Raw genomic sequence first — 56,813 nt, 5'->3', positions numbered from 1 at the left:
GCACGCCCTCTCGCCGCACCAGCCGGAAGCCCACGGACGCCCAGCCCCTCGGGTACGGCCTCCGGCCGGCACACCGAGAGTACGCACCGGACGCCGCTCCTTGACGGGCAGACGTTGCCTGCCGGGGCCCTAGGCTCCGCCCAGCTTCCGGAAGTCCCAGGAGACGATCCTCTCCGGGGTCAGCCGGACCCAGGCGTGCCGGCCGTCGTGCGGCATCTCGTCCAGGCCGAAGTTCTTGCGCGCGAACAGCGTCTCGGCCGTGTCGAGTTCGGCGCACAGCTCCCCGGTGCGCGGCGCCTCGCCCACGAACTCCACCCGGCCGAACAGCTCGGCCCCGAGCAACTGGTCGTACTCCTCGCCCGAGTCGATCACCACGGCCACCCGTGGATCGCGGCGCAACTGGGCCCAACGCCTGCTGCGCACCACCGAGTACAGCCACAACGAGGTGCCGTCCCAGGCGAACCACAGCGCGCTGACATGCGGAGCGCCGTCCGCCGAGACGGTCGCGACCCGGCAGGTGCGCTGACTGGTGAGGAACTCGTCCAGCTCGCCGGGCGTCATCATGATCTTCCGGCCCCGGCGCTGCTGAGTGACGGTCATGCGGCCCCCTCTTCTCCCACGTCGTGCCAGAGAACTATCGTGTCCTGGTGATCCTCTGACATCACGTCAGAAAAGAGAACGGGTCGTCTTGAAATGGCTCGCCCTCCAGGGGATCGTCGTTCATCGGGTCGTCTTCCGTCGGGTCGTCGTCAAGGGGGCGCCATGTCGTCGTACGAACAGCTCAGCGAACTCCTCGACCCGGTGAGCACCGTGCTGCTCACCGTGGAGTGCCAGCAGGGGGTCGTCGGCCCGGACAGCGCCCTGCCCGAACTCGCCCGCGAGGCCCGCTCCTCCGGTGCGCTGCGCAATGTGGCCCGGCTGGTCGCCGCCGCGCACGCGACCGGCGTCCAGGTCGTCCACGCGGTCGCCGAGCGCCGCCCGGACGGCCGGGGCGCGAGCCGCAACGCCCGGCTGTTCCGGGCCGCGGATCGGCTCCCCGTGCTGCAGCTGAGCGGCAGTACGGCGGTGCGCGTCGCGCCGCCGATCGAGGTCGCCGAGGAGGACTTCGTCGTACGCCGGCTGCACGGGCTGTCCCCGATCCATGGCACCGATGTCGACGCCCTGCTGCGCAACCTCGGCTGCCGCACACTGATCGTCACCGGTGTCTCCGCCAACGTGGCGATACCCAACGCGGTGTTCGACGCGGTCAACCTCGGCTATACGGCCGTCGTCCCGGCCGACGCCGTCGCGGGGGTGCCCGCCGACTACACCCCCGCGATGATCCGGCACACGCTCGCGCTGGTCGCCACGGTCGCGACCACCGACGAGGTGCTCGGCTGTCTCAAACGGCCGCGCAGGCGCGGCTGATGCGGCTCAGGCCAGCTTGATGTCCTCGCCGGAAACGGTGATCTTCTCGGCGGGCAGCGGCTGGGTCGCGGGCCCCTGCTTCACGCTGCCGTCAGCGACGGAGAAGTGGCTGTTGTGACACGGGCAGACGATCGCGCCGCCGGTCACGCTGCCCACCGCGCACCCCTGGTGCGTGCACTTGGCCGAGAACGCCTTGAACGTGCCCGCCGTCGGCTGGGTGACGACCACTCCGTGGTCCTTGAAGATCTTGCCGCCGCCCTCGGGGATGTCGGAGGTCTTGGCGAGCGCGGTGCCGCCGGCGGAACCGCCGCCGTTCTGCGCCGCTCCCGTGGAGCCGGTGCTGCCCGCGCCGGTGCCGCCCGTGCTTCCGGTGGAGCCGGCCGTACCGGAGGAACCGGACCCGGTGTTGACCTTGTCGGACGAGTTGTCGCTTGAGCCGCAGGCGGTCAGCGCGGCGGCGAGCCCCGCCGCTCCGGCCGCCGCCACGACGGTACGGCGGGCCGGTCCCGCAGCGTGCTGGGACGATGCGCTGGTCATGTGGGGTTCCCTTCCACGGAGCTTCTCCTGATCCGTCCAGGGGTACGGCGCCGGGCCGCGACCCGTTCAGACGGGCACCCAGATCCTGGCCGCCGGGGCATGAGGCGGCCGTAAGCCACAGCTGTCGGACTGCTGTCGGCCCATCCCGCCGGGCCGCCGGCCGTGCCCCAGTAACCTGGGGCGATGCTCAAGGAAGTCACCGCGACCCGCTACATCACGCCGCTGCGTGAGGGCGGCTCGCTGCCGGGGCTCGTCGAGGCCGACGACTTCGGGACCTACGTCATGAAGTTCACCGGCGCCGGACAGGGCCGCAAGACCCTGGTCGCCGAGGTGGTGTGCGGCGAACTCGCCCGCCGCCTCGGATTCCGGATGCCCCGGCTGGTCACCCTCCACCTGGACCCCGTCCTCGGACTCGGCGAGCCCGAGCAGCCGGTGCAGGACCTCCTGCGGTCCAGCGGCGGCACCAACCTCGGCATGGACTTCCTCTCCGGCGCCCTCGGCTACGATCCGCTCGCCTTCCCGGTGCGCTCCGAGGAGGCCGGCCGGATCGTCTGGTTCGACGCGCTGATCAACAATGTCGACCGCTCCTGGCGCAACCCCAACCTCCTGGTGCACCGCGGCGAGCTGTGGCTCATCGACCACGGCGCGACGATGATCTGGCACCACAACTGGCCCTCCGCCGAGGCCTCCGCGGCCCGCCCCTACGACGCCTCCGACCACGCCCTCGCCCGCTTCGCCCCGGACGTCACCGCCGCCGCGGCCGAGCTGGCACCGCGGGTCACCGAGGACCTGCTCACCGAGGTCACCGCCGAGATCCCGGACGCCTGGCTGACCGACGAGCCCGGCTTCGACACCCCGGACGACCTGCGCCGGGCCTATGCGCGGCCTCTGCTGGCCCGGGCGGCCGTCATCGCCGAGCGCATCACCGGCATCGAGGAGGGCAAGTGAGCGAGACCCACATCCACATGGCCGGACATGTGACCGAGCGCCACATCACCCGGGCGGGCCAGGGCGGCGACCGGGATGTGTTCGAGTACGCGCTGCTGCGGGTCGTACCGCGCATCGAGCGCGGCGAGTGCATCAACGCGGGCGTCGTCGTCTATTGCCGGGCCCAGGCCTACGTCGGCGCCCGCACCCATCTCGACGAGGCCCGGCTGCTCGCCCTCGATCCGGAGGCCGACGTGGCCGGGGTGCGGGCCGCGCTCGGTGCGATCGAGCGGCACTGCGCGGGCGGCGAGGAAGCCGGACAGGCGGCCCGGGACGACGCCGGACGGCGCTACCGCTGGGTGATCGCGCCCCGCTCCACCGTCGTCCAGCCCGGACCCGTGCACACCGGCCTGACCACCGATCCGGCGGCCGAAACGGAACGCCTGCTGGACCTCCTGGTGAGGTAATGGATCACACCCGCCCGGTGGGGCGTTGACACCGGGTGCCAGGGCTTCTAGCGTCTCGTGTGCTGAAGGTACTAAGCGGTCGCTCACCGCATCAGACGGGCTCTCTCAAGAGCCAGACAGGTTCTCTCAAGGGCGAGGAGAAGCAGCAATGTCCACCACTGAACAGCGGGTCGCGATCGTCACCGGCGCGGCGCGCGGCATCGGCGCCGCCACCGCCGTACGGCTGGCCGCCGAAGGCCGCGCGGTCGCCGTGATCGACTTGGACGAGGCCGCCTGCAAGGACACCGTCGAGAAGATCACCGCCGCCGGCGGCAAGGCGATCGCGGTCGGCGCCGACGTCTCCGACGAGGCCCAGGTCGAGGCCGCCGTCGCCCGGATCGCCGAGGAGCTGGGCGCCCCGACGATCCTGGTCAACAACGCGGGCGTGCTCCGTGACAACCTGCTGTTCAAGATGAGCGTCTCCGACTGGGACACCGTCATGAACGTCCATCTGCGCGGCTCGTTCCTGATGACCAAGGCCGTCCAGAAGCACATGGTCGACGCGGGCTTCGGCCGGATCGTCAACCTCTCCTCGTCCTCGGCGCTCGGCAACCGCGGCCAGGTCAACTACTCCGCCGCCAAGGCCGGCCTGCAGGGCTTCACCAAGACCCTCGCCATCGAGCTGGGCAAGTTCGGCATCACCGCCAACGCCGTCGCCCCGGGCTTCATCGCCACCGAGATGACCAAGGCCACCGCCGACCGCGTCAAGATGGACTTCGACGACTTCAAGAAGGCCGCCGCCACCCAGATCCCCGTGCAGCGCGTCGGCGAGCCCGAGGACATCGCCAACGCCATCGCCTTCTTCACCGGCGAGGCGGCCGGCTTCGTCTCCGGCCAGGTGCTGTACGTCGCCGGCGGACCGCTCAACTGAGGAACAGGTACATGACTTCCGCTGAACTCCCCGAGCTCTCGGGCAAGGCCGCCCTCGTCACGGGCGCCAGCCGCGGTATCGGCTACGGCATCGCCGAGGCGCTCGTCGCCCGTGGCGACCGCGTGTGCATCACCGGCCGCAACGAGGACGCCCTGAAGGAGGCCGTCGAGAAGCTCGGCTCGGACCGGGTCATCGGCGTCGCCGGCAAGGCGCACGACCTGGACCACCAGGCCGAGACCGTCGAGCGCACCATGCAGGCCTTCGGCCGCGTCGACTTCCTGATCAACAACGCGGGCACCAACCCGGTCTTCGGGCCGATCGCCGACCTCGATCTGAACGTCGCCCGCAAGGTCTTCGAGACGAACGTGATCTCCGCGCTCGGCTTCGCCCAGAAGACCTGGCACGCCTGGCAGAAGGACAACGGCGGCGCGATCGTCAACATCGCCTCGATCGCGGGCCTCGCGCCCTCGCCGTTCATCGGCGCCTACGGCGTCAGCAAGGCCGCGATGATCAACCTGACCCAGCAGCTGGCGCACGAGTTCGCGCCGAAGGTGCGGGTCAACGCGATCGCCCCGGCCGTCGTCAAGACCAAGTTCGCCCAGGCCCTGTACGAGAACCGGGAGGAGGAGGCGGCCGCCGCCTACCCGCTGGGCCGGCTCGGCGTGCCCTCCGACATCGGCGGGGCCGCGGCCTTCCTCACCTCCGGGCAGTCCGACTGGATCACCGGTCAGACGCTCGTCGTGGACGGCGGCGTCTTCCTGAACGCCGGCGTGGGAGCCTGAGCAACCTTCCGGGCGCCGATTTTCGGACGGATCGGCGCCCGGAACACCCCATTGGGTCCGCACAGCGGACTGACAACGTCGTCAAAGCGAAATCGATCAAGAAGTCCTGTTTCAGGGGGAGGTTCAGGCGCTCGAACGCTGCGGTATCGTCTGCCGACCCTTGGTATGGCAGATCGAGGAGCGTGCGCGTGTTCAACCGGAACCGATTCCTGCGGAGAGTCGCGGCGATCGCGTCCCTGTCCCTGGTGGCCACCGGCTGCGGTCTGCTGTCCAGCGGCGACGGCGGCGGCAAGGGACCGATCGTCGTGGGTACCACCAGCGCCCCCAGCACGCTCGACCCCGCCGGTGCCTGGGACGGCTCCTGGGAGCTGTACCGGAACATCTTCCAGACGCTGCTCGCCTACCCCAACGGCGCCACCACCCCCCAGCCCGACGCCGCCCAGAGCTGCTCCTTCACCGACTCCTCAAGCCGCACCTACCGCTGCTCACTCCGCCCGGGGCTGAAGTTCGCCGACGGCGACCCGCTGAACGCCCAGGCCGTCAAGTACTCCATCGACCGCATCCGCAAGATCGACGCCCCCGGCGGACCCGCAGGCCTGCTCGGCAGCCTGGACCGGGTGCAGGCGCTCGGCGACCGCGAGGTCGTCTTCCAGCTCAACCAGTCCGACGCCACCTTCCCGTTCGTGCTGGCCACCCCCGCCATGTCGATCGTCGACCCGAACGACTACCCGGCCGACTCCCTGCGCAAGGACGACCAGGTCTACGGCTCCGGACCGTACGAGCTGAAGTCCTACGACGAGGACAAGCAGGCCGTCCTCGTCGGCAACGGGAGCTACCAGGGCTTCGCCAAGCGGCAGAACGACGCGGTGACCATCCGCTACTTCCAGGACTCGGCCGGCATGGTCAAGGCGCTGCGCGACAAGCAGATCGACGTCACCTACCGCGGCCTCGCCGCCGACGACATCGTCGCCCTCCAGCAGCACGGCAACAGCAACCTGCAGCTCGTCGACGGCACCGGCACCGACATCAGCTACCTGGTGTTCAACCCCAAGGACCCCTGGGCCAAGCAGCCCGCCGTACGCAAGGCCGTCGCCCAGATCGTCGACCGGGGCGCCATCGCGCACAAGGTCTACAAGGACACCGTCGACCCGCTGTACTCGATGGTCCCCAAGGGCCTCACCGGACACACCACCGGCTTCTTCGACGACTACGGCGACCCGAGCGTGCCCAAGGCCCGCAAGATCCTCTCCGACGCGGGCATCCACCAGCCCGTCCCGCTCACCCTCTGGTACACCACCGACCGCTACGGCTCCGAGACGGCGCTGATGTTCCAGGAGCTGAAGCGGCAACTGGAGGCCTCCGGGCTGTTCACCGTCACGCTCGAAAGCCGCCCCTGGAAGACCTATGTGGTCGGCTACCAGAAGGGCGAGTACCCGGTGTTCGGCCGCGGCTGGTTCCCGGACTTCCCCGACGCGGACAACTTCATCGCCCCGTTCGTCGGCGACCACAACGCGCTCGGTACGCCCTACCCGTCCCCGGAGATCACCGACAAGCTGCTGCCGCACTCCCGCGCGGAGAGCGACCGCGCCCAGACGGTCAAGGACATGGAGCAGGCCCAGCAGATCCTCGTGAACGACGCGCGGCTGATCCCGCTGTGGCAGGGCCGGCAGTTCATCGCCGCCAGCGAGGACATCTCCGGCGGAGAGCAGGCCCTCGACCCGTCGACGATCATGACGATGTGGGCACTGCACCGCAAGACCAGCTGGTGAATCCGCCTCGGGCAGCGGTTGTCAGTGGTCGACTGTAGGTTCTGAATCCTGCAAGTGACCGCAGGCCGTAGTTGATTCACACTGTGAGGACGTTGACGTGACCGACATCGCCATGCTGCCCGAGTCCTGGCGCGGGGTTCTGGGCGACGAGCTGCAGCAGCCCTATTTCAAGGAGCTGACCGAGTTCGTCGAGGAGGAGCGGGCGAAGGGTCCCGTGTACCCGCCGCGCGAGGAGGTCTTCGCCGCGCTGGAGGCGACGCCGTACGACAAGGTCAAGGTCCTGGTCCTCGGCCAGGACCCGTACCACGGCGAGGGCCAGGGCCACGGCCTGTGCTTCTCGGTCCGCCCCGGCGTGAAGACCCCGCCCTCCCTGCGGAACATCTACAAGGAGATGAAGGAGGAGCTGGGCCTGCCCGTCCCGGACAACGGCTATCTGATGCCGTGGGCCGAGCAGGGCGTGCTGCTGCTGAACGCGGTGCTGACGGTCCGGGCCGGCGAGGCCAACTCGCACAAGGGCAAGGGCTGGGAGAAGTTCACCGACGCCGTGATCCGCGCGGTGGTCTCCCGACCGGATCCGGCGGTCTTCGTCCTCTGGGGCAACTACGCGCAGAAGAAGCTGCCGCTGATCGACGAGAAGCGGCACGCGGTGGTCAAGGGCGCGCACCCCTCCCCCCTCTCCGCGAAGAAGTTCTTCGGCTCCCACCCGTTCACCCAGATCAACGAGGCGATCGCCTCGCAGGGGCATGCCCCGATCGACTGGCGCGTCCCGGACTTGGGCTGAGGAGCGACAGGTGCGGTGGAGCGAGAGGCACGGCAGCCCCTGAGGGCGCGGGGAACTGCGCGACCAGCCACAACGGACCCGCAGCGGCCCACCGGCCGACACCGCGACGGCGCAGCCTGACCCGCAATCCCGACGCTGCCGATTACCGTCGGGAGCGGACAACCCGGCAAACCCCCGGAGGGAACCCGTGGCGGAGCAACAGGAGCAGGCGGCACCGGACGCCATGCTGACGCGGATCGGGCAGGTCGTGATGCTGCACCACGGCGGTGACCGCGAGGAGGCTCGCCGCCGCTTCCTCGACCTGTGGGTGGAGATCGGCGACGCCGGCAACCCGCTGCACCGCTGCACCCTGGCCCACTACCTGGCGGACACCCACGACGACCCGGAGGACGAACTCGCCTGGGATCTCCGGGCGTTGTCCGCGGCCGAGGAGCTGACCGACGGACCTGAGGGCCCCGGCGGCGACCCGCTGAGCATCCGGGGCTTCTTCCCCTCCCTGCACCTCAATCTGGCCGCGGACTACGTCAAACTGGGCCGCTCCGAGGCCGCCCGGAGCCACTTGCGCCGGGCCCGCCGGGCCGCCGGCGATCTGGCCGACGACGGCTATGGGGACGGGGTCAGGGCTGCGATCGGCCGACTGGAGCTGCGCCTGGGGGAGGCCGGCTAGGCGAGCGGCGCAGGCGCATATCGATCCGGCCCCGCGCCCTCGGGGGAGCTGCCCGGCCGGTGCCAGTCAGTGGCCGTACGTCTGGTCGCAGATCTGCGATTCGGGGCTGTCCTCCCGCCAGCCGCCGTACTGCCTGCCCAGGGCGCACACACCCGGGGCCTTCGGGGCCGGGTACGGCAGGGCCGGGGCGTCGGTGTGTGGCTGCCGGGGGATCTCGGGGTGGGTGCGCGGGTGTGGCCGTGGGGGAGCGGGTGGGGCGGCCGGTGGCCGGTGGGTGACCGGGGGTGCCTCGGTCGGGTGAAGTGGGGTGCTCGGTGCCGGGTGCTTCGGTTGCCGGGACGGGCCGGTCATCTCCAGGGCCTCCCGGGCCGGTGCCTGCACCACACGGGGCTCCGCGCTGCCGTCCGGCCGGGGCACCGTCGGCAGCGCGGGTGCCGGGCCAGGGGGCGGCGCGGGGGTCGCCGGGTGCTGTAGCGTCACACAGCCGGCGAGGGCCGAGACGGCCACGGTGACCAGGAGCGCTGCGGTGGTCGTCGTTCGATGCACCCGCGCAACTCTGCTGGGTCGGCCCCCGGCTTGGCAGCAGTGAGCCGACGGTGACGCCCCCGCACGGGTGATCTCGTGCCCCGTACGGGGCTTTTCGCTGTATCGAGGGTGACGTTCGGCCGCCGCTGCCGCTGTCGGTCCACGGGGCCGTCGTCGTTCACCGGGCCAGCATGCCGGCCAGCAACTCCCGCAGGCCCGCCCGCACTTCCGCCAGGCCCGGCGCCTCGGCGCTGAACGAACCCGCCGCGCACGAGAACATCAACCCGTCGGCCCAGGCGACCAGGGACAGCACATGCCGGGCCGGGTCGGGCGAGCCCACGGCGGTGAGCAGGGTGGCCAGCTGTTCCTTGAAGACGGCACCGGTCCGGTCGTAGAAGGCGCGCAGCTCGGGGCGGCGGGTGGCCTCCAGGGCGAGTTCGTAGCGGGCGATCAGCAGCTCGCGGCCCTCGGTCAGGGAGCGGTGCACGGCGAGGGCCAGCCCATCGGCCAGCGCGTCGGGGCCGGCGCTCGGATCCTGCAGCTCCGTCAGCTCCAGCACCCGTGCCTCACGTTCGGCATGCCGCCGTACCGCGAGTTCCAGCAGTGCCTGCCGGGTGCGGGCCACGTTCGAGGTCGAGCCGAGCGGCAGCCCGGCCGCCTCGTCCACGGCGCGGTGCGTCAGTCCGCGCATCCCGCGCTCGGCGAGCAGGGCCAGGGCGGCGTCGGCGACGAGATCGGCACGGGAGGCGCTGGGGCTGCGTACGGACATGAGCCGACCCTACCTGCGTCACTACGACCGTAGTGCGGGCACTACGGCTGTAGTAGAGTCGGGGACACTACAGCCGTAGTCCACGGGGATCCGGGAGGAGCCATGCCACAGCCGGCGCGCGCGATCGTCATCGGCGGCGGAATCGGAGGCCTGACCGCTGCGGCGGCCCTGCACGGCAGAGGCCGGGACGTGACCGTGCTGGAGCGGGCCCCCTCCCTGGAACCGGTCGGCGCCGCCATCTCCCTCGCCCCGAACGCCCTGCGCGCCCTGGACGTGCTCGGCATCGGTGACGAGATCCGCGACCTCGCCGCCTGGGAGGGGGACGGCGGGCTGCGCACTCCGGGCGGGCGCTGGCTCTCCCGCTCCAGCGCCGAGGCGGCCGCCGCCCGCTTCGGCGAGCCGCTCGTCCTCCTGCCCCGCGCCACCCTGGTCGACCGGCTCGCCGCCCTGCTCCCGCCCGGCACCGTCCGCACCGCGGCCGCCGCCACCCTCGCCGACCCCGGGGACAGCCGGCGGCCCGCCCGGGTGAGTGTCGGCGGGCAGGAGCTGGAGGCCCAACTGGTGGTCGGCGCGGACGGCATCAACTCCCGTGTCCGCAGGGCTCTTTTCCCGCTCCACCCCGGCCCGGTGTACGCGGGGTTCACCACCTGGCGGGTGCTGGTCCCGGTGCCCGGCGCGGAGTTCGCCTCGCACGAGACCTGGGGTCGGGGCCGGATCTGGGGCACGCACCCGCTCAAGGACGGCCGTGTCTACGCCTACGCGGCCGCCATGACCCCGGCGGGCGAGCGGGCGCCGGACGACGAGAAGGCCGAACTTCTGCGCCGGTTCGGCGACTGGCACGACCCTGTCCCGGCCGTTCTCGCCGCCGCCCGCCCCGAGGACGTCCTCCGGCACGACGTCCACCACATCGCCACGCCCCTGCCGGCCCACCACCTGGGCCGGGTCGCCCTGATCGGGGACGCCGCCCACGCGATGCCGCCGACCCTCGGCCAGGGCGGCAACCAGGCCATCGAGGACGCCATCGTGCTCGCACACCGCGACGACCTGGCCGCGTACACCGCCGCCCGCCTCCCGCGCACCACCGCGATCGCCCGCCGGGCCGTCAGGGTCGCCCGCCTGAACATGGCCGGCAACCCCGCCGCCGTCGCCGTACGCGACATCGCCGTCGCGGCCCTGTCGAAGGCCGGACCCGCGCTCTTCCTGCGCGGCTTCGACGGCATCGCCGACTGGCGGCCCCCGTATGCTGCCGGGGAGACAACTGCCGGAAGGCCGTAGGGGAGAGCACGTGAAGGTCGGCTGTATCGGACTCGGGGACATCGCGCAGAAGGCATACCTGCCGGTGCTGGGCGCTCAGCCGGGGATCGACCTGCATCTGCAGACCCGTACGCCCGCCACCCTCGACCGGGTCGCGGACACCCTGCACCTGCCCGCCGACCAGCGGCACACCACACTCGACTCCCTGCTCGCGGCGGGCCTCGACGCGGCCTTCGTGCACGCGCCGACCGCCGTCCACCCCGAGATCGTCACCCGGCTGCTCCAGGCGGGCGTCCCCACGTACGTGGACAAGCCGCTCGCCTACCAACTCGCCGACTCCGAACGGCTGGTGAGCCTCGCCGAGGAGCGCGGGGTCTCCCTCTTCGTCGGCTTCAACCGCCGGTACGCCCCCGGGTACGCGCAGTGCCTGGAGCATCCGCGCGAGCTGATCCTCATGCAGAAGAACCGGATCGGGCTGCCCGAGGATCCGCGCTCGATGATCCTGGACGACTTCATCCATGTCGTCGACACCCTGCGGTTCCTGGTGCCAGGACCGGTCGACGACGTCACCGTCCGCGCCCGTGTCGCGGACGGACTTCTGCACCACGTGGTGCTCCAGCTCGCCGGCGACGGATTCACCGCGCTCGGCGTGATGAACCGGCTCAGCGGGTCCACGGAGGAGATCCTGGAGGTCTCCGGGCAGGACACCAAGCGTCAGGTGCTCAACCTCGCCGACGTGATCGACCACAAGGGCCAGCCGACCGTGCGCCGCCGCGGCGACTGGGTGCCGGTGGCCCGGCAGCGCGGCATCGAGCAGGCGGTCCTCGCCTTCCTCGACGCCGTGCGCGCCGGGAAGGTGCTCAGTGCCCGGGACGCGCTGGCGACTCATGAACTGTGCGAGCGGGTGGTACGAGCGGTTCAGGACCGCTGCGCCGCAGCCTGAGTGTCCGCAGGCCCTCCGTGGCGCACAGCGCGGCCAGCACCAGCAGGGCGCCCTGCACCGGCCAGTCGCCGTAGCGGACGTACGGCGTGATGCCGTGCGCGAGCGGTACGTCGTACACGCGGGCGGTGCTCGCGTCGGTGCCGAGCCACGGCCCGAGCCGCTGCCCGCCCGGCCCGTACACGGCCGAGACACCGGTGAGCGTCGCGTGCACCATCGGGCGGCCGGTCTCGGCGGCTCGCAGCGCGGCCAGCGAGGCGTGCTGCTCCGGCGCCCAGCTGCCCTGGAAGGTGGACGTGGCGGACTGGCCGAGGAGGACATCGGCGCCGTCCTCCGCCAGATGCCGGCTCATGTCCGGGAACGCGGTCTCGAAGCAGATCAGCGGGCCGATCCGCAGCCCGTGCCCGACGTTCATCACCACCTGTTCGGTGCCCCGTCTGCGGTCCTCGCCCGCGGCCTTGCCGACCGAGGTGGCCCAGCCGAGCAGCGAGCGGGCGGGTATGTACTCGCCGAAGGGCACGAGCCGCATCTTGTCGTACCGGAAGCCGGTGAGGCCGTTCGGGCCGACCAGCACCGAGCTTTTGTAGATGCCGGGCCGGTCGGAGCGGCGGGCGTCCACGTTCACCAGCACATCGGCGCCGGTCGCGCGGGACAGCGCGGCGATCCTCCGGGTCAGACCGGGACGGTCGCCCAGGTCGAAGCCGACGCTGGACTCGCCCCACACGACCAGGTCGACGTGCTGCCCGACGAGCTGTCGGGTCAGCTGCTCCTCGCGATCGAACCGCCTCAGGCCGCCGTCCATGATCCCCGGCTGTACGACGGCGATCCGGACCCTCCCGTCCACCTCAGGGCGCGGCGCCCAGGCCCACGCGGCCGAGGTCGCGGCGGCCGTGGCGACCAGCGAGGCCACGGCCGGTATACGCGCCTCACGCACGGAGATCACTACGGCCGCCGCCACGTTCACGGCCACGATCAGGAAGCTGAGCAGCCACACCCCGCCGACCGAGGCAAGCCGCAGCGCCGGCGACACCTGCCACTGGCTGGCGCCCAGCATGCCCCACGGCCCGCCGAGCCCCTGCCAGGACCGCACCAGCTCCACCATCAGCCAGGCCGACGGCAGCACCAGCAGCGCGACCGCGCCCCGGCCCGGCGACGGCTGCTCGCCGAGGTAGCGGCGCACCAGCCAGCCCCAGGGCGCCCAGAGCGCGCCCAGCAGGGCGGCGATCAGGAAGATGAACACGTGCAGGCTGGGCAGCAGCCAGTGGTGCACGGCCAGCAGGAAGCCGAAGCCGCCGCTCCAGCCGTCGTACGCGGCCCGCCGGCCGGTCGGTGCCGAGCGGGCCAGCAGGATCCAGGGGACGAGGGCGACGTACGCGAACCACCACAGGGAGGGGGCGGGGAACGCGAGCACGGGCAGGGCACCGGCGAGGGCGGCGATCCCGGAGCGGCGCCAGGGGGAGGTGAGCCAGTGGTTGATCGTCCTCATGTGGACCCACCCTCCCTACCGAGCGCTGATTCCAGTGTGCGCGTTGGGAGCGATCTCCTCCAGGGTGCCTGGACCCTAGGGGGTGGCAGCTCCCTCGGCTGAAAGGCTGCGCCATTTTTCCTTCACGACCACCTCTCGCAGCCGCCAGCCCTCCCGTGTCCTCAGCAGCGCGAAGTCATAGCGGCCGCCGCACACCAGGTCCGGGGCCGTGGGGCCGTTGCCGGTCGCGAAGCGCATCGGGTTGAGGTAGTCGGCCCGTACCGATGCCGTGTCGCCGGTGTCGTGGTCCAGGATGCCGAAGCGGACCCGGCGGTTGACGATCAGGTGCTGGCGCATGGCGAACAGGGCGAGGCTCTCGGCGAGCCAATCGGCGATCTGCCCGGCATCGCCCTCCATGCCGCCGGCCGAACGGTAGTCGGCCCGTCCGTCCGCCGTGAACAGCCTTCGGTACGCCGTCCAGTCGCCGTCGTCCACCGCCACCGCGTACGCGGTGATCAGATCGTCCACGGCCAGCCGGTCCAGCACGGTCGCCAGCTCCGTACGCTGCGTCATCGGCACAGTGTTGGGCATGGCGGGCGCGGAGCCAAGAGGCGCGGAGGGATATTCGGTCGTGCGGGGATATTCGGTGGTGCGGGGCATGGCCGAGAGCCGACTCTGTCCCCATGAACGATCATTTCCGTGAGCCCCGATCCGCCGAGCCCGAACCGAAGTTCCGCATCCGGGCCCGGTACACGGACGCCACGGTCACCGTCTACCAGGCCTACCGCCCGGAGACAGGCCGCCCGGCGGCCCGCACCGGACGCTTTCCGTCCTCCTGGAAGCGGGACCGGATGACCTGGATCAAGCCGTCCTTCCTGTGGATGATGTACCGCTGCGGCTGGGGCACCAAGGAGGGTCAGGAGACCGTCCTCGCCGTCGAGATCGAGCGCGCCGGCTTCGAGTGGGCCCTGCGCCACGCCTGTCTGTCGCACCACGTCCCGGACCTGCACGGGGACCAGGCCTCCTGGAAGCGGCAGTTGAGGGAGGCTCCGGCGCGTGTCCAGTGGGATCCCGAGCGCGATCTGCACCACAACGCACTGCCGCACCGGTCGTTGCAGCTCGGCCTCGCCGGGGAGGCGGCGGCCCGGTACGCCGACGAGTGGATCGTGGGCATCGAGGACGTGACCCCGCTGGCAACCGAGGTCCACGCGCTGGTGCGGTCCGGTGAACCGGAGCGCGCGAGCGGGCTGTTGCCCGTGGAGCGGCCTTATCCGATCGGAGACCAGGTGCTCGCGCATCTGCGGGCGTAGCCTCCGGACCCGGGGCGTCCGGTCTTCGTGCGGCCCGGCAGAGGTCAGGCCGCCTCGATCACCGCGCTGCGGATCGCCGCGGCCCACTCGACCACCAACAGCTCGTACTCCGCGCGTTCCTGGGCCGACAGGGTGCCGCCCGCACGCAGCCACAGCGCCCGGATCTGCTCGTTCACCTCGGCGGCAGACCGCACGGAACCAGAGGGCAGGGAATCGGGGGACATGTGGACAGCGTAGGGCCAAGCACTGACACTGCGCTACCGCCCGGCTACAGCTTAGGTATGGGGTTGGTCACCGCCGTCGGCGCCCGCGTGGGCAGTCGATCCAGGCCACCGGGCATATTCCGCCCGGGCGGAGTCCGCACAGTGCGCGGGAGTTGTCCGAAACAGCGGCGGTGGGCAGGAGCCGGGCGGCGAACTCGTCGTAGGTGTCGGGGAGTTCAGGGCTGTTGCCGTGCGCTCAGTTCGCCGGTTCCGCCGCGTGGGGGCTCAGGACGTCCGCCGAGACCAGGGCGATGATGACGATGCCGAGGGCCACGCGGTACCAGACGAACGGCATGAAGCTCTTGTGGGAGATCCACTTCATGAACCACGCGATGACCGCGTATCCCGAGGCGAACGCGATGGCCGTCGCGAACAGGGTCGGCCCCCAGGCCACATGGCCCTCGCTCACCGAGTCCTTCACCTCGAACGCGCCCGAGGCGAGCACCGCCGGGATGGCCAGCAGGAAGGAGTAGCGGGCCGCGGCCTCCCGCCTGTAGCCCATGAACAGGCCGCCGCTGATGGTCGCACCCGAGCGGGAGACGCCGGGGACGAGTGCGCAGGCCTGGCACAGCCCGTAGATCAGGCCGTCTCTGACGCCCAGGTTCTCCAGCGTCTTGCGCTGCTTGGGCGCGCGGTGCCGGCCGCCGGTCTCGTCGCGGGCCGCAAGGCGGTCGGCGACGCCGATGACCAGGCCGACGACGATGAGCATGGTGGCGGTGACCCGCAGATCGCGGAACGGCCCCTCGATCTGGTCCTTCAGCGTCACACCCAGCACCCCGATCGGGATCGAGCCGACGATCACCAGCCAGCCCGTCCGGGCGTCTTGGTCCCGTCGCACCGCCTTGTCGAAGAGCGAGCGGAACCAGGCCGAGAGGATCCGGCCGATGTCCCGGCGGAAGTAGATCAGCACCGCGGTCTCCGTGCCGATCTGCGTGATCGCCGTGAAGGCCGCTCCGGGGTCCTCCCAGCCCGAGAACGCCGCGGTCAGCCGCAGATGCGCGCTGGAGGAGACGGGCAGGAACTCCGTCAGCCCCTGGACGAGTCCGAGGACGAGGGATGCGAACCAAGACATGAAGGCAGGACGTCCAGTGCTGTCGGGTAAAGAGGTGTTCAAATGCCGAGGGCAGAGTAGCGGGCGGAGGTGACAGCGGGGAAACGGGGGCCGGGCCGGGTTCGGCGGTGTCCTTTGACTGGGTCCCCTCGGCGGAGCGTTAGGCGGCCGGGCCCTTGATCGTCCAGCCCGGGGCCTGCGGGTGGGCCGTGAGGTCCTCGTGCCGTACCTCGTCGCCGCAGGCCTGGCAGGTGACGACCGGGACCAGTTCGTGGCCGCAGCTGTGCTCGACGGCCATGGGCAGGCCGGCGCCCTTGCGGATGTGGCGGTCGCCCCATTCCTTCAGCGTCATCAGGACCGGCTCCAGTTCCAGGCCCGCCTGGGTGGCCCGGTACTCGAAGCGCTGAGGGCGCTCGCTGTAGACGCGCTTGGTGAGGATCCCGGCGTCCACGAGCCGGCGCAGCCGCGTGGCCAGGATGTCGCGCGGGGCGCCGATGTTGCGTACGAGCTGGTCGAAGCGGCCGTTGCCCAGGCACACCTCACGCAGGACGAGCAGGGAGTACTTCTCGCCGACCAGCGCGAGGGCGTCGGCGATCGAGCAGGGGCGCGGGTCTTGCGCGGACTTCCTTGCGGCCATGCAGGCCAGTCTAAAGGAGGGTTTGATTTTCCAACTCGACGAGTTATCGTGAGTTCGGATTTCCTACTCACTGGTAGCTGCCGTAGCCCGCTACGGACAGCCAGGCGGCCAAGGAGGCCCGCGCCATGCGCGACGCAGTGATCGTCGAAGCCGTACGCACCCCCGTCGGCAAGGGCAAGCCGAACGGCTCCCTCGCCCACGTCCACCCCGTGCAGCTGCTCGCTCACACCCTGCGCACCCTGGTCGAGCGCTCCGGCGTCGACCCCGTGCTGATCGACGACGTCATCGGCGGCACCGTCGACCAGGTGGGCGAGCAGGCCATGAACACCACCCGGTACGCCGTCCTCGCCGCCGGCTTCCCCGAGACGGTCCCGGCGACCACCGTGGACCGCCAGTGCGGCTCCTCCCAGCAGGCCGTGCACTTCGCCGCGCAGGGCGTGATCTCCGGCGCCTACGACCTCGTGATCGCCTGCGGTGTGGAGTCGATGAGCCGGGTGCCGATGTGGTCCAACGTGCCCGCCGGCAAGGACCCGTTCGGGCCCGGCGTCGCCGAGCGCTACCCCGAGGGCCTGGTCCCGCAGGGGATCAGTGCCGAGCTGATCGCCGCCAAGTGGTCCCTCACGCGTGCGCGGATGGACGAGTTCGCCGTCTCCTCGCACCACAAGGCCGCCGCGGCGTGGCAGGCCGGGCTCTTCGACGCCGAGGTCGCCCCGCTGGACGGCGTCGCCCGCGACGAGAGCGTCCGCCCCGACAGCACCCCGGAGATCCTCGCCGGTCTCAAGCCGGCCTACTACGACCCCGGCTTTGGCGAACGCTTCCCGCAGATCGAGTGGAACGTCACCGCGGGCAATGCGAGCCCCGTCAACGACGGCGCATCCGCCGTGCTGATCACCTCCAGCGAGACCGCGGCCCGCCTGGGCCTGCGTCCGCTCGCCCGGCTGCACAGCTTCGCCGTCACCGGCTCCGACCCGCTGCTGATGCTCACCGGCGTCATCCCGGCGACGGAGAAGGTGCTGCACAAGGCCGGTCTGAGCCTGGCCGACATCGACCTCTTCGAGGTCAACGAGGCCTTCGCCAGCGTGGTCCTCGCCTGGCAGCAGGAGACCGGCGCCGACCTCACCAGGGTCAACGTGCACGGTGGAGCCATCGCCCTCGGCCATCCGCTCGGCGCCAGCGGCACCCGGCTCACCACCACCCTGGTCCACGCGATGCGGAGTCGTGGCGCTCGCTTCGGCCTGCAGACCATGTGCGAGGCGGGTGGACTGGCCAACGCGATGATCCTCGAAGGCGTCTGATCCCTGTCGGTTGCTACCGGCCGCGCAGGTGGTGCCGCTTGCGCCAGGCCACCACCGAGCCCAGCAGCGCCGGTACGGCGATGCCGGCCATCGCGATCAGGAAGGCAGGGGACGTCGGCGCCGAGGCGCGGGCGCCGGCGACCGCGTAGGCCGCGGTGTTCGGCACCGACCCCACGGCCGTGGCCAGCAGGAACGGCCACCAGCGCATCCGGGACACGGCCGCGCAGTAGTTCGCCGCCCAGAACGGCACGCCGGGAAAGAGCCGGGCCGCCAGCATGGACCGGAACCCGTGCCGGCTCAGCTGCCCGTCGGCCGCCTTCAGCCAGCGGCCCCGCAGCAGCGGGCGCAGCGCGTCCTGCCCGAGCACCCGGCCGAGCCCGAACGCCACGCCCGCCCCGAGCACCGTGCCCGCCAGCGAGGCCGCGAGCCCCACCTGCGAGCCGAACAGCGCGCCCGCGGCCAGGTTGAGCAGGGGCCGCGGCACGAACGCCACCGTGCACAGCCCGTACGCCACCGCGAACACCACGGCCGCCGCGGCCCCGCCGAGCTGCGGCGGCCAGCCGTGGGTCAGCAGCCGCTGCGGCTCGAAGACCAGCACGCCCGCGGCGGCACCGGCCAGCAGGGCGAGCAGCAGCGAGAGCCGGGCGTAGGGGGACCGCACCGCGCGCGTGCAGCGGGCGGCGAACCCCGCGCCGGACAGGGGTGACGCGGGTACGGCGCACTCCGTGGCGGCGACCCGGGGAGAGGCCGTGACGGTGCCCCCAGAGCGGGTGGTGGCATCGAGCATCCGGTGACACTAACCCACGCACACCGGTGATCGCCGCCAAGGGTGTCACGTCACGCGGCGAGCGCGTGCCCGGGGTGCAGGACGACCTTGGTGTAGCCCTCGATCCGCTTGTCGAACTTCTCGTACGCCAGCGGTGCCTGGTCCAGCGGCAGCTCGTGGGAGACCACGAAACTGGGCTTGGCCCGCCCGGCGATGATCAGGTCGCGCAGCTGGCGGTTGTACCGCTTGACGTTGCACTGACCTGTGCCCATCTGCTGGCCCTTCTCGAACATCCGGCCGATGGAGACCAGCAGTTGGCCGTGCTTGGCGTGCTCGTCGGGACCGCCCGGGTCAGAGGGCACGTACAGACCCGGTACGCCCAGCATGCCCGTCGGCCGTACCGTCTCGACCAGTTCGTTGAGGACGATGGCGGGTTCCTCGTGGCTGGCGTCGTGCGCCTGGGCCTGGTAGCCGACCGCGTCGACGCCCTTGTCGGTGCCCTCACCTCCGGTCTGTTCCTTGATCTGCGCCGCGGGGTCGCCCTTGGTGAAGTCGATCGGGATGGCTCCGATCTCCGCGGCCTTGGCGAGCCGCTCGGGCACCCGGTCGACGGAGAAGACCTTCGCGGCACCGCGCAGCAGCGCGGAGTAGGCGGCCATCAGACCCACCGGGCCGGCGCCGTAGACGGCCACGCTCTCACCGGGGGACACCTGGGCGAGTTCGCACCCGTGGTAGCCCGTCGGGAAGATGTCGGCCAGCAGCACGAAGTCGGTCTCGAAGTCGGTCGCAGGCAGCTTCAAGCAGTTGAAGTCGGCGAACGGCACCCGCAGCAGCTCGGCCTGGCCGCCCGTGTACGGGCCCATCGCCACATAGCCGTAGGCCCCGCCGGCGAATCCGGGATTGACCGTCAGACAGAACCCGGTCTTTTCCGCGAGGCAGTTCTTGCAGAATCCGCAGGCCACGTTGAAAGGCATCACGACGCGGTCACCCTTGGCCAAGGAGGTCACGCCGCTGCCGACCTCCTCGACGATGCCGAGGTTCTCGTGTCCGAAGACGATGCCCGACTCGGCCGCGGTGCGGCCCTCGTACATGTGCAGGTCCGAGCCGCATATGGCGGTCGACGTGACGCGTACGAGCACGTCGTTGGGGTGCTGGATCCGAGGATCCTGGACATCCTTCACGACCACACTGAAAGGCTCTTCGTAGACAACGGCTTTCACCTGTGTCACCTCCGTGTCCAGCGTTGGACGACGGCGGCACGGAGGGGCCGCTGCGGAGGGGACGCACGCGAAGGCGCGGGCCCTCGGACTGTGCCGTGGCCCCATGCGCCCGCATCACCGCCGGTACTTCCAGGGAACGCCCGTACGGAAGGGGTTGCAAGCCCCGTCGGGCGGTGGTGGCGCGCCGTGGCGGGCACCCGGTTTGCGAACGTATATTCGACGTCATGGTTCGTCCCATGACCGTCCCCGGCGCGACCCCGCCGGACGTGCCGCGCAGTGCGCTCGCCGACACCGTGCTGGAACGGCTGACGGCCGTGTTCCCACCCGCCGCCGACCCCGGGCGGGCCGGTGCGATGCGGGCGTACATGAAGGACGTGGCGCCCTTCCTCGGCATTCCCACCCCGCAGCGCCGCGCCCTGTCCCGCACCGTCCTCGCGGGCACACCCCGCCCCGACGAGGCCGACTGCACCGCGATCGCGCTGCGCTGCTGGGCGCTGCCCGAGCGTGAGTACCACTACTTCGCGGTGGACCTTCTGCGCAGGCACGCGGCCCGCTGCTCCTCCGGCTTCCTGCCGGTGGCCCGGCACCTCGTGACGACCGTCCCCTGGTGGGACACCGTCGATCTGCTCGCCGCGCACGTGGTCGGCCGCCTGGTCGCCGCCGACCCCGGGCTCACCGCCGACATGGACTCCTGGATCGGCGACGGAAACCTGTGGGTGGCTCGCACGGCCCTGCTCCATCAGCTGCCGTACAAGGAACACACCGACCCCGAGCGGCTGTTCGCCTACTGCCTGCTCCAGTCCGGGCACCCCGACTTCTTCATCCGCAAGGCGATCGGCTGGGCGCTGCGCGAGTACGCGAAGACCGACCCCGAGGCCGTACGGGCCTTCCTGGCGCGGGAGCGGGGCCGGTTCGCCCCGCTGACCGTGCGGGAGGCGCTGAAGAACATCGGCGCCTGAATCCGGCCCCGGTCGCCTACCGCGGCCCAACTCGCGTACCGCGAAAAATCATTCGACGCCGGACATGCCCTGGGTGATGATCGACGGCATGTTCCGGTACGCCTTCCTCCTCGCAGCATCCGCCGTCGCGGATGCGCCGAAGGCTGCCGTCCCGCTCCTCGTGGCCGCCGTCGACGGCGCCCGAAGCTGACCCTCTCCGGAACGTCCGGCGGACCCCGCAGGGGGAGGGTCGGCCAGTCCTCGGGGTCCCGCGTTTCCTTCCACGGCTGAGAGGCTTCGAGGTACAGCCATGTCCAAAACGGCCTACGTGCGCACCAAGCCGCACCTGAACATCGGCACCATGGGTCACGTCGACCACGGCAAGACCACCCTGACCGCCGCCATCACCAAGGTCCTCGCCGAGCGCGGCACCGGCACCTTCGTGCCGTTCGACCGCATCGACCGGGCCCCGGAGGAGGCCGCCCGCGGCATCACCATCAACATCGCGCACGTCGAGTACGAGACCGACACCCGGCACTACGCCCACGTGGACATGCCGGGCCACGCCGACTACGTCAAGAACATGGTCACCGGAGCCGCGCAGCTGGATGGGGCGATCCTCGTCGTCTCCGCGCTCGACGGGATCATGCCGCAGACCGCCGAACACGTGCTGCTCGCCCGGCAGGTGGGCGTCGACCACATCGTCGTCGCGCTCAACAAGGCCGACGGCACGGACGACGAGGAACTCATCGACCTCGTCGAGCTGGAGGTCCGCGACCTGCTCACCGCCCAGGGCTACCCCGGCGACTCCGTACCGGTCGTACGGGTCTCGGGCCTCAGGGCGCTGGCGGGCGACCCGCGCTGGACGGCGTCCATCGAGGCACTGCTCGACGCGGTGGACACATATGTGCCGATGCCCGAGCGGTACCTGGACGCGCCGTTCCTGTTGCCCGTCGAGAACGTGCTCACCATCACCGGGCGGGGGACCGTCGTCACCGGGGCCGTCGAGCGTGGCACGGTTCGGGTCGGCGACCGGGTCGAGGTGCTCGGCGCGGGGGTCGCGACGGTCGTCACCGGCGTCGAGACCTTCGGCAAGCCGATGGAGGAGGCGCAGGCCGGGGACAACGTGGCGCTGCTGCTGCGGGGCGTACCGAGGGACGCGGTCCGCCGCGGGCATGTCGTGGCCGCGCCCGGCAGCGTGGTGCCGCGTCGGCGGTTCACCGCGCAGGTGTACGTGCTCTCCGCGCGGGAGGGTGGTCGTACGACACCGGTCGCGACCGGGTATCGGCCGCAGTTCTACATCCGTACGGCGGATGTGGTGGGGGACGTCGACCTCGGTTCGGTGGGTGTGGCCCGGCCCGGAGAGACCGTGGAGATGAGTGTCGAGCTGGGACGGGAGGTCCCGTTGGAGCCCGGTCTGGGGTTCGCCATCCGTGAGGGCGGGCGGACCGTGGGTGCGGGAACCGTGGTTTCCGTCGGTTCGTAGGGGCTGAGGTGCGTGGGGGTCTGCGGGCGCGTCGTGGCTGGTCGCGCCCACGCGGCGGAAGCCGCACAACGATGCAGCCCCACGCCCCTCCGGCAGGCCCCGGCATCCGGTGTTCGCCGAGCCCCGGTGACAATGGTGCCGTGAGCGAAGCCAGACCTGTCATCCGCACCACCGACCATGGGACCGCCAAGCTGATGCCCGATGTGGATCGGGAGCGAGCCTGGCTGCTCACGGTCGACGGGGCGCCGCAGTCGTATGTGGATCTGGACGAGCCGGCGTATCTGGAGTTCGAGTACGCGCGGCGGCTCGGGTATGTGCTGGATGTCGTGGCCGAGGCCGGGCGGGCGCTGGATGTGGTGCACCTCGGGGGAGGGGCGCTGACGCTGCCGCGCTATGTGGCGGCCACCCGGCCCGGCTCGCGGCAGGATGTCGTCGAGGCCGACGCCGGGCTGCTGGAGCTGGTGGTCGAGCATCTGCCGCTGCCGGCGGGCTCGGGTGTCGCGCTGCACGCCGCCGATGCCCGGGCCTGGCTGGAGGCCGCGCCGGACGACTCGGCCGACGTAGTGATCGCGGACGTGTTCGGCGGGTCCCGGGTGCCGGCGCATCTGACCACGCTCGCCTACGCCCGCGAGGCCGAGCGCGTACTGCGGCCCGGCGGGGTCTATCTGGCCAACCTCGCCGACGCGGCGCCGTTCGGCTTTCTGCGCTCCCAACTGGCCACGCTCGCCGAGTACTTCGCGGAGCTGGTGCTGATCGCCGAGCCGGGTGTGCTGCGCGGCCGGCGGTTCGGGAACGCGGTGCTCGTCGCCTCGCACCGGTCTCTCGACACCGCCGCGCTGGCCCGTCGCGCCGCGGCGGACGCGTTTCCGGCGCGGGTCGAACACGGGGCGGCAGTACGGAAGTTCATCGCCGGCGCGCGACCCGTGGAGGACGCCGACGCCGTGCCGTCACCCGAGCCCCCCGACGGGGCGTTCGGCATCGGCTGACGCGGTCCCGGAGGCGGCGACCGGCTGGGTGCGGCGGGGCAGGGTGCGGACGTCCGGGACCAGGAGCACCAGCGCGGTGACCAGCACGACCAGGCCGGCGCAGCCCCACAGCGCGGCCGCCCGGCCGAAAGTCGCCTCGGCGGGCCCGGCCAGTGCCGTGGCCAGGGGAGTGAGCGCGACCGAGCCGAACCAGTCGTACGCCGAGACCCGGGAGAGCTTCTCCTCGGGGATCTCCTGGTACAGCGCGGTCATCCAGGACACGCCGAACACCTCCACCGTCGTACCGGCCGCGAACATCACCCCGTACAGCACGCCCGCCGGCATCGGCACGGCCAGGGCGACGGAGGGCAGGGCCGCCGGGAAGACGCAGAGCGTGCCGGCGAGGAGCAGGCGGCGGGGTTTCCAGCGGGTCATGAGCAGGGCGCCGGTCACCGTGCCCGCGCCGAACGCGGCCAGTGCCAGGCCCCACGGTCCCGCGCCGCCCAGGCTGTCGCGGGCGACGAGCGGGCCGTAGACCGCTTCGGCCGCGCCGACCACCGCGTTGGTGATCGAGAACTGTACGACGATGCCCCACAGCCAGGGACGGCCGATGAACTCCCGCCAGCCGTCGCGGAGATCGGCCGGCATGCCCTCGCCGGGTGCGCGCGGCGGAATGTGGCTGACGTCGAGGAAGGAACGCAGAGCGCCGGCGAGGGCGAATGCGGCCGCGTCGAGTGCGAGGACCCAGCCCGGGCCGACGGCGGCGATCAGGGCGCCGCCGAGTGCCGCGCCGCCCAGGGCCGCTCCCTGCACGGCCATGCGGAAGACGGCGAACGCCCGCCCCGCCTGCTCGCCCTCCACGGAGGACATCAGCATGCCCTCGGCCGCCGGGCCGAAGAACGCCTGACCGGTCCCGCCCAGCGCCGAGAGCAGCATCATCTGCCACAGCCGGGGCTCGCCGGCCAGCACGAGCACGGCGAAGGTGCCCTGCGAGAGGCAGTTGAGGGCGTTGGCGGCGACCATCACGCGGTCCCGGGGCAGCCGGTCCGCGAGGGCGCCGCCGATGAGCAGGAACACCACTAGCGGCAGGGTGCGCGCGGCGGCGACGAGTCCCACGTCCCCGCCGTCGCCGCCCGCGTCCAGCACCGCGAACGCGGCCGCCACGAGGGAGCCGTTCGCACCCAGGCTGGTCACGACGCCCGCGGTGGTCAGCAGGGAGTAGTTGCGGCCCGCCCAGGTGGGTCTGCGCGGGCCGTGCGGGACGGACGCTGGGTTCACCGGGCGACTATCGCTCGCGCGCGCCGCCCGGGCAAAGGGTTTCTCCGGCGAACGCCCGCCTTGCCGACCGGCCGTACCGGGCGTTTCTCCGACCGGCCCGCGGGCTCACTGGTTCGTGGGGTCCCCGTGCAGCCGGACCGTGCTGAGGATCTTCATGACGGTCGCCTTGGGCACCTCGCCCTTCACGCCCTTGGCCCCGTAGAAGTTGAACGACACATAGTCGTGGACCGAGTTCTGGAAGCCGAAGGTGAGCGCCTGGCCGTCGCTGACGCACTTGCCCTTCTGGGGCGTGTGGGCCGACTGGGCCCACCCGTAGCTGCCCTGGATGCCCGAATTGGTCTTGAAGGGGGTGGCCTTCTTGTCGAAGGTGATGCTCTTCTTGTCGGGCTGGGTGTAGCCGCCGTAGACCCACCAGGCCGGCGTGTTGATCGCGATCTCGTCCGTGCTCTTGGCGCCGCTCGCGCCCTTGGAACCCACGACGGCCAGGGGCGTGTCTTCGGTGCGGCCGTCCTTGTCGTCGTCGGAGGTGCACCACTTCGGCTGGTCCTCGGCGGTGCCCGACTGGATGATGTTGTCGGCCTTCCCGGTCTTCGTCTTCGGGAGGTCGAAGCCGATGTCGAGGCCCGGGGACTGGATCTGCCAGTCCGCAGGCACGTCGTACGCGACGCCCCACCGGGGATTCACCACGACCTTCCAGCCGGGGACGGTCGGCTTCTCCGACTGGGTGCCGCGCGGATCGTCGGTCACCGACGAGGTGGGCGTGGGCTGGGTGGCGGGCGACTGGCTCGCGTGCTGCCCGCCCTTGCCGCCGTCGGCCTGGTCGTTCTTGTCGCCCTTCTTGCCGAGGACGAGATAGCCGGTCACTCCGGCGGCGACCACGACCGCGGCGGCCGCGACGATCGCGATCAGCTTGGTGCGGCCGCCGCCCTGCGGGGCCTGTGGGACGGGCACGGTGGGCTGCTGCTGCTGCCCCCACTGCGGCTGCTGGCCGTACTGCCCGGCCTGCGGATACTGCTGGTACCCGGGCTGCTGGTACGGGTTCTGCTGCTGGTTGCCCGGCTGCTGGTAACCCGACTGTTGGTAACCCGGCTGCTGATACGGATTGTGCTGCGGGTTGCCCTGCGGGTTGCCCTGCGGGTTGCCCTGCGGGTTGTTCTGCGGGTTTGGCGCGCCCCCTGGCGGCTGCTGATCTGGCCACATGGCCTGTAACCCTAGTGCTGTCAGGGACACGATTCGGTCACCGGCCCTCGTCAGGGTGGTAGCGAAGCGGGATGAGCGGCGGCTCGTGGCCGAGATGCCGGCCGAGAGGGTGGGGCGCCAGGGGCTGGTCAGCAACGCTACCCGCCGGTAACATCTGGCTCATGACAGTTGAAAGCGCCTCGATGGGCGAGATGCTGGCCGCCGCGGTTCCGATGGTGCGTACGTTGAACCTGGAGTTCGTCGAGGTCACCCCGGAGCGTGCCGTGCTGCGGCTGCCGGACCAGCCGGACTACCACAACCACATCGGCGGCCCCCACGCCGGCGCCATGTTCACTCTGGCCGAGTCCGCCAGCGGGGCCATCGTGCTCACGGCCTTCGGCGATCAGCTTTCGCGTGCGGTGCCGCTCGCGGTGCGGGCCGAGATCGATTACAAGAAGCTGGCCATGGGGCCGGTCACGGCCACGGCGACGCTGGGCCGCCCGGCGGCCGAGGTCATTGCCGAGCTTGACGCGGGCGGGCGGCCGGAGTTTCCGGTCGGCATCTCCATACAGCGCGAAGACGGGGCCGTCACCGGCGAGATGACGGTCGTATGGACCTTGCGACTGAACGGCTGAGTCGCAGTCGGAGATGCCGTAGAGCCTGTGGGCTCGGCTCGATGTCTGTCTTTGTGGCCCCGACCTGGTGTTCTGCCTCGGTCGGGGCCGCATTGCGTGGGGCGGGGGTGCCCGGTCGGTCCCGGGGGTTCGCGTGAGTTCCCGGCAGGTGCGCACCAGGTGTGCGCCGAGAGTGGCGCCGGTGTGACTGCACGTGGTCCGTGCGCACCACGCCGTGCGGACAGGTGTGCGGCTCGGCCAGACCGAGGTCGCCCCGGCGCGGACCGGACATGTCCGCGTTCGGGCCCGTGCGGAGCATCATGCCGACCATCCGGTCCGGGGTGGCCGGACGTGTGGCCCGCGGTGGCGCGGCGCGGGTGAGGCGCCCCTCGGTGTCGCCTGCGCTACGACGCGGCCTCGACCGCATCGGCGCCGAATGCGGACTCCTCCCGCGCCGGATCGGCGCGCCAGGCGTCGGCGAGCTCGGCCAGGGGGATGCCGAGCACCTCGCTGAGCTGAACGACGGTGCCGAACGCGGGTGTGGGCAGTCGGCCGGTCTCGATCTTGCGGAGGGTCTCCGGCGAGATGCCCGCCGCCAGGGCCACCTCGACGAGGCGGCGTCCGCCCCGGGCGCTGCGCAGGACGCCCCCGAGGCGTCGACCTGCGGCGATCTGTTCGGGGGCGAGGGGGAGGCGGACCATGCAACTACGTTATGGCCAGGCCTTGTTGATGGCAACCACTCCACCGTCTGGTATAAAAATACCTCCGCATGCCACAGGAATCGAGGACCGCAAGTGATCGAGCTCAAGTCTCCTGACCAGATCGAACGTATGCGTGTCACCGGCCGGTTCCTCGGTGAGCTGCTCGCCGAGCTGGGCGAACTCGCCGATGTGGGAGTCGATCTGATGGACCTGGAGCACCACGCCCGCCGCCGGATCAAGGAGCGCGGCGCGGAATCCTGCTACTGGGACTACTCGCCCTCGTTCGGCCGCGGTCCCTTCCGCAACGTGGTGTGCCTCTCGGTCAATGACGCCGTGCTGCACGGACTGCCGCACACCTACAAGCTGCGCGACGGGGATCTGCTGAGCATGGACATCGCCGTCGGTATCGACGGCTGGGTCGCGGACTCGGCCTACTCCCTCATCGTCGGCACGCCGGCCGAGGAGGACCTGCGGCTGATTGAGGCGACCGAGGTCGCCCTGGAGGCCGCGATCAAGGAGGCCCGGCCAGACAACAGACTGGGCGACATCTCCGCGGCCATCGGCGCCGTCGCCAAGGAGTACGGATACCCGGTCAACCTCCAGTTCGGCGGGCACGGCCTCGGCCGCACCATGCACGAGGACCCGCACATCCCCAACGACGGCCGCTCGGGCCGCGGTTTCAAGCTGCGCCCCGGCCTGACGATCGCGATCGAACCCTGGCTCGCCGCCGGCACGAGCGAGATCGTGTACGACCCCGACGGCTGGACGATCCGCTCGGCCGACGGCTCGCGCACCGCCCACTCCGAGCACACGGTCGCCATCACCGAGGAAGGTCCGCTCGTGCTCACCCGGCGCCCGCAGCGTGAAGCGGGCCTGAAGGGCAAGCAGCAGTCGTCGGCAACCGGCAACTGACGAGACCGGGGCGGGTCAACAGCGGCATCAGCCAGGCCCGACACGGCCACCCCGCCCCGCGCCCGCACAGTTCGATCACCGCTGGACGCTTGATGGCTGCTACTTTCGTCTGCGGCCCCGGACCGTGGACGGCGCAGTGACGAGCGAGGCGACCGTCGTCCGGACGCCGCGTCCCAACAGTCAGGTCCGGCAGGGCAACGGGTGAGGGGCCCGGCCGAGGTTCCTCTTGTATGCCCGCCCGAGGCTCCTTTCCTATGTCCGTGCGTCGCCTCAGGCGGCCCGGCGCCCGTCCCGGCCGTCGGCTTCGCCGTCCTCCAGGCCCGCCACGAACTCCTTGAGCCAGCCGGTGAATTCGGGTCCGAGGTCCGGGCGCGCGCAGGCCAGGGCGACCACCGTACGCAGATAGTCGGCCTTGTCCCCGGTGTCGTACCGCAGCCCGTCGAAGACGACCCCGCGCACGGTGCCGCCCGCCGCGAGGTCCTGTAGCGCGTCGGTCAGCTGGATCTCGCCGCCGCGGCCCGGCGGGGTGCGCTCCAGGATGTCGAAGACGGCCGGGTCGAGGACATAGCGGCCGATGACCGCGTACCGGCTCGGCGCGGTCCCGGGCGCGGGCTTCTCCACCAGTCCGGTGACCCGTACGACACCCTCCTCGTCCGTCGGCTCCACCGCCGCGCAGCCGTAGAGGTGGATCTGCTCCGGGGCCACCTCCATCAGCGCCACCACGCTGCCCGCGCAGGCGTCGCGAACCTCCAGCATGCGGCTCAGCAAGGTCTCGCGCGCATCGATGAGATCGTCGCCGAGGAGGACCGCGAAGGGCTGGTTCCCGACGTGGTGGCGGGCGCACAGCACGGCGTGGCCGAGGCCCAGCGGGTCGCCCTGGCGGATGTGGTGGATGTCGGCGAGCCGCGCAGGATCGCGCACCGCGTCCAGCCGCACGGTGTCGCCCTTGGCCGCCAACGCCTGCTCCAGTTCGAAGGCGTTGTCGAAGTGGTCCTCGATGGCGCGCTTGTGCCGGCCGGTGACCATCAGGATGTCGTCCAGACCGGCCGCGGCCGCCTCCTCGACCACGTACTGGATGGCCGGCTTGTCGACGACCGGCAGCATCTCCTTCGGGGTGGCCTTGGTTGCGGGCAGGAACCGGGTGCCGAGTCCGGCGGCGGGTACGACCGCCTTGCGGACCGTGGAGCGGGCGGCGGGGGTGGCCGAGGAGTGGGGGGCGATCATGCGGCCCATGCTGGAGGGCGCGGATGAGAGCACGCCCGGAGAAGCATGGGAACCGGCTGTGAAGTGATACCGCAGGTAACTGTCGTGCAATTCGCCGACTTTGAAGTCGGGTCAAACGAACTTCTTGTTTCCTGTGAGCCGCGTGTGCGAAGGTGAGCCTTCCCGCGGGAGGGCAAAGGCAGGCGTTGAGCGCCCCGGCCGGCCCTTTAGGTATGTACCAGCTCCAGGTATGCACCAAATCAGCACTGCTTTCCGACAGGACGGCATTTCACGTGCGGTCCTGCGGCTGGAAAGGAAATGGTTCCGTGCAGTCCCCATACCCCCCACGCCCGCCATATCCGCCCGTGCCCGGTTCGCCCGGGGAGTCCGACCGCAATCTCGTCGCCGGGCTCGGCGGTCCCCGCCACGCCCGCCATCACGCCGTCGCCCTGCTGCTGGCCCGCCACTGGCGGGCCGCCCGCGATCACGCCATCGTCTGCCTGGCCTCCGCCGGTCCCACCGCCCACCTCGTGGCCACCGCCGCCTTCCACGAGGTTCTCGGCCGCCTGGAGGGCGGGGCGATCGGCGGCGCCCTGCGTCCCCAACTGCTCGTCGCCGTCCGCGACACCGTCCGCGCCTGGGCGGCGGACGACGCGGCCTGTGCGGCGCTGCCGGAATTGCGCAGACCCGCCGGTGGTCGCGGACTGAGTGCGACAAATCCTGGAACGCCGGAAAGGCGCCAACTCGCCGAACGCGCTTTCCGTGCCCTTCCCGGCGCCTCGCAATGCCTTCTGTGGCACACCGAGGTCGAAGCCGAGCCCATAAACATACCCGCCGGTCTGCTGGGTATCGCCCCGGCCACCGCGTCGGCGGCCCTGGAGCAGGCGCGTGAGCAATTCCGGGCGGGTTGCGTACGTGCGCACCGGGAACTCGCGCCGTCCAGCGAATGCCGTTTCTACAACCGGCTCCTGGACGTCCCCATGCGCCGTGGCGGTGCCCTGCTGCCGGATGTGCGGCAGCATCTGACGGTCTGTGCGTACTGCCGGCACGCCGCCGAGACCTTCGCGCTGTTCGACGACGGCCTGGGCCTCCTGCTCGCCGAGACCGTGCTCGGCTGGGGAGCCCGCCGCTATCTCGACTCACGGCCCGGCCGCGGCACCGCCGAGGAGTTGGCGAACTCGTCGGCGCCCCGCGCGGCAGCGCCCGGCCCGGCGGCTTCGGCGCCCGCCGGCAGACACCGCACCGCGCCCGGCGGCCGCCGCCGCACCGCTCTGGCTGTCGGCGTCGGACTGACCTCGCTCGTGCTGCTCGCCACCGTCCTCGTGGTCAGAAGCTGGTCCGATGACAACGGTGTCCCCGTACCCGGCGCCACCTGGGGCGCCCCCGCCGGCCGCACCACCCGGCCGGGCGGCACCGATGCCCGGCCCGCCTCCCCCGCCTCCTCCGCCGCCTCGGCCGGCGATCCCGTCGAGGTCGCCCACGGCATCCTGCGGGGTCTCGGCTCCGGCCGCTGTCTGGACGTACGCGGGGACGCCGTGGAGTCCGGCGCGGGTGTCGGGCTCGCGCCGTGCTCGTCCGCCGCCACGCAGCAGTGGTCGTACCAGGATGACGGACTGCTGCGCAGCGCCGCCGATCCGGCCCTGTGCCTTGCCTCCGACCCCGGTGCGAGGACCGTCGTGCTGGCCGGATGTGTGGTCCATGCCGGGGAGGTGACGTACGACTTCACCGTGCGGGGCGAGATCCTGCTCCGCGGGCAGGAAGGCCTCGCGCTCGCTGCCTGCTCCAGCTCCGGCTGCGGCTCGGGTGGTACGTCCGTCCGGGTCGGGCTGGCGCCACGCGACGGCTCGCCGGAGCAGCGCTGGGTGCTGGAGGCGGGGGCGGACGGGGTTCGGCGGCCTGATGCGGCGCGGGGTGGGCCTGGCGAGCCGGATGAGCCGGGCGGTCCGGGTGCTCCCGGCGCATCGGCTGTTTCGGGCGCCCGCGGTGCTGACGGTGCTGACGGTGCTTCGGGCGGGGCCGGGGTGCCGAGGGACCGGCAGCCGGGGGATCCGAAGGGGGATGCCCAGGGCGCGCCTTACGGAGGCGCGTCGGGCGGGAACCCGGAGGACGCGGGCGGCGGGTCGGGGGAGCCGGGTGAATCGGGTGCGGCGAACGAGACCCGGATCGCTCCGGTCAGCGCCGAACGCGACCGGCGGCGAGCCGCTCCCGTGTCGCCGGCCGAGGCGGTGCACGCGGCCCACGACGTCGTGTCGTCGGCCGCCGACGCGGTCGCCGCCGTACCGGCGACCGCGGGGGCACTGCTGCGCTGACCTGCCGCCTCGCGCCGTCTCCCGAACGCCTGATCGCGTTCGAGTCACAGCGCTAAAGTCATGTGAAATTTACAGACGTCGAGTGACTGCCCCAGCGCGTTGCGGCAGGGTGAGTGCACGGTGAAGCGGTCGGACGCTTTGACGGGCTTGTGGTGGTGTGGCGTGTGGACCCCGGTGGTCCCGCGCCCGCACCCACGAGCGGAATAACAGCGTTTCCCGGTTCTTGTCGGGAATTCGGCCCACTGGCCGAATCGATCTCACCAGCCAAGAAAAGGGCGTGACGTTATTGACCCGTGAGTAACCCGGGGCTAGGTTCCGGTGCCCTCACATCAGAGCGTTCCGCCGCACACCCCCCACCGTGCAGTCTCGCTGATCGTGCCGGAGCCATCATGACCTCCCCTGCGCGCGCCCTCGACCTCGTCCTTTGCCTCACCCCCTGCGGAGAACCCGACGCCGGTCTCACCGCCGCAGCGTGCGCCGCCGGCGCGCTCGGCGTCCTCGACCTCGGTACCGGCGACCGAATATCACGAGAGGAGCTGGCGCGGCTGAGACGGGCCGCCCCGGGCCCCTTCGGCATACGGGTGACCGGGCGCTGCGCCCTGACCCCGGCCGACGTCGGCGACGCCCTCGACACAGTGGTCCACACCCCGGACGCCACCTGGAATCCGGCTGAACTCCCCTCGTCATGCCGGGTGTTGACGGAGATCACCGACCTCGGTCAGGCCCACGCAGCCGTACACGCCGGTGCGCACGGGCTGATCGCCCGGGGCGCCGAGAGCGGCGGCCGGGTCGGCGAGCTGAGCACCTTCGTCCTGCTGCAACAGCTGCTGTCCGATGAGGAGCTGGGCTCGGTCCCGGTCTGGGCGTGCGGTGGCATCGGGCCGCGCACGGCGGCGGCCGCCGTGGCCGGCGGTGCCGCCGGGGTCGTCCTGGACAGCCAGCTGGCGCTGCTCCCCGAATCGGCCCTGCCGGAGACGGTCCGCTCGGTGCTGCGCCCCCTGGACGGCTCGGAGACCGTGGTGCTGGGCGGCCACCGGGTACTGCGACGCCGGGGCCCGGACGCCCCACAGCCACCCGCCGACGCCCCCGAGGCGGTCGCGCCCCTGCTGGGCGCCGGGGATGTGCGCGGCCAATTGCTGCCGGTGGGCCAGGACGGGTTCCTGGCCGCCCGATTCGCCGAACGGTACGGGGATGTACGGCGGGTGGTGCGGGCGGTGTCGGGGGCGATCCGGGAAGTGACCGACACGGGCTCGGCGCCGGCGGAGACGCATGACGTGACCGACGGCAGCCCCTGGCCCGCGGCAACACGTGAAGTGACGGACGGCGACCGGGTACCGGCAGCGAAGCACGGCGTGCCCGGCGTCGGCCCCGCGTCCGCCCTGCGCCCCGGGTCGCCCATGAGCAGGGCGCTCGGAACTCGGCTCCCGGTCGCGCAAGGGCCCATGACCCGGGTGAGCGATCACGCCGGATTCGCCGCTGCCGTCGCCGAGGACGGGGCGCTGCCGTTCCTCGCGCTGGCCCTCGCCGATGGCGCGCGGACCCGGTCGATGCTCACCGAGGCGCGGGCCGTGCTGGACGGGCGGCCCTGGGGCGTCGGGGTGCTCGGCTTCGCGCCCGAGGACATCAGGAACGCCCAGCTGGACGCCGTACGGGAGCTGCGGCCCACGCACGCGATCGTCGCGGGCGGACGGCCCGCCCAGGCCCAGACGCTGGAGCGCGCCGGGATCCGCACGTTCCTGCATGTGCCCTCGCCGGGGCTGCTGCGGCAGTTCCTGGACGCCGGTGTGCGCAGGTTCGTGTTCGAGGGGTCCGAGTGCGGCGGCCACGTGGGACCGCGAGCCTCCTTCCCGCTGTGGGAGGCCCAACTCGCCGTGCTGGAGGACTTCCTGACCGACGCCGGCACCGACGACGCGCAGGCCCGGCAACTGGAGGTGTTCCTCGCCGGAGGCATCCACGACGAGCGGTCCGCGGCGATGGTCGCGGCCCTGGCCGCACCGCTCACCGCACGGGGCGCCGCCGTCGGCCTCCTCATGGGCACCGCCTACCTGTTCACCGAGGAGGCCGTGGCCCACGGCGCCATCCGGCCGCTCTTCCAGCGGCAGGTCCTCGCCGCCACCACGACCGCCCTGCTGGAGACCGCCCCCGGCCACGCCACCCGCTGCGTGCCGAGCCCCTTCACCGGCGACTACCGCGCCCGGGAGGCCGCGCTAAGGGCGCAGGGCCTGCCCGACCGGGACATCTGGGAGGGCCTGGAACGGCTCAACGTGGGACGGCTGCGCATCGCCAGCAAGGGCGTAGAGCGCGATGACGACGGTGCGCTGACGGACGTCGGCGAGGAACGGCAGCTCTCCGACGGGATGTTCATGGCCGGCGAGGTCGCCGTCCTGCGCTCGGCCACCACCACCCTCGCGGACCTGCACCACTCGGTGACCGACGGCGCGGCCGACTTCCTGAACCGGCCGGCCGCCCGACCGAGCCCGCCCTCCGCCGCCGAACCGGCACCGCCCGCGCCGCTCGACATCGCGATCGTCGGGATGGCCTGCATGTTCCCGCAGGCCCCCGACCTCGCCGCCTTCTGGGCCGGCATCGTCGCCGGACGCGACGCCGTCACCGAGGTACCGCCCGAGCGTTGGGACCCGGCCGTGCACCACACCGCCGGCAGCACCGCGTCCAAGTGGGGCGGCTTCCTGCCCCGCATCCCCTTCGACCCGCTGAGCTACGGCATCCCGCCCGCCTCCCTCGGCAGCATCGAGCCGGTCCAGCTGCTGTCCCTGGAGGCGGCCCACCGCGCGCTGGAGGACGCCGGATACGGCGAGCGGGGGCGGGAGTTCGACCGCGCGCGGACCTCCGTCGTCTTCGGCGCCGAGGCGGGCAGCGACCTGTCCAACGCCGTCACGCTGCGCGCCGTCCTGCCCGCGTACTACGGCAAGGTCCCCGACGGCATCGACGAGCAGCTGCCCCGGCTGACCGAGGACTCCTTCCCCGGCATGCTCGCCAACGTCATCTCCGGCCGGATCGCCAACCGGCTCGACCTCGGCGGCGCCAACTTCACCGTGGACGCCGCCTGCGCGTCCTCCCTCGCCGCCCTCGACGTGGCCTGCAAGGAACTCGTCTCCGGCACCAGCGACCTCGTGCTGTGCGGCGGCGCCGACCTGCACAACGGCATCAACGACTTCGTCCTGTTCTCCTCCGTCCACGCGCTCTCCCCGACCGGCCGCTCCCGCGCCTTCGACGCCTCCGCCGACGGCATCGCCCTCGGCGAGGGGGTGGCCTGCGTGGTCCTCAAACGGCTCGTGGACGCCGAGCGGGACGGCGACCGGATCTACGGCGTGGTCAAGGGCCTCGGCTCCGCGAGCGACGGCCGCTCCCTCGGCCTGACCGCACCCCGCCCCGAAGGCCAGCGGGCAGCCCTGGAGCGCGCGTACCGCAACGCCGGAGTCTCGCCCGCGGACGTCGGCCTCGTCGAGGCGCACGGCACCGGGACCGTCGTCGGCGACCGCACCGAACTCGCCGTACTCGCCGAGGTGTTCAGCGAGGCGGGCGCGGGTACGGGCGGCTGTGCGCTCGGCTCGGTCAAGTCGCAGATCGGGCACACCAAGTGCGCGGCCGGACTCGCCGGCCTGATCAAGACCGCCCTCGCCCTGTACACCGGGGTCACCCCGCCCACCCTGCACCTGGAGCGGCCCAACCCGGCCTGGGCGGAGGACGACAGCCCCTTCGCCTTCCACACCCGCGCCCGGCCCTGGACCGCACCGGCCGCCGAACGCCTCGCCGGAGTCAGCGCGTTCGGCTTCGGCGGCACCAACTTCCACGCGGTACTGGCCGCTCACCCCGACGCCGTGCCGCCCCGGCACACCGTGGACGCCTGGCCCGCCGAACTGTTCCTCTTCCGCGGCCGGGACACGGCGGCGGCCCGTCGGCAGGCCGAGGAACTCCTCCGGGCCGCCGAGGCCGACGGCCGCCCCTGGCGCCTGCGCGACCTCGCCCTCGCGGCGGCCCACCGCGCCGACACCTCGCACGAACCGGTATGGGCCGCGGTCGTCTCCCGCGACCCCGAGGAACTCACCGGGCAGCTACGGCGGCTCCTCGCCGGGGAGCGCGATCCGGCCGCCGGGATCCATGTCGCCGACCCCGTCGACGGTTTGACCGCCTTCCTCTTCCCCGGTCAGGGCAGTCAGCGCCCCGGCATGCTCGCCGACCTCCTGGTCCACCTCCCCGAACTGCGGCAGTACCTGGACCTCGGCCGCGGGCACGCCGACGCCGTCCATCCGCCGGCCGCCTTCGACGACACCGCCCGCGAGCGCCGCCGGGCCGCCCTCACCGACACCCGGGTCGCCCAGCCCGCCCTAGGCATCACGGGCCTCGCCGCACACGCCTTCCTCACCTCGGCCGGGGTCCGCCCCGACCAGGCCGCCGGGCACAGCTACGGCGAGCTGGCCGCCCTCGCAGCGGCCGGTGCCCTCGACCCCGAGACACTGCTGGAGCTGAGCGCCGAGCGGGCGGGAGCGATCCTGGCGGCGGCGGGCGACGACCCGGGCACCATGGCCGCCGTCGGCGCCTCCGCCGAGACCGTCGTACGCACCCTGCACACGGCCGGGGCACCCGGCTCGGTCGTCGCCGCCAACCTCAACTCGCCGGACCAGACGGTGATCTCAGGACCGACGCAGGACGTGGAGACGGCCGTACGGCTGCTGCGGGCCGCGGGCCTCGGGGCCCGGCACATCCCCGTGGCCTGCGCCTTCCACAGCCCGCTCGTCGCAACGGCGGGGGAGCGGTTCGCCAAGGTGCTCGCGGACAAGACGGTACGGGCGCCCGAGTTCCCGGTCTGGGCCAACCGCACCGCCGCGCCCTATCCGCCCGACCCCGACGAGGTGCGCGCCGAACTCGCCGCCCAGATCGGCGCCCCGGTCGCCTTCGCCGCCCAGATCGAGGCGATGTACGAGGCCGGTGCGCGCGTCTTCGTCGAGGCGGGCCCCGGCACGGTTCTCACCCGGCTGGTCGGACGGATCCTCGGCGACCGGCCGCACCGCACGGTCGCCTGCGAACCGGACGCCGGCAGCGGCCTGTACGGCTGGCTCGACGCCCTCGCCCAGCTCGCCGTCGCCGGACAGCCGGTGCGCACCACCTGGCTTCTGCGGGGCCGGGACGCCGTCGACGCGCTGCGCACCCCGGCGCCCGTGCGGCCCGGCTGGACGGTCGACGGACAGCTCGTCCGCACCGCCGACGGAGCACTCCTGCCCGGTGCCCTCGCACCGGCCCGACGAGTCAGGGAGACGACCGTGACCACCGACCAGCCGTACGGCGCCCCGGCCGACCGGGATGCGCTCATCTCCGAATTCCTGCGCACCAGCCGGGAGATGATCGCCGCCCAGCGCGACGTCCTGCTCACCTACTTCGGCGCCACCGCACCACCGGCACCGGTCGCGCCCGTACCGGCGGCTCCGGCACGGATTCCCGGACTCCATACGTCCGCACCGGAGTTGCCCGCACCGGGCGGCCCGGACAGCCCGGGCGGCGAGGAGCCGGTGGACGACGTGGAGCGGGTCGTCCTGCAGATCATCAGCGAGCGCACCGGCTATCCCGTCGACATGATCGAGCCCGATCTCGACCTGGAGGCGGACCTCAGCATCGACTCGATCAAGCGCGCCGAGATCGCGGGCGAACTCGCCAAGCGCCTCGGTATCGCGGACGGCGCCCGCGTCCTGGCCGACGCGGAACTGGAAGAGCTGGCCAAGGCACGTACGGCGGCTGCGGTGACGGGGTGGCTCCTGGCGCGGGTCGGCGCGGACACCGGTGAGGGGGGCGGGCAGGCTGAGCGGCCGGCCGAGGCTCCGCAGATCGGCGGCTGGGGAGTGCGGGGCGAGGTGTCGTCTCCCGGCGGGGGCGGGCGGGCTGAGGCGCCGTCCACCGGTGACGCGGGTGGGCGGCGGCCGGGGGAGGAGCGGCCCGAGCCGTCGCACACCCCGGCACTCGGCGTGGCTCCCCAGCGGTTCGAGCGGCGGCCCGTGCCCCTGCCGGACCCGGCCCCCGGCCAGGGCCCTGTGCTGTCCGGTCGGCGCTTCGCCGTCCTGGGAGACGTGGCGGGCGCGGCGGCCGAGGTCGCGGCGCGGCTCACGGCGCACGGGGCCGACACCGTGATCCTCGACCGGAGTCACCTCCTCACCGGGGCCGACGGCCCGGTCGACGGTGTCGTGTACCTCGGCGCGCTGCCCGGCCCGGACCTCCCGGTGCTGCCGGACGCCTTCCCCGTGCTCCGGGCGGCGCTCGCCCACGAGCCCCGCTCGCTGGTCGCCGTCCGGGCCGCCGACCCGGCGGGCGCCCTGCGCGCGGCCGGCCTGGACGGGCTGTTCCGCAGCGTCGGCCGCGAGTACCCGGGACTGCTCGCACGGGTCGTCGCCGTGGCGGACACCAGCCCGGCCGCCGTCGCCGACGCCGTACTCGCCGAGCTGCGCGCACCCGAAGCGGCCCCCGTGGTCCTGCGGACGGCGGCCGGGACCCGGCAGGGGTTCGAGCTGGTGCCCGCGCCGCTCGGCCCGCTCGCCGCCACCGGTGCCGGACCCGCCGGACCCGGTGCCGCCGAAGCGGCCGCGCTCGGCCTCGACCGGGACTCCGTCGTGCTGCTCGTCGGCGGAGCCCGGGGCATCACCGCGAGGTTCGCGGCCACGCTGGCCGGCGCCTGCCGGTGCCGTGTCGAGCTGCTGGGCCGCACCCCCGCGCCCGGCGCCCGCGAGGACCCGCGCACCGCCGCCGCCCACACCCCAGTCGAGCTGCGCGCGGCACTGGCCGCCGGGCCCGGCGCCCGCGAGGACCCGCGCACCGCCGCCGCCCACACCCCAGTCGAGCTGCGCGCGGCACTGGCCGCCGGGCCCGGCGCGCCCCGGCCCGCCGAGATCAACCGGGCCGCCGAACTGATCCTCGCCCAGCGGGAGATCACCACGACGCTCGCCGAGCTCGGCGCGCTCGGCAGCGAGGCCCGCTACCGCGCGGTGGACTTCCGGGAGCGGGACGCCGTCCTGCAGGCGGTCAAGGAGATCCACGCCGAACACGGCCGCCTCGACGGAGTCGTCTTCGCCGCCGGCGTGATCGAGGACCGGCTGATCGCCGACAAGACCCCCGAGTCCTTCCATCGGGTCTACGGCACGAAGACGGCCGGGGCCGCGGCGCTGTTCGCCGCGCTGGACGACCTGCCCGGCACGCCCGCGTTCACCGTGCTGTTCGGCAGCATCGCCGCCGTCCTCGGCAACCGCGGCCAGGCCGACTACGCCGCCGCCAACGACGCCCTCGAAGCGCTCGGCACCGACTGGGCCGCCCGCGCGGGCGCTCGCGCGCTGACCGTCCACTGGGGACCCTGGGCGCCGTCCGGCACGCACAGCGGCATGGTCGGCGCGGAACTCGGCCGCGAGTACGCCCGGCGCGGCGTCGAGCTGATCGACCCGGACGAGGGCACCGCTGCCCTGCTCCGGGAACTCGCCTGGGGCGAGCCGTCGGCCCGGGCCGTCGTCTACACCGCTTCGGGCTGGTGACATGACGATCCGTCAGACTCCCGCCGCCATTGTCGGGATGGCGGTGCTGCTACCCGGCGCCCCCGGCCTCGACGCGTACTGGCGCAATCTGCGTGACGGCGTCGACGCGATCCGCGACGTCCCCGCGGACCGCTGGGACGCCGACTACTACCGGCCCGGCTCGGCCGCCGGGCCCGCCGTCGCCGACCAGGTGTACTGCCGGCGCGGCGGCTTCGTGGACGGCCTGGCCCAGGTGGACGTCACCCGGTACGGCATCATGCCCGCCTCGGTGCCCGGCACCGAGCCCGACCAGCTGATCGCCCTCGACGTGGCCGCCGCCGCGCTCGCCGACGCGGGCGGCGCGGAACGGCTGCCGGCCCGGGACCGGATCGGCGTGGCCCTGGGGCGCGGCGGCTATCTCACCCCGGGCCTGGTCCGCCTCGACCAGCGGGTGCGCACGGCCGGACAACTGACCCGCACTCTGGGTGAGTTGTTGCCCGACCTCGCCGACGACCAACTCGCCGGCATCCGCGCCGCGTTCATCGAACGGCTCGGCCCCGACAGCCCGGAGTCGGCGATCGGCCTGGTCCCCAACCTCGCCGCCTCCCGCATCGCCAACCGGCTCGACCTGCGCGGCCCCGCCTACACCGTGGACGCGGCCTGTGCCTCCTCGCTGGTCGCCGTGGACCAGGCGGTCACCGAACTCACCACCGGCCGCTGCGACTTGATGCTGGCCGGGGGAGTGCACCACTGCCACGACATCACCCTCTGGAGCGTCTTCGCCCAGCTGCGCGCCCTGTCCCCGACCGAGCGCGTCCGCCCCTTCCACCGTGACGCCGACGGCATCCTCATCGGCGAGGGCACGGGTGTCGTCGTACTGAAGCGGCTCGCGGACGCCGAACGCGACGGCGACCGTGTGTACGCGGTGATCCGGGGCACGGGCATCGCCAGCGACGGCCGTACGGCGGGCCTGGCCGCCCCCGACCCCGGCGGGCAGACCAGAGCCGTGCGGCAGGCCTGGCGGGCCGCCGGACTCGACCCCGCCGCACCGGACTCCCTCGGCCTGCTGGAGGCCCACGGCACCGCGACTCCCGCCGGTGACGCCGCCGAACTCGCCACCCTGGCCGAGGTGTTCGGCCCCGCCGGTGGCAGTGAACTCCGTCCGGTCCTCGGCTCGGTGAAGTCGATGATCGGCCACACCATGCCGGCGGCCGGGGTCGCGGGCCTGGTCAAGGCCGCCCTCGCCCTCCACCACGGCACCCTCCTGCCCACCCTCCACTGCGAGGACCCGCATCCCGCCCTGGCCGCCACCCGCTTCCGCACCCTGGCGCGCTCCCGGCCCTGGGAGACCGACGCCGTGCAGCCGGTCCGCCGCGCCGCCGTGAACGCCTTCGGGTTCGGCGGGATCAACGCCCATGTGGTGCTGGAGGAGGCACCGGGGACCCGTGCGAATCGCCGTACGCACTCCGGGCCCGCGTCCGTGCCGACGCCCGTGCCCGCGCGCGCCCCCACTCCCGCTCCCGTGCAGGTCACCGAGCCCGAGCGGATCCTGCTCCTCGCTGCCGACAGCGTGGCCGGCCTTGCCGCCCTCCTCGACACCGACGACTCGGCCGTGGCGGCCGCAGGGCTCGACCCCGCCCGGCCGCACTGCGACGCCGGTCCCGTCCGGCTCGGGATCGTCGCCCCGACCGCCAAGCGGCTCGCCCTGGCGCGCCGCGCGGCAGCCAAGGAGCGCGCCTGGCAGGGGCGCAGCGATGTGTGGTTCCGGCCGGGCCCGCTGCTCGGCCGGGCCGGCGGCGGGCCGGCGTTCGTCTTCCCCGGACTGGAAGGCGACTTCACCCCGCGCACGGACGACATCGCCGCCCACTTCGGCCTGCCCCCGCTGTCCGGCACGCACGTCCGGGTCGGCGACGTGGGCAGGCACGGCTTCGGGGTCGTCGGCGTGGGCCGCCTGCTGGACCGGGCGCTGCGCCGCATGGGCGTCGTACCGGACGCGGTCGCCGGGCACAGCGTCGGCGAGTGGACGGCCATGGCGGCGGCGGGACTGTACGCGCCGGACCAAGTGGACGCGTTCATGGCCGAGTTCGACCCGGACACGGTCACCGTCCCCGGTCTCGCCTTCGCCGCTCTCGGCACCTCCGCCGCACAGGTCCGCGCCGCGCTCGCCGAGTCCTGGGCGGACTTCGGGATCGTGCTCTCCCACGACAACGCGCCCCGTCAGTCCATGGTCTGCGGACCCGGCGCGGCGGTCGAGGAGTTCGTACGGTCCCTGCGCGCACAGGGGGTGATCTGCCAGGTGCTGCCCTTCCAGTCCGGCTTCCACACGCCGATGCTGGAGCCGTACCTCGCACCCATCAAGCAGGCCGCCGAACGCTTCCGGCTGCACCCGCCGAGCGTGCCGGTGTGGTCCGGTACCACCGCGGCGCCCTTCCCGCAGGCCGAGTCGGCGGTACGCGAGCTGTTCCTACGGCACCTGCTGGAACCGGTCCGCTTCCGCGAGCTGACCGAGGCCCTGTACGACGCCGGTCACCGGGTCTTCGTCCAGGTGGGCCCAGGCCGGCTCACCTCCCTGATCGACGACACCCTCGGCGATCGCGACCACCTGACGGTCGCAGCCAACGTGCCCGAGCGCAGCGGCATGTCCCAACTGCGCCGCGTGGCAACGGCGTTGTGGACGGCCGGAGCGCCGACGGTCCCGGCACTGCCATCCCGCGCCCCGGCGCCCGCACAGTCCCGCCGCCGCCCACCCACACCCATCCGACTCGACCTCGGCGGCGCCCTCGTCTCCCTGAACGGCCCACTGCTCGACACGCTCCGCGCGGAACTGCGCCAGGGAGCGGTCGCCGCGCCTGCCGAGACCCCGCACCACCCAGCCGGTCCCGGCCTCGGCGGACCGGCCGGACCGGGCCTGAGCGAACTGGACGGCCTCGCCGCCCGTTCCCCGATCGCCGCCGAATTGACCGCCCTGCTGCAGGACACCGCCGACACGGCTGCCCGGCTGATCACCGCAGGCCGCCGCCGCACCCCACTGGCCGCCGCTCCGACCCGCATCGGGCACACCAGCGCCGCAACGACCCGATCCGGGCCCACCCACACCGCACCCACCCCCCTCGGACCGACCCGGACGACCACCACGGTCCACGTCTCCCCCCACACCATGCCCCACCTCCTGGACCACTGCTTCTTCCCGCAACGCCCCGGCTGGCCGGATCTAGAGGACCGCTGGCCGGTGGTGCCGGCCACCACGATCGTGCGGCATCTGATGGACGCGGCGGAGGCGGCGGCCCCCGGGCTGCGGGCGGTCGCCGTGCACGAGGCCCGCTTCGACCGCTGGCTCACCGCAACACCCCCCGTCGACGTGCCGGTCACCGTCACCCCGGACCCCGTCCGTCAGGACCGCGTCACCGTCGCCTTCGGGCCCACGGCCCGCGCCACGGTCGAACTCGCCCCGCACCACCCCGAACCGCCCCCGCCCGGCCCGGTCCCCGACGCGCCCGAACGCCGCCCCGAGCACACCGCCGCCCAGATCTACCGGGAGCGCTGGATGTTCCACGGCCCCGGATTCCAGGGCCTCACCGACCTCACCGCGCTCGGCGAGCGGCACATCCGGGGTGTGATCACCGCCCCCGCCGCGCCGGGCGCCCTGCTGGACAACGTGGGCCAGCTCCTCGGCTACTGGATCATGGCGACCCGTACCGAACGGACTGTCGTCTTCCCCGTGCGGATGCGGCACATACGGTTCCACGGGCCCCACCCGGCCCCCGGCACCGAGGTGGGATGCGTCCTGCGGATCACCTCCCTCACCGACACCGTCCTCGAAGCCGACGCGGAACTCACCGTCGACGGCCGGGTATGGGCCGTGATCGGCGGCTGGCAGGACCGCCGCTTCGACAACGACCCGACCACCCGGCCCGTCGAACGCTTCCCCGAGCGCCACACCCTGTCCGAGACCGGACCCGGTGTCTGGGCGGTGGTGCACGAGCGCTGGCCGGACCTCGCCTCCCGCGAGCTGATCATGCGCAACACGCTCGGCGGTGCCGAGCGGGCCGAGTACGCCGCACGCCCGCCACGCGGCCGGCGGCAGTGGCTGCTCGGGCGGATCGCGGTCAAGGACGCCGTACGGCACTGGCTGTGGCAGCACGGCGAAGGCCCCGTCTTCCCGGCCGAACTCCGCGTCCACAATGACGAGTTGGGCCGCCCCTGCATCACCGGCACGCACGGCCGCGCCCTGCCCCCGCTGGACGTCTCGCTCGCCCACCGCGCCGAGGCGGCCGTGGCGATCGTCCGGCCGCACACCCCGCAGCCCGGCCCCGGCATCGACATCGAAGAGGTCACCGAGCGTGACCCGGCCACCCTCACCACCGCACTCGGCCCGGCCGAACTGCGCCTGCTGCACACCCGGTCGACGGACGGCACCGGCACGGAAGCCGAGTGGTTCACCCGGTTCTGGGCCGCCAAGGAGGCGGTCGCCAAGGCCGAGGGCGTCGGATTCGGCGGCCGGCCACGGGACTTCGCGGTACTGGAGACCACCCCGGACGGCAGCCGGCTATTGGTCTCCGGCCGCCTGGAACGCGTCTACACCGTGCACTGCGCCCCGGTGACCAATCCGCCCGCCCTGCCGGACCGCACCTACGTCGTGGCGTGGACGACCGGCCCCGGAACCGAAGACGAACAAGCCGAAGACGGACCGGCCGAAGGCGGACCAACCGACGACGGACAAGTCAGCGGCGGACCGGCCGACGACAGACGAGCCGACGATCCGCACCCCCACGAAGCAGCCGAGGAGTCCCCCCGATGAACCCCACCCAGCCGGCCCCGGCGCAGCCCACCGCCGACGCCGTGCTCGCCGATGTCACTGGCATGCTCCGCACGGTGCTGGCGGAGTACGGTGACGACGATGTGCTGATCGGCATGTCCACCACCTTCAACCGCGACCTGGAACTGGAGAGCATCGATCTCGTCACCCTGGCCGGGCTGCTGGAGGAGCGGTACGGGCAGCGGGTCAACCTCGCCGAGTTCCTCGCCGGCATGGAGTTCGACGAGATCATCGACCTGACGGTCGGCCGGCTCGTGGAGTACGTGGTGTGGAGCCTGAAGACCACGCAGGCGGGCTGAGCCGTGGCGATGGTCGACGCCGGCGGCATCCGGCTGCACGTCCAGCGCACGGGTCCGGCCGACGGCCGCGTCCCGCACGCCACGGTCGTCCTGGTGCACGGGCTGCTCACCGACAGCCTGGCCAGCTACTACTTCACCGTCGCGCCCGCCTTCGCCGCGGCCGGACTCGACGTCGTCATGTACGACCTGCGCGGGCACGGCCGCAGCGAGCGCCCGCCGGACGGCTACACCCTCGACCGGAACATCGACGACCTGGAGGCGCTGCTCGACCGGCTGGCGGTCACCGGGCCCGTCCACCTCGTCGGCAACTCCTACGGCGGCACCATCGCCTTCGGGTTCGCCGCCCGCCACCCGGAGCGGACGGCCACGCTGACGCTGATCGAGTCCGAACCCGCGACCGCCGCCTGGGCCGTGAAGCTCGGCCGCATCCTCGACCGGGTCATGACCCAACTCGCCCACAACGAGCCCGACGCCCTCGCCTGGATCATCGCGCACCGGGGCCACAACACCGCCCGGCTGGCCAAGGGCGCGGCCCGGCTCGCTCGCGAGACCACCCTCGGCCGGGACATCCCCGCCAGCCGGGTGCTGACCGAGGACGCGATCAGGGCCGTACGCTGCCCGGTCCTCGGCGTGTACGGCGGTGAGTCGGACCTCGCCGAACTCGTTCCAATGAAGCGGGAGTTGCTGACGGACTACCGGGCGGTCGTGCTGCCCGGGCACGAGCACTCGGTGCTGGTGGAGGCGCCGGCCGCCGTCGGCGGGCACATCCTGGACCTGATCCGCGCCGGGGCGGGGGTCGGATGAACGCCTTCCTCTTCGTCGTGCCGCCGCTGACGGGGCACGTCAACCCGGCCGTCGGCGTCGCCGCCCGGCTGGCCGCGCGCGGACACCGGGTGGCCTGGGTGTGCGCGGACCCGGCGCTGGTGCGCCGGCTCGCGGGCGCGGACGCCGAGGTGTTCGGCTGCGCGGGTCCGGTGCCGGGCGCCGAGGGCGTCGTACGACCGCCGGACCTGCGGGGCGCGGAGGCGCTGAGGTTTCTCTGGGAGTGGTACCTGCTGCCGCTGGCCGACGCCATGGCACCGGGCGTCCGCGCGGCGGCCGAGGCGTTCCGCCCGGACGTGGTCGTGGCCGACCAGCAGGCCTTCGCCGGCGCCCTGGTGGCCGAACGCCTCGGCGTGCCGTGGGCCACCTCGGCCACCACCTCGGCGGAGTTCAGCGGCGCCTACGACGGGCTGCCGAAGGTCGCCGCCTGGCTGAGCGGGCGTCTGGCCGAGCTGCGCGCCCGCATCGGCGACCCGTCCGGCACCGCCGACCCCCGGTACTCACCACATCTGCTGCTGGTGTTCAGCACACCCGAACTCATCGGCCCCCAGGCGCCGTTGGCACCGCACATCCACTACGTCGGCCCCTCCCTCGCTGACCGCCCGGCAGGCCCCGGCTTCCCCTGGGAGCGACTGGACCAGGGCCGGGCGAAGGTCCTGGTGACCCTGGGCACGGCGAACGCCGACGCGGGCGGGCGGTTCCTCGCCGAGTGCCGCACCGCGCTGCGCGAGCGAGCCGACCGGGTGCAGGCGGTGATCGCCGACCCGGGGGGCCTCCTCGTGGCGCCGCCCGACGACAAGGACGTCCTCGTCCTCCCGTCGGTGCCCCAACTCCCGCTGCTGGAACGGGCGGACGCCGTCATCTGCCACGCCGGGCACAACACCGTGTGCGAGGCCCTGTGGCACGGTGTCCCGCTCGTCGTCGCGCCCATCCGCGACGATCAGCCCGTGGTGGCCGGACAGGTCGTGGACGCGGGCGCCGGTATCCGGGTCCGCTTCGGCCGGGCCCGGGCGGCCCAGCTGGGCGCGGCTCTCGACACCGCCCTCACCGACCCCGCCCACCGGGCCGCCGCCGCCCGGATCCGCGCCGCGTTCCGCGCGGCGGGCGGCGCCAGGGCCGCCGCGGCCCACCTCGAACACCTCGCAGACCTCGCAGCGGAGAGCCGATGAGCGACCACAGTGGCAAGAGCGAGAAGACCGACAAGGGCGACAAGGCGGCGCGCATCGCCGCCCTGCGCCCCGCCTACCAGGACGACCTGGCCGCCGGCACGGACCGCTTCCTCGCCGCCCCCCGCCCCGACTGCCCCTGGTGCGGCTCGGCCCGTATCGCCGCCCGCCTGCGCACCACCGACCTGCTCCAGCACAAGCCCGGCCGCTTCACCCTCGACCACTGCGCCGACTGCGGCCACACCTTCCAGAACCCCCGACTGACCGAAGAGGGACTGGAGTTCTACTACCGGGACTTCTACGACGGCCTCGGCGAACAACGCATGAGCGGCACCTTCGGCGGCCGCGGTGCCATGTACCGCGGCCGCGCCGAGGCGATGCTGCCGCACGACCCCGCCCCGAAGACCTGGCTGGACGTGGGCACCGGTCACGGCCACTTCTGCGCGACCGCCCGCACCGTCCTGCCCGGCACCTCCTTCGACGGCCTCGACTTCACCGACGGCGTCGAACTCGCCGCCCGCGAGGGCCGCGTGGACCACGCCTACCGCGGTGCCTTCCCGGCCCTCGCCCCCGAACTCGCCGCCCGCTACGACGTGGTGAGCATGTTCCACTACCTGGAGCACAGCACCGACCCGGACCGCGAACTGCGCGCCGCCCACGAGGCCGTACGCCCCGGCGGTCATCTCCTCATCGAGGTGCCGGACCCGGAGAGCCGTTACGCCCGGCTGCTCGGCCGCTGGTGGCTGCCCTGGCTCCAGCCGCAGCACCTGCACTTCATGCCGGTCGCCAATCTCCGGCGGCGGCTGACCGAGCTGGGCTTCACGGTGGTCGCCGAGCAGCATGCCGAGGCACACGACCCGGTCGACCTGCTCGCCGCCGTCTGGCTGGCCCTCGACCACGCCGCCCCGCGCGAGGACGCCCCCTGGCTGCCCGAACCGCCCGGCGCCCTGCGCCGCGCCGCCCGCACCACCCTCCTCCTCGCGGGAGTGCCCGCGCTGATCACGGCGACGCTCCTCGACCGTCTCGCGATCCGCCCCCTGTCCCACCGCCTCGGCCTGTCCAACGCCTACCGCCTGCTGGCCCGTCGGGAATGACCGGGGCGCAGAGCCAGTGCCGAGGGCGCTCCGGCGCCTTGACTCGCACGCGTCCTCCAGCTCTCGACTTCGATCGAGAGGGGGGACCCCGGACGCCGCGCGCTGGTCCGACCGGGGATGTGACACAGGCGCTCACAGCACCTTCGCGCGGATCAGCGCCGACAGCACCAGGGTGCCCGGCAGCAGGGGCACCCAGTCGGTCAGTACCCGGTAGCCGATCACGGTCGCGGTGGCCACCGGCAGGGCGGAGCCGAAGGTGACCAGCGTCCACACCAGTGCCGCGTCGACCGCGAGCCCGCCCGGCGCGGGCACCGCCCCGACGGCCGTGCCCGCCGCGAGATAGGCGAGCACCACATGCGCCCAGGGCAGCGCCAGCCCGAGTGCGGCACCGATACAGGCGAGGGTGGTCCCCTGCAGCAGTGGCATCGCGACCGCCCCGCCCCACAGCGCGGCCACCCGGGCGGGCCGCGAGTGCACCTCCCGCGCATCGGCGAGGGCGGAGCGCAGCAGCCCGGTCACCGGCCGCCGCAACGGTCGTACGACCGTCAGCAGCGTGCCCGCGACCGCGAGGGCACCGCCGGCGATCGCGGCGAGCGGCACCAGCAGGCGCCCGTCCGGGACCAGCTCGCCGAGGCGCCGCCAGGCCGGCGACGTCGCGAGGAGGATCACCAGCACGACCGTCTTGGCGGAGGACTTCGCCAGCGAGTACAGCCCGATCGACGCGGTCGCACGCTCCAGCGGCACCCCGCGCGCCCGCAGAAAGCGCACGGTGACGGCATGGGCGCCGAACCCGGCGGGGAGCGCGTGGTTGGCGGCACCGGCGGCGAACTGCGAGGCCAGCAGCAGCCCCGGCGGCACCCGGTCGGGCAGGGCGCCCTGCCGTACGCAGGAGGCCGCCACCCAGTTCAGGCAGGTGAAACCGCCCCCGGCCAGCAGCCACCAGGGATCCGCGGCGACGAGCCGCCGGACCCCCTCGTACACCACGGGCCGGTTGCTCATCGCCCAGCCGCCGGCCAGCAGCAGCGGAGCCAGGCACAGGGCCAGCCGTACGGACCGGCCCGCCATGAAGGACGCGGGCCGGGGCGAAACCGTTCCCCGGGTGAGCGGGGAGGCCGGAGACAGGGGGAGCGAGGAGAGTGAGGACGGGGACGGTGAGGACACGGGGACGTCGTCCTTCCGCAGCGGGCCCCGCGGCGGGGACCTGGGGGAGGCGGGTCGGGCGAAACCGCGAGGAGCCTTCCCCTCCCGCGTGACACCGGGATGTCCGAAAACCGAAGGGCCGAGGGCGGGACGGTGCCGCTGGGCGGACGCGCGCAATCCGCCGTTCACCGCCGACCAGGTAGCCTTCCCTTGGGACGCCCTTTACATGCGGCGCCCGCACGCAAGGACAGCGACAGGGGAGGATCCGGCGGTGCACGTCCAGGAATGGCTCGACTCGGTGCCGGCGGTCGCCGTCTACGCCGCGGTGGCCCTGGTGATCGGTCTGGAGAGCCTGGGCGTCCCGCTCCCGGGAGAGATCGTCCTGGTCTCCGCGGCGCTGATGTCCTCCCAGCACTCGGACATCAACCCGATCGTCCTCGGCGCGTGCGCGACCGCCGGCGCCGTGGTCGGCGACTCCATCGGCTACGCCATCGGCCGCAAGGGCGGCCGCCCCCTGCTCGCCTGGCTGGGCAGGAAGTTCCCGAGACACTTCAGCGAGGGCCATGTGGCCACCGCCGAGCGGTCCTTCGAGAAGTGGGGCATGTGGGCCGTCTTCTTCGGCCGCTTCATCGCCCTCCTGCGCATCTTCGCCGGCCCGCTCGCGGGCGTCCTGCACATGCCGTACTGGAAGTTCCTGATCGCCAACGTCCTCGGCGGCATCTGCTGGGCGGGCGGCACCACCGCCGTCATCTACTACGTGGGCGTCGTGGCCGAGGGCTGGCTGAAGAAGTTCTCCTATGTGGGCCTCGCGGCCGCGGTCCTGATCGGCCTGGCCTCCATGCTCCTCGTCAAGCGCAAGGCGAAGAAGGCCCAGCAGCAGAACGACCGGGAAGCAGAGCCTGTCAGCGCCGGTGAGTGAGATCCCCTAGGGGCGGTGAACGTCCTTGTGCGCCTTGGCCAACTCCGCGTACATGGTGCCGTTGAGGGTGACCCCCTGCCGCTCCTCCTCGGAGAGGGGCCGCTTCACCTTGGCCGGTACCCCAGCCACCAACGATCCAGGCGGCACCGTCATCCCCTGGGGCACCAGAGCCTGCGCGGCGACCAGCGAACCGGCCCCGATCACAGCACCGTTCAGCACGGTCGCCCCCATCCCGATGAGGCAGTCGTCTTCCACGGTCGCCCCGTGCACCACCGCGTTGTGACCGATGGAAACCCGCTCCCCGACCGAGACCGGAAACCCGGGGTCGGCATGAAGCGTCACGTTGTCCTGCACATTCGCACTCGCCCCCACGGTGATCGTCTCGACATCACCCCGCACGACAGCCCCGTACCAGACGCTGGCCCCGGCATGCAGCGTGACGTCCCCGATCACTGACGCGGTAGGCGCCACGAACGCCTCCGGATCGACCCGCGGCTCCTTCCCCCCGATACCCACGATCAGCGCCTGCTGCGTCATCACCGTCTCCTCGCATCCGTAAGTACCCCGCACGGTACGACAGGGCGTGGGGCAAAGATCACAGCGGCCCACCCTCTCGCCGAAGACAACCGCTGAGTAACGTGACCCCGTGCCGAAGCGCAAGAACACGTTCTCATCCTGGCGTCACCACGCAGCGCAGCGCGCGGTGCACGCGGTCTGGTCCTGGGCACAGCGCACGGGCTCCGTCACCGCCGACCACCCCGGCCGCTTCCACTTCGGCTCGATCGGCGAAGCCACCCGCCTCGCCTTCCCGCTCGGCACGGTCTTCGGCGAGCCCTGGATCCACCTCGGCTCCCACTGCATCATCGCCGAGCAGGTCACGCTGACCGCCGGCCTGATGCCGGACCTGGACCTCGGCCCGGACCCGATCCTGCGCATCGGGGACGGAGTGGTCCTCGGCCGCGGCAGCCATGTCATCGCGGACACGACGGTCACCATCGGCAGCGACTGCTACTTCGGCCCGTACGTCTACGTCACCTCCACCAACCACTCCTACGACGACCCGCACCAGCCGATCGGCAGGCAGTGGCCGCGCATGGAGCCCGTGGAGATAGGTCCCGGCTGCTGGATCGGCACCGGCGCGGTGATCCTTCCGGGCGCGCGGATCGGCCGGAACGTGGTCGTCGCGGCCGGTGCGGTGGTGCGCGGCACGGTGCCCGACCACGCCGTGGTGGCCGGTGCGCCCGCCCGGGTCGTGCGGCGCTGGACGTCCGAGGAGGGCTGGCGGCCGCCGCTGCGGACCCCGGCCCCGGTGCCGATCCCGGACGGGACGACCCCTGAGCAACTGCGCGCGCTGGCGGAACTGGACGAGGACGGAGTGGCCCGCCTCGCGGAACTCGAATCCGAGAGCTGACGCGGCCGGAACGCGAAGCCGGAACGTGAAGCCCGAAGGTGAAGCCGCCGCCCGAAACCGCCGAGTGACTCCGCCGGAACCGGAGGCCTGACGCCGGCTCAGCGTGACCTCGAAGCCGCAGGCCGGCTCACCCGGTCGCCAACAGCAGCGTGCCGACCAGTGCGAGCCCGGCACCCGCTGCCTGTACCGCGCGCAACCGTTCGCTGAGGAAGCCGCGCGCCGCCAGCGCGGTCACCACCGGATACAGCGAGGCGAGAACGGCCGCGACGGTGACCGGGCCGTGCTGGGCGGCGATCGCGTAGGTGCCGTTGGCGGCCACGTCCGCGAGCCCGACGAAGGCCAGCGCGGGCAGCGAGGCCCAGGGGAAGCCGCTCTCCGGGACGGCCCGGCCGCCCCGCCGGACGGAGACGGCGAGTGCGGCCCCGCCGACCGCGACGTTCGTCAGGCGCTGGACGAACAGGGCGAGGAACAGGCCGGTGACACTGGTCGAGGCCTCGGTGATCAGGGCGAACACCGTGCCGAAGCCCAGTGCCGCGACCAGCGTGAGCAGGATCGTCCGGCGCTGTACGGGCGCGCCGCGCAGTTGCGGACCGCCCGCGAGGACGACACCGGTGACGGCGACCGCGATCCCCGTGACCTGGAGCACCCCGGGCCGCTCGCCGAGGACCAGGCCCACACCGACCGGCACGGCCACGCTCAGCGTGGCGAGTGGTGAGACGACCCCCATGGGGCCGAGCGCGAGGGCCTTGTAGAAGGAGAGCAGGGCGACCGGCCCCGCCAGTCCCGCGGCGAACGCGAACCACAGGCGGGGCCCGGCCTCGCTCCACGCGCCGGTCGCGACGACGATCGCGCCCAGCACCGTCGCCGCGACGGCCTGCGAGACGACCACGACCGTCAGCGCGGGCGTACGCCGGGTCAGCAGCCCGCCGCCGAAGTCGGCCAGCCCCCACAGAAGGCTGGTGGTCAGGGCGAAGAATGCGGTCACGGCCGGCCTCGCAGTACAGTTTGATGAACGGTCGGGTATACCTCACCGTAGTTCAGTCCAATGAACTCCGTCATCCCATATATTGAACGCTCATCGATGGACGTGATGTGTCGGACCTCGACCTGCTGACCCAGTCCCTGGCCCGCAATGTCAAGCACTGGCGCACGGTGCGCGGCTTCACCCTGGACGTGCTCGCGGCCCGGGCCGGGGTCAGCCGCGGCATGCTCATCCAGATCGAGCAGGCCCGGACGAACCCCAGCATCGGCACCGTCGTCAAGATCGGCGACGCGCTCGGCATCAGCATCACCACCCTGCTCGACTACGAGCAGGCCCCCACCGTCCGCGTGGTCCCCGCCGAGCGGGCCGTAAGGCTGTGGCACACCGACGCCGGCAGCTACAACCGTCTGCTGGCGGGCACGGAGGCGCCCGGTCCGCTGGAGATGTGGGACTGGCGGCTGATGCCCGGCGAGCAGAGCCCCTCCGAGCCGCACCCGGTGGGCACGGTGGAACTCGTCCACGTCACCGCCGGCGAACTGACCCTCACCGTCGACGGCGTGAAGCACCTCGTGCCGACCGGCGCCAGTGCCACGTTCGAGGCGAGCACCTCGCACACCTACGGCAACGAGGGCGACGTACCGATGGAGATGGTGATGGCCGTCTCGGTGCCGCCGGTGCGCTGAACCGGCCCGTGGCGGGCTGTTAGCGTGCGGCCATGCGCGCACCCATCGGAGACTTCGACACCGCCACCCCGGTCCCGGACTGCCTGGAGGAGCTGACCGCCCCGGTCGCCGACGCCGTACGACACTGGCAGGGTGCGACCCCCGTCGACCGCATCCTCTACGTCGAGACCGATCCGCAGTGGGCGGACACCGCCGTCTTCGTGGAGCACTACGGCCGCGATCTGCTGGAGCAGTCGGCGAACTGTGTGGTGGTCGCGGGCAAGCGAGGCGGCGAGACCACCCTCGCCGCGTGTCTGGTGCTCTCCACCACCCGGGCCGACGTCAACGGCCTCGTACGCCGCCAACTCGGCGCGCGCAAGGCCTCGTTCGCCTCGACGGAGACGGCGACCGGCGAGACCGGCATGGAGTACGGCGGGATCACCCCGGTCGGACTCCCCGCCGGCTGGCCGCTGCTGATCGACTCGGCCCTGGTCGATCTGCCCTACGTCCTCGTCGGCAGCGGACGCCGCCGCGGCAAGCTCCTGGTCCCCGGCAAGGCCCTCGCGGAACTGCCGGGCGCCGTGGTGCTGGAGGGCCTCGGGGGCGCCTGAGGTCAGGCCGTCAGATGGTGGGCCAGCGCCAGATGCGGGTCCCGTTCGCCCGGCACCGGTGCCGGATCGGCGTGCACCAGGGCCGCCGTCAGCTTCGGTACGGCGTGCAGCAGGGCGTGTTCGGCCTCGACGGCGACCGCGTGCGCCTGCCGTAGCGTCGCCTCGCCGTCCACCACCACCGCGAGTTCGGCCCGCAGCCGGTGCCCGATCCACCGCAGCCGCAGCTCACCCACCTCGCGCACGCCAGGCACCGCCCGCACCGCCCGCTCGGCCCGGTCCACCAGTGCCGGGTCGACGGCGTCCAGCATCCGCCGGAACACCTCCCGCGCCGCGTCCCGCAGCACCAGCACGATCGCCACCGTGATCGCCAACCCGACGACCGGGTCGGCCGGCCGCCACCCGAGGGCCGACCCGCCCGCGCCCACCAGCACCGCCAGCGAGGTGAATCCGTCGGTCCGGGCGTGCAGTCCGTCGGCGACGAGCGCGGCCGAGCCGATCTCCCTGCCCACCCGGATCCGGTACCGGGCCACCCACTCGTTGCCGACGAACCCGGCCAGCGCGGCCGCCGCGACCGCCGGCAACTGCGCGACCGGGCGCGGATCGAGCAGCCGCCCCACGGCCGCCCACGCCGCGAAGGCCGCCGAGGCGGCGATGGTCAGCACGATCACCAGCCCCGCGAGATCCTCGGCGCGCCCGTAGCCGTAGGTGAACCGGCGGGTCGCCGCCCGCCGCCCCAGCACGAAGGCGATACCGAGAGGTACGGCGGTCAGGGCGTCGGCGGCGTTGTGCACGGAGTCCCCGAGCAGCGCCACCGACCCGGAGACGGCCACCACGGCCGCCTGCGCCAGCGCGGTCACCCCGAGCACGCCCAGCGACACCCACAGCGCCCGCATCCCCCGCGCCGAGGCCTCCATCGCCGGGTCCAGCTTGTCGGCGCTGTCGTGGGAGTGCGGGGAGAGGAGATGCGCGATCCGGTGCCGGAGACCCGGGGTGTGGGCGTGGCTGTGGCCCGCGTGGCCGTGGTCGCGGCCGTGGTGGTGCGGATGCGCGTGCGGGTGCGGCGGGTGCGCGTGCTCGCCGTGCTCCGGACCGCCGTGCACGTGCTCGTGCGCAGGGCCGGTGTGCTGTCGGCGCGCGTGTTCGGCGTGACCCTGCCCGTCGTGCTCGTTCATGTGGGTCCCCCTTCCGGTGTGCGGGAGTGGACGCGGGGCGCCCACGGAGCCATTATGTGCGTATGAGCGCACGCATGCACCTGTCACCTGCGCACCATGCGCATCCGCGCACCCCGGGCGAGGAGCGGTTCGCGCTCGCGGCCGAGCTGATGGCCCTGCTCGGCGACCGCACCCGGCTCACCCTGATGCACGCCCTGACGGCCGGCGAGACCGATGTCACGACGCTCACCGAGGAGTGCGGCGCGGCCCGTCCCGCCGTCAGCCAGCATCTGGCGCGGCTGCGCCTCGCGGGCCTGGTGAAGACCCGCAAGGAGGGCCGCCGGGTGATCTACTCGCTCCCGCACGGCCATCTGCGCCGGCTGGTGGAGGAGGCCCTGAAGACGGCGGACCACCACCTCGCCGAACGGCACACCGGAGATCAGTAGGCGGCTGCGGTGCCGAGGTACTGCTCGGCGAAGGCCGCCCCCGCGGCCGGCGAGGTGAACAGCCGGCGCAGCCGGGCCAGTGTCGTACCGGCGCGGAACGGGTCACCCGACGCGACACCGTGATAGATGTCCGACAGCCACTGCGAGAACTCCTGGTAGTCCCACACCCGCCGCAGACTCGCCGCCGAGTAACCCTCCAGGCCGCCGCCGTCGCCCTGCGTCACATACGCGGTGAGCGCGTCGCCGAGCAGGAAGGCGTCGTGCAGCGCGAGGTTCATGCCCTTCGCGGCGATGGGCGCGACCAGATGCCCGGCGTCCCCGGCCAGGAACAGCCGCCCGTGGGTGAGCGGTTCGACGACGTAGTGGTGCATGTCCAGGACGCGTTTCTCGATCAGCCGGCCCTCGGTGAGCGGGGGCGCTCCGGCCGCGGCGAGCCGCTCGCGCAACTCGGTCCAGACCCTGTCGTACGACCAGTTGTCCGGGTCGTCACCGGGCGGGCACTGGAGGTAGAACCGGGTCACCTCGGGACTGCGGGGCATCTGCCCGGCGAAACCGTGCGGATGGACGCCGAACAGGACGCAGTCCGTCGACGGCGGCACCTCCGCGAGCAGCGCCAGCCAGCCGATGCCGTCGTCCTGCCGCGCGATCACCCTCCGCTCCGCGGGTATCGCGTCCCGCGTCACCCCGCGCGCCCCGTCGCAGCCCGCCACGAAGTCGCAGCGCAGCAGCCGCCGTTCACCCGTCTTCGGGCAGCGGTACGACACCGCCGGCCGGTCCGAGTCCAGATCGTGCAGCGTGACCTCGCGCACGCCGAAGCGGATGTCGCCGCCGCGTACGTCGGCGTACTCCCGCACCAGGTCCGCCACCAGCAACGGCTGCGGGTAGACATAGTGATGGGTGCCGGTCAGCTCGGCGTACGGGAAGCGGTACCGTTCGCCGCCGAAGCGGAACTCGCAGGCGCTGTGCAGCTCGGCGCGCTCGCGCAGCCGTTCGGCCAGTCCGCGCCGCCCGAGTTCGCGCACCGCCCATTCCTCGATGACACCGGCCCGCGGCCGCGTCTCGACGAACTGCCTGCTCTCGGTCTCCAGGACCACACAGTCGACGGAGGCGGCCCGCAGGATGTTGCCGACGGTGAGCCCGGCGGGCCCGGCGCCCACGACGACGACCGTACGGCGTTCCTCCGGCGCGGAGCCGGGGCGGGGGGAGGGGGAGGGGGAGGTCACTGGGGAGATCACCCCCGCATTATGACGGTGTCCCGTCAGCCTGGATCGGCCGACGGGACACCGGGGGAAGAGCGGGGTCAGTGCGCCGGGGCGTCGGTGACCACGACCTCCTCGATGCTGCGCTCGATCGCCTCGGGCTGGGAGGCGGTCGCCTTGGCCCAGAAGTAGATGACGAGCGAGAACGCGGTGACGACCGCCATGTCCCACCACAGCGGCAGATCACCGTTGCCGCCGAAGGTGCTCAGGTAGGAGATCACACCGATGCCCACCAGGTAGGGCACCAGCCACTGCGCGGCCTTGAAGTCCAGCCGGGGAGCGTCGGGCAGGCCCTTGCGGATCGCGTAGGCGGCGTACGAGCCGAGCAGCACGTAGCCGATCAGGATCGCGCAGCCGAGGCGCCACAGGGTGTCCCAGCCGGACCAGAAGATGATCAGGTTGGCGACCACGAACGACAGCGGCGAGATGATGTTGCCGGCAGGCAGCTTGTACGGACGGTCGTGGTTCGGCAGGCGGTCCTTGAAGACGCCGTAGGCCAGCGGAGCGCCCGCGTACATCAGCACGCTCGCCGAGGTGATGAAGCCGACCAGGGTCTGCCAGCTCGGGAACGGCGCGAAGCAGATCACGCCGGTCACGAACGACATCGCCAGGCCGAACCACGGCACACCACGCGAGTCGGTCTTGGCGAAGAGCTTCGGGGCGTAGCCGTTCTTGGCCAGACCGTAGGAGATACGGGAGGTGGCGGTGGTGTAGATCAGACCGGTGCCGCCGGGGGAGATGATCGCGTCGGCGTAGAGGACCCAGGCCAGCCAGCCCAGGCCGACCAGCGAGGCGAGACCCGCCCAGGGGCCGCTGATGCCGGCGTACGCCAGGTTCGCCCAGCCCTTCGCGAAGGAGGCGTGCGGCAGGGCGGCGATGAACACGACCTGGAGCAGCACGTAGATCGTGGCGCCGATCGCGACCGAACCGAGCGTCGCACGCGGCAGGTCACGCTTCGGGTTGCGGCTCTCGCCGGCCAGCTGGATCGCCTGCTCGAAGCCGAGCAGCGCGAAGATGATGCCGCTGGAGCTGATCGCGGTGAGGACGCCCTTGGCGCCGAACGGCGCGAAGCCCTCGGAGGTGAAGTTGGCCGGGTGGAAGTTGCCGATGGCGATGATGAAGATCGCGGCGAGCGGGACGGCGATCTTCCACCAGGTGGCGGCGCTGTTGGTGTGTGCCAGGACACGGACGCCGAGGAAGTTGACC

51 protein-coding genes (1 of these 51 running past the window's edge) are annotated in these 56,813 nt (G+C 72.6%); 30 read left to right on the top strand and 21 right to left on the bottom strand.

Features of this window, described 5'->3' with window-relative positions:
* Window positions 1–129: 129 nt before the first annotated feature.
* Window positions 130–600, bottom strand: coding sequence for a pyridoxamine 5'-phosphate oxidase family protein (locus AV521_RS10055; RefSeq protein WP_076086564.1), 471 nt, complete (start codon window positions 598–600; stop codon window positions 130–132).
* A gap of 162 nt (window positions 601–762) precedes the next feature.
* Here AV521_RS10055 and AV521_RS10050 point away from each other — a divergent pair, with 162 nt between their 5' ends.
* Window positions 763–1,407 carry a cysteine hydrolase gene (locus AV521_RS10050; RefSeq protein ID WP_076086561.1) on the top strand — a complete coding sequence of 215 codons (645 nt, stop codon included), beginning with the start codon at window positions 763–765 and terminating at the stop codon, window positions 1,405–1,407.
* Window positions 1,408–1,413: 6 nt separating this feature from the next.
* On the opposite strand, the gene AV521_RS10045 is transcribed toward AV521_RS10050, so the two are convergent.
* Window positions 1,414–1,944 carry a Rieske (2Fe-2S) protein gene (locus AV521_RS10045; RefSeq protein WP_076086558.1) on the bottom strand — a complete coding sequence of 177 codons (531 nt, stop codon included), beginning with the start codon at window positions 1,942–1,944 and terminating at the stop codon, window positions 1,414–1,416.
* Window positions 1,945–2,127: 183 nt separating this feature from the next.
* Between AV521_RS10045 and AV521_RS10040 the strand changes: the two genes are divergently transcribed.
* The 7 genes from AV521_RS10040 (at window position 2,128) to AV521_RS10010 (ending at window position 8,247) form a co-directional block, all read left to right on the top strand.
* Entirely contained in the window at window positions 2,128–2,892 is a 765-nt protein-coding gene (locus AV521_RS10040; protein ID WP_076086555.1) for a HipA family kinase, read from the top strand.
* Window positions 2,889–3,338, top strand: a complete 450-nt coding sequence (locus AV521_RS10035; protein WP_076086552.1) for a DUF3037 domain-containing protein — start codon at window positions 2,889–2,891, stop codon at window positions 3,336–3,338. The genes AV521_RS10040 and AV521_RS10035 overlap by 4 nt, the downstream gene beginning before the upstream one ends.
* Window positions 3,339–3,486: 148 nt before the next feature.
* The gene (gene fabG / locus AV521_RS10030) at window positions 3,487–4,248 is read left to right on the top strand and encodes a 3-oxoacyl-ACP reductase FabG (protein WP_023552328.1); all 762 of its coding nucleotides are present in this window, start codon (window positions 3,487–3,489) and stop codon (window positions 4,246–4,248) included.
* An 11-nt stretch (window positions 4,249–4,259) separates the two neighbouring features.
* Entirely contained in the window at window positions 4,260–5,030 is a 771-nt protein-coding gene (locus AV521_RS10025) for an SDR family oxidoreductase (protein WP_076086549.1), read from the top strand.
* Between the two features lie 188 nt (window positions 5,031–5,218).
* Complete coding sequence (locus tag AV521_RS10020) at window positions 5,219–6,799, top strand: ABC transporter substrate-binding protein (RefSeq protein ID WP_076086546.1); 1,581 nt, start codon at window positions 5,219–5,221, stop codon at window positions 6,797–6,799.
* 97 nt (window positions 6,800–6,896) lie between these two features.
* Window positions 6,897–7,580: a uracil-DNA glycosylase gene (gene ung / locus AV521_RS10015; RefSeq protein ID WP_076086543.1), complete on the top strand. Its 684-nt coding sequence runs from the start codon at window positions 6,897–6,899 to the stop codon at window positions 7,578–7,580.
* A gap of 187 nt (window positions 7,581–7,767) precedes the next feature.
* On the top strand, window positions 7,768–8,247 hold the full coding sequence (locus AV521_RS10010; RefSeq protein ID WP_076086540.1) for a hypothetical protein: 480 nt from the start codon (window positions 7,768–7,770) through the stop codon (window positions 8,245–8,247).
* A 66-nt stretch (window positions 8,248–8,313) separates the two neighbouring features.
* Here AV521_RS10010 and AV521_RS10005 read toward each other — a convergent pair whose 3' ends face one another.
* Complete coding sequence (locus AV521_RS10005; RefSeq protein WP_076086537.1) at window positions 8,314–8,793, bottom strand: hypothetical protein; 480 nt, start codon at window positions 8,791–8,793, stop codon at window positions 8,314–8,316.
* A 157-nt stretch (window positions 8,794–8,950) separates the two neighbouring features.
* A complete protein-coding gene (locus tag AV521_RS10000) occupies window positions 8,951–9,541 on the bottom strand; it encodes a TetR/AcrR family transcriptional regulator (RefSeq protein ID WP_076086534.1) in 591 nt (196 codons plus the stop codon).
* A gap of 102 nt (window positions 9,542–9,643) precedes the next feature.
* Between AV521_RS10000 and AV521_RS09995 the strand changes: the two genes are divergently transcribed.
* Both AV521_RS09995 and AV521_RS09990 read left to right on the top strand, forming a co-directional pair.
* A complete protein-coding gene (locus AV521_RS09995; RefSeq protein ID WP_076086531.1) occupies window positions 9,644–10,816 on the top strand; it encodes an FAD-dependent monooxygenase in 1,173 nt (390 codons plus the stop codon).
* Between the two features lie 10 nt (window positions 10,817–10,826).
* Window positions 10,827–11,738 (top strand): Gfo/Idh/MocA family protein, encoded by a 912-nt coding sequence (locus AV521_RS09990; RefSeq protein ID WP_076086528.1) that lies wholly within the window; start codon window positions 10,827–10,829, stop codon window positions 11,736–11,738.
* On the opposite strand, the gene lnt is transcribed toward AV521_RS09990, so the two are convergent.
* Window positions 11,656–13,221, bottom strand: coding sequence for an apolipoprotein N-acyltransferase (lnt, locus tag AV521_RS09985; RefSeq protein ID WP_076086526.1), 1,566 nt, complete (start codon window positions 13,219–13,221; stop codon window positions 11,656–11,658). The genes AV521_RS09990 and lnt overlap by 83 nt on opposite strands.
* A gap of 75 nt (window positions 13,222–13,296) precedes the next feature.
* The gene (locus tag AV521_RS09980) at window positions 13,297–13,773 is read right to left on the bottom strand and encodes a nuclear transport factor 2 family protein (RefSeq protein WP_076086748.1); all 477 of its coding nucleotides are present in this window, start codon (window positions 13,771–13,773) and stop codon (window positions 13,297–13,299) included.
* 110 nt (window positions 13,774–13,883) lie between these two features.
* Here AV521_RS09980 and AV521_RS09975 point away from each other — a divergent pair, with 110 nt between their 5' ends.
* Complete coding sequence (locus AV521_RS09975; protein WP_076086523.1) at window positions 13,884–14,510, top strand: DUF4291 domain-containing protein; 627 nt, start codon at window positions 13,884–13,886, stop codon at window positions 14,508–14,510.
* A 44-nt stretch (window positions 14,511–14,554) separates the two neighbouring features.
* Here the strand turns inward: AV521_RS09975 and AV521_RS09970 are convergent, their stop codons facing one another.
* The 3 genes from AV521_RS09970 to AV521_RS09960 all read right to left on the bottom strand — a co-directional run bounded on the left by AV521_RS09970 (window position 14,555) and on the right by AV521_RS09960 (window position 16,461).
* A complete protein-coding gene (locus tag AV521_RS09970) occupies window positions 14,555–14,734 on the bottom strand; it encodes a hypothetical protein (RefSeq protein ID WP_076086520.1) in 180 nt (59 codons plus the stop codon).
* Window positions 14,735–14,969: 235 nt separating this feature from the next.
* Window positions 14,970–15,845: an undecaprenyl-diphosphate phosphatase gene (locus tag AV521_RS09965; RefSeq protein ID WP_076086517.1), complete on the bottom strand. Its 876-nt coding sequence runs from the start codon at window positions 15,843–15,845 to the stop codon at window positions 14,970–14,972.
* A gap of 139 nt (window positions 15,846–15,984) precedes the next feature.
* Window positions 15,985–16,461, bottom strand: coding sequence for a helix-turn-helix domain-containing protein (locus tag AV521_RS09960; protein WP_023552375.1), 477 nt, complete (start codon window positions 16,459–16,461; stop codon window positions 15,985–15,987).
* A gap of 125 nt (window positions 16,462–16,586) precedes the next feature.
* On the opposite strand from AV521_RS09960, the gene AV521_RS09955 reads away from it, so the two are divergent.
* Window positions 16,587–17,756 carry a thiolase family protein gene (locus AV521_RS09955; protein ID WP_076086514.1) on the top strand — a complete coding sequence of 390 codons (1,170 nt, stop codon included), beginning with the start codon at window positions 16,587–16,589 and terminating at the stop codon, window positions 17,754–17,756.
* Window positions 17,757–17,769: 13 nt separating this feature from the next.
* Here AV521_RS09955 and AV521_RS09950 read toward each other — a convergent pair whose 3' ends face one another.
* Window positions 17,770–18,543: a TVP38/TMEM64 family protein gene (locus tag AV521_RS09950; protein WP_076086511.1), complete on the bottom strand. Its 774-nt coding sequence runs from the start codon at window positions 18,541–18,543 to the stop codon at window positions 17,770–17,772.
* Window positions 18,544–18,593: 50 nt separating this feature from the next.
* On the bottom strand, window positions 18,594–19,742 hold the full coding sequence (locus tag AV521_RS09945; RefSeq protein WP_076086508.1) for a glutathione-independent formaldehyde dehydrogenase: 1,149 nt from the start codon (window positions 19,740–19,742) through the stop codon (window positions 18,594–18,596).
* Window positions 19,743–19,978: 236 nt separating this feature from the next.
* Here AV521_RS09945 and AV521_RS09940 point away from each other — a divergent pair, with 236 nt between their 5' ends.
* From AV521_RS09940 to AV521_RS09930, 4 genes are all read left to right on the top strand, one after another.
* Window positions 19,979–20,701 carry a DNA alkylation repair protein gene (locus AV521_RS09940; RefSeq protein ID WP_076086505.1) on the top strand — a complete coding sequence of 241 codons (723 nt, stop codon included), beginning with the start codon at window positions 19,979–19,981 and terminating at the stop codon, window positions 20,699–20,701.
* A gap of 64 nt (window positions 20,702–20,765) precedes the next feature.
* The gene (locus AV521_RS50655) at window positions 20,766–20,891 is read left to right on the top strand and encodes a hypothetical protein (protein WP_256725495.1); all 126 of its coding nucleotides are present in this window, start codon (window positions 20,766–20,768) and stop codon (window positions 20,889–20,891) included.
* A gap of 99 nt (window positions 20,892–20,990) precedes the next feature.
* Window positions 20,991–22,166, top strand: coding sequence for an elongation factor Tu (gene tuf, locus AV521_RS09935; RefSeq protein WP_076086502.1), 1,176 nt, complete (start codon window positions 20,991–20,993; stop codon window positions 22,164–22,166).
* A gap of 140 nt (window positions 22,167–22,306) precedes the next feature.
* Window positions 22,307–23,152: a spermidine synthase gene (locus AV521_RS09930; protein WP_076086499.1), complete on the top strand. Its 846-nt coding sequence runs from the start codon at window positions 22,307–22,309 to the stop codon at window positions 23,150–23,152.
* Here the strand turns inward: AV521_RS09930 and AV521_RS09925 are convergent.
* On the bottom strand, window positions 23,114–24,409 hold the full coding sequence (locus tag AV521_RS09925; protein ID WP_076086496.1) for an MFS transporter: 1,296 nt from the start codon (window positions 24,407–24,409) through the stop codon (window positions 23,114–23,116). The two genes, AV521_RS09930 and AV521_RS09925, sit on opposite strands and share 39 nt — an antisense overlap.
* A gap of 105 nt (window positions 24,410–24,514) precedes the next feature.
* Entirely contained in the window at window positions 24,515–25,609 is a 1,095-nt protein-coding gene (locus AV521_RS09920; RefSeq protein ID WP_076086493.1) for a hypothetical protein, read from the bottom strand.
* 182 nt (window positions 25,610–25,791) lie between these two features.
* Here AV521_RS09920 and AV521_RS09915 point away from each other — a divergent pair, with 182 nt between their 5' ends.
* Window positions 25,792–26,223: a DUF4442 domain-containing protein gene (locus tag AV521_RS09915; protein WP_371917012.1), complete on the top strand. Its 432-nt coding sequence runs from the start codon at window positions 25,792–25,794 to the stop codon at window positions 26,221–26,223.
* A 383-nt stretch (window positions 26,224–26,606) separates the two neighbouring features.
* On the opposite strand, the gene AV521_RS09910 is transcribed toward AV521_RS09915, so the two are convergent.
* Window positions 26,607–26,903 (bottom strand): helix-turn-helix domain-containing protein, encoded by a 297-nt coding sequence (locus AV521_RS09910; RefSeq protein WP_076086488.1) that lies wholly within the window; start codon window positions 26,901–26,903, stop codon window positions 26,607–26,609.
* 93 nt (window positions 26,904–26,996) lie between these two features.
* Between AV521_RS09910 and map the strand changes: the two genes are divergently transcribed.
* A complete protein-coding gene (gene map, locus AV521_RS09905) occupies window positions 26,997–27,815 on the top strand; it encodes a type I methionyl aminopeptidase (protein ID WP_076086485.1) in 819 nt (272 codons plus the stop codon).
* Window positions 27,816–28,085: 270 nt separating this feature from the next.
* Here map and galU read toward each other — a convergent pair whose 3' ends face one another.
* The gene (gene galU, locus AV521_RS09900; RefSeq protein ID WP_076086482.1) at window positions 28,086–29,039 is read right to left on the bottom strand and encodes a UTP--glucose-1-phosphate uridylyltransferase GalU; all 954 of its coding nucleotides are present in this window, start codon (window positions 29,037–29,039) and stop codon (window positions 28,086–28,088) included.
* Between the two features lie 344 nt (window positions 29,040–29,383).
* Here galU and AV521_RS46470 point away from each other — a divergent pair, with 344 nt between their 5' ends.
* The 7 genes from AV521_RS46470 to AV521_RS09860 all read left to right on the top strand — a co-directional run bounded on the left by AV521_RS46470 (window position 29,384) and on the right by AV521_RS09860 (window position 47,026).
* On the top strand, window positions 29,384–31,327 hold the full coding sequence (locus AV521_RS46470; RefSeq protein ID WP_256725487.1) for an RICIN domain-containing protein: 1,944 nt from the start codon (window positions 29,384–29,386) through the stop codon (window positions 31,325–31,327).
* A gap of 389 nt (window positions 31,328–31,716) precedes the next feature.
* A complete protein-coding gene (locus AV521_RS09885; RefSeq protein ID WP_076086479.1) occupies window positions 31,717–38,850 on the top strand; it encodes a type I polyketide synthase in 7,134 nt (2,377 codons plus the stop codon).
* Between the two features lies 1 nt (window position 38,851).
* Window positions 38,852–43,627: a type I polyketide synthase gene (locus tag AV521_RS09880; RefSeq protein WP_079249195.1), complete on the top strand. Its 4,776-nt coding sequence runs from the start codon at window positions 38,852–38,854 to the stop codon at window positions 43,625–43,627.
* Window positions 43,624–43,944, top strand: coding sequence for an acyl carrier protein (locus AV521_RS09875; RefSeq protein ID WP_076086476.1), 321 nt, complete (start codon window positions 43,624–43,626; stop codon window positions 43,942–43,944). The genes AV521_RS09880 and AV521_RS09875 overlap by 4 nt, the downstream gene beginning before the upstream one ends.
* Before the next feature lie 9 nt (window positions 43,945–43,953).
* A complete protein-coding gene (locus AV521_RS09870; protein ID WP_371917016.1) occupies window positions 43,954–44,748 on the top strand; it encodes an alpha/beta fold hydrolase in 795 nt (264 codons plus the stop codon).
* The gene (locus AV521_RS09865; RefSeq protein ID WP_076086470.1) at window positions 44,745–45,935 is read left to right on the top strand and encodes a glycosyltransferase; all 1,191 of its coding nucleotides are present in this window, start codon (window positions 44,745–44,747) and stop codon (window positions 45,933–45,935) included. Before AV521_RS09870 ends, AV521_RS09865 begins: the two co-directional genes overlap by 4 nt.
* Window positions 45,932–47,026, top strand: a complete 1,095-nt coding sequence (locus AV521_RS09860; RefSeq protein WP_076086467.1) for a class I SAM-dependent methyltransferase — start codon at window positions 45,932–45,934, stop codon at window positions 47,024–47,026. Before AV521_RS09865 ends, AV521_RS09860 begins: the two co-directional genes overlap by 4 nt.
* A gap of 132 nt (window positions 47,027–47,158) precedes the next feature.
* On the opposite strand, the gene AV521_RS09855 is transcribed toward AV521_RS09860, so the two are convergent.
* Window positions 47,159–48,187 carry a YbhN family protein gene (locus tag AV521_RS09855; RefSeq protein ID WP_371917011.1) on the bottom strand — a complete coding sequence of 343 codons (1,029 nt, stop codon included), beginning with the start codon at window positions 48,185–48,187 and terminating at the stop codon, window positions 47,159–47,161.
* A 250-nt stretch (window positions 48,188–48,437) separates the two neighbouring features.
* Between AV521_RS09855 and AV521_RS09850 the strand changes: the two genes are divergently transcribed.
* Window positions 48,438–49,085: a DedA family protein gene (locus AV521_RS09850; RefSeq protein ID WP_076086464.1), complete on the top strand. Its 648-nt coding sequence runs from the start codon at window positions 48,438–48,440 to the stop codon at window positions 49,083–49,085.
* Window positions 49,086–49,091: 6 nt separating this feature from the next.
* Here the strand turns inward: AV521_RS09850 and AV521_RS09845 are convergent, their stop codons facing one another.
* A complete protein-coding gene (locus tag AV521_RS09845) occupies window positions 49,092–49,622 on the bottom strand; it encodes a gamma carbonic anhydrase family protein (RefSeq protein ID WP_076086462.1) in 531 nt (176 codons plus the stop codon).
* Between the two features lie 109 nt (window positions 49,623–49,731).
* Between AV521_RS09845 and AV521_RS09840 the strand changes: the two genes are divergently transcribed.
* Window positions 49,732–50,496, top strand: coding sequence for an acyltransferase (locus AV521_RS09840; RefSeq protein WP_076086459.1), 765 nt, complete (start codon window positions 49,732–49,734; stop codon window positions 50,494–50,496).
* 127 nt (window positions 50,497–50,623) lie between these two features.
* On the opposite strand, the gene AV521_RS09835 is transcribed toward AV521_RS09840, so the two are convergent.
* Entirely contained in the window at window positions 50,624–51,481 is an 858-nt protein-coding gene (locus AV521_RS09835) for a DMT family transporter (RefSeq protein ID WP_076086456.1), read from the bottom strand.
* Window positions 51,482–51,588: 107 nt separating this feature from the next.
* Between AV521_RS09835 and AV521_RS09830 the strand changes: the two genes are divergently transcribed.
* Together AV521_RS09830 and AV521_RS09825 are read left to right on the top strand one after the other, a co-directional pair.
* Window positions 51,589–52,161, top strand: a complete 573-nt coding sequence (locus tag AV521_RS09830) for a helix-turn-helix domain-containing protein (protein WP_076086453.1) — start codon at window positions 51,589–51,591, stop codon at window positions 52,159–52,161.
* A gap of 32 nt (window positions 52,162–52,193) precedes the next feature.
* Window positions 52,194–52,751: a YbaK/EbsC family protein gene (locus tag AV521_RS09825; RefSeq protein ID WP_076086449.1), complete on the top strand. Its 558-nt coding sequence runs from the start codon at window positions 52,194–52,196 to the stop codon at window positions 52,749–52,751.
* A 2-nt stretch (window positions 52,752–52,753) separates the two neighbouring features.
* On the opposite strand, the gene AV521_RS09820 is transcribed toward AV521_RS09825, so the two are convergent.
* Window positions 52,754–53,923: a cation diffusion facilitator family transporter gene (locus AV521_RS09820; RefSeq protein ID WP_079249192.1), complete on the bottom strand. Its 1,170-nt coding sequence runs from the start codon at window positions 53,921–53,923 to the stop codon at window positions 52,754–52,756.
* 62 nt (window positions 53,924–53,985) lie between these two features.
* On the opposite strand from AV521_RS09820, the gene AV521_RS09815 reads away from it, so the two are divergent.
* Window positions 53,986–54,348 (top strand): metalloregulator ArsR/SmtB family transcription factor, encoded by a 363-nt coding sequence (locus tag AV521_RS09815; RefSeq protein ID WP_256725486.1) that lies wholly within the window; start codon window positions 53,986–53,988, stop codon window positions 54,346–54,348.
* On the opposite strand, the gene AV521_RS09810 is transcribed toward AV521_RS09815, so the two are convergent.
* Window positions 54,342–55,571 carry a 4-hydroxybenzoate 3-monooxygenase gene (locus AV521_RS09810; protein ID WP_076086446.1) on the bottom strand — a complete coding sequence of 410 codons (1,230 nt, stop codon included), beginning with the start codon at window positions 55,569–55,571 and terminating at the stop codon, window positions 54,342–54,344. The two genes, AV521_RS09815 and AV521_RS09810, sit on opposite strands and share 7 nt — an antisense overlap.
* A 77-nt stretch (window positions 55,572–55,648) precedes the next feature.
* Window positions 55,649–56,813: the 3' portion of an APC family permease gene (locus AV521_RS09805; RefSeq protein WP_076086443.1), read on the bottom strand. The gene runs 476 nt beyond the window's last position; only the last 1,165 of its 1,641 coding nucleotides appear in the window; the start codon falls outside the window, past its right edge; it ends in the stop codon at window positions 55,649–55,651.

This window comes from Streptomyces sp. IMTB 2501 (assembly GCF_001953885.1).
Classification (GTDB): domain Bacteria; phylum Actinomycetota; class Actinomycetes; order Streptomycetales; family Streptomycetaceae; genus Streptomyces.
This window is presented reverse-complemented; position numbering and strand designations above follow the sequence as displayed.

Coding starts and splice junctions, on each gene's coding strand:
- AV521_RS09870 (WP_371917016.1), top strand. CDS start 43,954: ATGGTCGACGCCGGCGGCATCCGGCTGCACGTCCAGCGCACGGGTCCG.
- AV521_RS50655 (WP_256725495.1), top strand. CDS start 20,766: ATGCCCTGGGTGATGATCGACGGCATGTTCCGGTACGCCTTCCTCCTC.
- AV521_RS09970 (WP_076086520.1), bottom strand. CDS start 14,734: ATGTCCCCCGATTCCCTGCCCTCTGGTTCCGTGCGGTCTGCCGCCGAG.
- AV521_RS09965 (WP_076086517.1), bottom strand. CDS start 15,845: ATGTCTTGGTTCGCATCCCTCGTCCTCGGACTCGTCCAGGGGCTGACG.
- AV521_RS09975 (WP_076086523.1), top strand. CDS start 13,884: ATGAACGATCATTTCCGTGAGCCCCGATCCGCCGAGCCCGAACCGAAG.
- AV521_RS10045 (WP_076086558.1), bottom strand. CDS start 1,944: ATGACCAGCGCATCGTCCCAGCACGCTGCGGGACCGGCCCGCCGTACC.
- AV521_RS09825 (WP_076086449.1), top strand. CDS start 52,194: ATGCGCGCACCCATCGGAGACTTCGACACCGCCACCCCGGTCCCGGAC.
- AV521_RS09860 (WP_076086467.1), top strand. CDS start 45,932: ATGAGCGACCACAGTGGCAAGAGCGAGAAGACCGACAAGGGCGACAAG.
- AV521_RS09875 (WP_076086476.1), top strand. CDS start 43,624: ATGAACCCCACCCAGCCGGCCCCGGCGCAGCCCACCGCCGACGCCGTG.
- AV521_RS09885 (WP_076086479.1), top strand. CDS start 31,717: ATGACCTCCCCTGCGCGCGCCCTCGACCTCGTCCTTTGCCTCACCCCC.
- AV521_RS09820 (WP_079249192.1), bottom strand. CDS start 53,923: ATGAACGAGCACGACGGGCAGGGTCACGCCGAACACGCGCGCCGACAG.
- AV521_RS10025 (WP_076086549.1), top strand. CDS start 4,260: ATGACTTCCGCTGAACTCCCCGAGCTCTCGGGCAAGGCCGCCCTCGTC.
- galU (WP_076086482.1), bottom strand. CDS start 29,039: ATGATCGCCCCCCACTCCTCGGCCACCCCCGCCGCCCGCTCCACGGTC.
- AV521_RS09980 (WP_076086748.1), bottom strand. CDS start 13,773: ATGACGCAGCGTACGGAGCTGGCGACCGTGCTGGACCGGCTGGCCGTG.
- AV521_RS10000 (WP_076086534.1), bottom strand. CDS start 9,541: ATGTCCGTACGCAGCCCCAGCGCCTCCCGTGCCGATCTCGTCGCCGAC.
- AV521_RS09845 (WP_076086462.1), bottom strand. CDS start 49,622: ATGACGCAGCAGGCGCTGATCGTGGGTATCGGGGGGAAGGAGCCGCGG.
- AV521_RS09955 (WP_076086514.1), top strand. CDS start 16,587: ATGCGCGACGCAGTGATCGTCGAAGCCGTACGCACCCCCGTCGGCAAG.
- AV521_RS10050 (WP_076086561.1), top strand. CDS start 763: ATGTCGTCGTACGAACAGCTCAGCGAACTCCTCGACCCGGTGAGCACC.
- AV521_RS09950 (WP_076086511.1), bottom strand. CDS start 18,543: ATGCTCGATGCCACCACCCGCTCTGGGGGCACCGTCACGGCCTCTCCC.
- lnt (WP_076086526.1), bottom strand. CDS start 13,221: ATGAGGACGATCAACCACTGGCTCACCTCCCCCTGGCGCCGCTCCGGG.
- AV521_RS09910 (WP_076086488.1), bottom strand. CDS start 26,903: ATGGTCCGCCTCCCCCTCGCCCCCGAACAGATCGCCGCAGGTCGACGC.
- AV521_RS09865 (WP_076086470.1), top strand. CDS start 44,745: ATGAACGCCTTCCTCTTCGTCGTGCCGCCGCTGACGGGGCACGTCAAC.
- AV521_RS09940 (WP_076086505.1), top strand. CDS start 19,979: ATGACCGTCCCCGGCGCGACCCCGCCGGACGTGCCGCGCAGTGCGCTC.
- AV521_RS09960 (WP_023552375.1), bottom strand. CDS start 16,461: ATGGCCGCAAGGAAGTCCGCGCAAGACCCGCGCCCCTGCTCGATCGCC.
- AV521_RS10055 (WP_076086564.1), bottom strand. CDS start 600: ATGACCGTCACTCAGCAGCGCCGGGGCCGGAAGATCATGATGACGCCC.
- AV521_RS09915 (WP_371917012.1), top strand. CDS start 25,792: ATGGGCGAGATGCTGGCCGCCGCGGTTCCGATGGTGCGTACGTTGAAC.
- tuf (WP_076086502.1), top strand. CDS start 20,991: ATGTCCAAAACGGCCTACGTGCGCACCAAGCCGCACCTGAACATCGGC.
- AV521_RS09880 (WP_079249195.1), top strand. CDS start 38,852: ATGACGATCCGTCAGACTCCCGCCGCCATTGTCGGGATGGCGGTGCTG.
- AV521_RS09920 (WP_076086493.1), bottom strand. CDS start 25,609: ATGTGGCCAGATCAGCAGCCGCCAGGGGGCGCGCCAAACCCGCAGAAC.
- AV521_RS09815 (WP_256725486.1), top strand. CDS start 53,986: ATGAGCGCACGCATGCACCTGTCACCTGCGCACCATGCGCATCCGCGC.
- AV521_RS09995 (WP_076086531.1), top strand. CDS start 9,644: ATGCCACAGCCGGCGCGCGCGATCGTCATCGGCGGCGGAATCGGAGGC.
- AV521_RS10040 (WP_076086555.1), top strand. CDS start 2,128: ATGCTCAAGGAAGTCACCGCGACCCGCTACATCACGCCGCTGCGTGAG.
- fabG (WP_023552328.1), top strand. CDS start 3,487: ATGTCCACCACTGAACAGCGGGTCGCGATCGTCACCGGCGCGGCGCGC.